This is a genomic window from Mesorhizobium sp. M0848 (genome assembly GCF_040319805.1).
Classification (GTDB): Bacteria; Pseudomonadota; Alphaproteobacteria; order Rhizobiales; family Rhizobiaceae; genus Mesorhizobium.
Genome location: NZ_JAMYOM010000002.1, coordinates 114,105 through 169,501, shown reverse-complemented (window position 1 = coordinate 169,501; position 55,397 = coordinate 114,105). Strand labels below are relative to the sequence as shown.

The following is a 55,397-nucleotide window of genomic DNA, read 5'->3' as shown; positions in this document are numbered from 1 at the left end:
TGTCGACGGCTGCATCCACCGCGACGAACAGGACGAACGCCGCCTCGAAGGGAAGCTTCAGGTAGCCGCAGACGATGGACATCTGCGACAGGATGAGCAGGCTGCCCATGCCGCCGGTGGTGAGCGCGAGAAGCGCTGAGATGATACCGACGAGCACGAGGTCCGGGACTGCAAGCTGGTGGCCGTAGAGCTGAGCGATGAACAGCGCACCCGAGGTATAGAGCAGTGCCGGGCCTGTCCGCAGCAGTGCCGCCTGTAACGGCACGAGCAGTTCGACGACCACCAGGCTGAACCGCAGGCGCTCGCCCAACAGGTTGATGACCCATGGGAGCGAGGCGACCGAGGAGCGTGTGGTGATGGCCACCATGAGAAGCGGCTGGCAGGTCTTGATCGTCGTCCAGTAGCTGCGTCGCGACCGGATCGCGATAATGGCAAATGCCCCGGCAACGAATGTAAGGCAGGAAAGACCCATCACCAGCAGGTAACCGCCCATTAGCATGAGCGGCTTGGTTCCGGTCGACGCTGTCTGGTCCGCGATCAGGATGAAGGTTGCAAAGGGCAACCCCCAGATGAACCAGTTGGTGAGCACCGTGCAGGCCCGGTAGACCGCGTTGAGCGCCTGGGTCAGGCTCATGGACGAGGGCTGGGGAATCTTCCCCATCGCGAGCCCGAAAAGCAGGCAGAACAGCAGGACCTGAATGGTCTGGCCCGAGGCCAGGGCATTGAAGACGTTGTTCGGCACCAGGTCGAGCAGGATCGAGTGCCCGCCATTGGGATCCCCATTGGAGGCTGGCGGCTGGAACGGGAAGGCGAGATCGGTGGATACGCTGCCTTGCGAATTGATGAACTCGCCAAGCTCGATGCGCGACTGGGGATTCTCGATCTGGCCCGGCTGCAGGATCAGCGACAAGGTGCCACTCACCAGCACGCTCAGGAACGACACGACCAGCACGGCCATACCCACCTTGCCGAGGTAGCGGACCGATTTCGGGTCCTGGACCATCGCCGTGATGGAGAAGATGACCGACGAGACCAAATAGGGCAGGACGACCATCTTGAGGAAATTCAGGTAGAGCTGTGCGACAGGGCTGATCGCATGGGCAAAATCTGGATAGTAGAGGCCGCACAGGATCCCTGCAGCAATCATCGCGATCGTCGTCACGGGTGATCGCAGTATGCGCCTGGCCATCAGGCGCCAATCGAAAGGCAGGGGTCCGGCTAACTCGGAGATTGCCATGTCAGGCTTTGCTCCCCTGGCGATAGCGGGCGATGATCTCGTCCGTGCTGAGAACCTGCTGACCCCGCGCGAGATCGAGATACAGATCGACAAAGGCTGCGAGATGCGGATTGTCCGGCCGCACGCCGACTGCGATCGTATCGACCTTGTCGGTCAGCGTGATGGAGCGCGCTACGACCGTCATCGACGGATCGTCGACCATCAGCTTCTTGATCTCGAAATCATCGCGATAGGCCATGTCGATCGTCCCGTTCCGGATCGCATCGATGATCAGATCCCAGCTTGCCAAGCGGTGGATTTGCGCATGCGGGAAAGTCGTGGCCGCATAAGTGGCGAATGAAGAGCCCTCGATCACGCCAAGATCGCCTGAGAAATCACGGACGATCCCTTCGGGCGGCTTGCCTTGCGCGATACGCGCCAGGTTGAGGCGGTTGGCGATCAGCCCTTGCCGCAGCATGGCGTAGGGGCGCGAATAGATGATCGACCGGCCGCGCTGAAGCGTCCGGCTGAGCTTGCCAATCGCCAGGTCGGCCTGTCCGGAACTGACCTGTTTCACAATATCGTCGAACGTTGCGGCGGATCGGTCGAACACTGGCTCGACGCCAAGCGCCGCGGCGATGCCGTGGGCCAGTTCCATGTCTATGCCATCGTCCCCCGATCCGTCGGCCGGGAAGAACGGATTGGAAGCGAAGGCCGGCATTGCGATGCGCAATGCATCGCCGCTCGCGATAGGTTGAGGGGCGCTCTCCGCCTGCTGTCCCAGAGTGCTGGCTGCCCGGGCTTGTGAAATCAGCAACCCGCCGCTCCCGGCCGCAAGCAGTGTACGACGTGTAACCGACATGCGCGTTCTCAATTAACCCGGGAAAGCTGCAACATGCACAACCGGCGTTAAACAAACGTATATATTACCCTATGTCTTTTTATGTATTGGATAAGCAGCTTAGCGCCACAAAATATCAGCATTGCCTAATATGCAAGGAACGGCGGAAGGATCGCATTACTTCCCGCCCGCCGGTCAGCTGGATTGTCAAAACGTCTCGACCCAGGGCCGCAACTCAAGCTCCGAGCTCCAGGCGCTGCGATGCTGGCGATGGGTTGTGAGATAGGCCTCGGCGATGGCATCCGGCGACAGGCGGCGGTCCGGCCGGTCGGGATCGGCTGCCTGTCCGGGCGGCTCGATCTGGCCGTCGATGATGAAGTGGGCGACATGGATGTTCTTCGGGGCGAGTTCGCGGGCCATGGACTGCGCCAGGCCGCGCAGGCCGAATTTCGGCATGGCAAAGCCGCCCGAGCCGGGAAAGCCCTTCACACTGGCGGTGGCGCCGGTGAACAGGATCGAACCGGATCCCCGGACAAGCAGCCGGCGCGCCGCCTGCTGGCCGACCAGGAAGCCGCCATAGGCGCCGACCAGCAATGCCTGTTTGACCGCTTCCGCATCGAGCTCGGCGATCGGGCCGCGTGTGCGTGCGCTGGCGTTGAACACCACGAGCGCCAGCGGGCCGGCCTTGTCGGCGGTGTCGAACAGCCTGGCGACGGACGCAGCGTCGGCGACATCCGTCTCAACGGCCAGCGCACCGGTCTCATCGACCAGAGCGCCCAGCTTCTCGACGTTGCGGGCGGCCAGAACCACGCGAAAGCCTTCCCGGGTGAGAAGGCGCGCAAGCGAGGCGCTCACACCAGCGCCCGCGCCTGCAATGACGGCCACATCGGATGATGTCATGATTTTCTCTCCCTTGCGGATTTCGGCGGAAGCGTTTGCCAGATCGAGCAAGGTCGCGCCTTCGCGCATGATAGGCAAGAGGTGGCATTGCCGCTGTGTTGAGCCCAAACGACCGCAGAACCGGCGTTGCGCAGTCCAGTGTCGCCCGTGGCGCTACGAGGATAGGTCCGCCTCGGCACCGCGACCCCCGCCTCGACAGGGGCAAGGCTTGGACCTTGCTCACCAACCGGATCCATCCGACACGTCATTTCGACAGTGGAATCGTTTTGCTTCGTCAAGCGGTCGGCGGCCTCATTAATGGGGACTGGAGCATGGCCCCGAAAAGTGGGAAACCGTTTTCGGAAAAGATCATGTTCGATAAGGAAACGATTATGGAACCAATCTGGGCCGTCGGCCTGATGACCGGCACGGTGCTGGACGGCAACATCGACGTCGCGCTGATCAAGACCGATGGCGAGCAGATCGAGGATTTCGGCACCTATCGGCTGATGCCCTATCCCCCATCTATCCGCTCCCTGCTGGAAGAGACGCTGACGGAGGCGCGGGCGTGGAACTTTGTCGGGCCGGAGCCGGCGATCTTCCGCACCGCGGAGGAAGCCCTGACGCGTGCCCAGTCGGCAGCCGTCAAGGAATTGGTCGAAGGCTATGGCATGACGATGGCCGATATCGGCGTCGTCGGTTTTCACGGCCAGACCGTTCTGCATCGCGCGCCGCAGGTTGGACGGCTGGGCCAGACAAGGCAGCTCGGCGATGGCGAGCTGATGCATGCCATCTTGGGCACCAAGGTCGCATACGATTTCCGCTCGGCCGACATACGCGCCGGCGGGCAAGGCGCGCCGCTGGCCGCGGTCTATCACACCGCGCTGATGCGCAGCGCCGGCGCCAATGGCGAGGTCGCCGTACTCAATCTCGGCGGCGTCGCCAACATCACCTGGTGGGATGGCGCCGACAATGTCGTCGCCTTCGACACCGGACCCGCCAACGCGCCGCTGAACGATTTCATCAAGTCGAAGGGGCTCGGCGAGATGGACCGCGACGGCGCGCTTGGCCGTGCAGGTAAGGTGGACGAGGCCCGGCTGGCCAAGCTGTTGCAGCACCCTTATCTGAGCAAAGCCTACCCGAAATCGCTGGACCGTTTCGACTTCGGTGCCGCGATGGCGGACGGCCTGGATGCCGAGGATGGTGCCGCCTTGCTCACCGCCTTCACCGCCGGCGCCGTCGGCAAGGCACTCGACCTCTTACCAAGCCGGCCTAAAAAGCTGGTGGTCAGCGGCGGTGGTCGCCATAACCCGACCATGATGGCAATGCTGGCCAGCCGCGCCGGCGTCGAGGTGGTGCTGGCGGAAAGCCTCGGTTGGAGCGGCGATGCGGTCGAGGCGGAGTGTTTTGCCTTCCTCGCGGTTCGCGTGTTGCGCGGCTTGCCGATCAGTTTCCCGAGCACCACCGGCGCGCCGCAGCCGATGCGTGGCGGAAAACTCGCCGGCTAGACTCTTGCTTTGACGCAATTCCGGACGCAAAACCGCTTCACACTTTTCCTGGAATTGCTCAACCGCCAACCAGTTCCTTCTGCAGGAAGATGCGGCTGCGGCCGACAGGGAAATCGGCCAGCGAGCCGAAGGGCCGATAGCCCTGGCGCTGATAGACCTTGGCGGCGTTCGGATTGAAGGTATCGATCCAGGCATTGTTGCAGCCGCGCGCCACCGCTTCCTGTTCGGCCGCGTCCAGCATTGTGCCGGCCATGTGCTGGCCGCGCAGCCGCTCATCGACCCAGAGCCATTGCACATAGAGCCAGCCCCAGGCCGTGTAACCGGAAATGCCGGCGACGACCGCGCCATCCTCGTCGCGCACAAACACCACAAGCGCCTTCCTTTCGGATGCGCCGACATCGCCGTCGTTGAACGCCGTCAACCTTTCGCCGAGAAAGGCGAGTTCTTCCGGCGAGGGATTTGCCGTCGTTTCAATGGTCGTATTCATCGCTTTTCCGAGATGGGTTGCGTATCGGTATCGCCGCCATTGCGAAATTCGGATGCGGCAATGCCGTGGCGCTTGAGCTTGTCGTAAAAGGTCTTGCGCGGCACGCCGAGGGCGTCGATGGCGCCGCGCACGTCGCCGCCATGGTCGCGCAGCGCGTCACGGATGAGCTGCGCTTCGTATTGGCCGACCCGTTCGGGCAATGCTGCCGCAGGCTCCGGCGCGTGCGCGGAGACCGTCCTCACCTCATCGTCCGGACCGAGACCGAGCGCGACGCGATCGGCGAAATGGGCGAGCTCGCGGACATTGCCCGGCCAGTCATGCGACTGGAGATGATCGCTGACGGCTGCATTCATCTTGGCGACCGGCCGGCCGAACCGTTCCGCCGCCTTGCCGAGAAAATGCCCGAACAGCATCGGGACGTCGCCGCGCCGTTCGCGCAGCGGCGGGATGCGCAGCGTCACCACGTTGAGGCGAAAATACAGATCCTCGCGAAAATCGCCGCGCTGGTCCGGCCGGCCGAGATCGACCTTGGTCGCCGCAACGACCCTCAGATCGATGCGCCTGATATCGTTCGAGCCAAGCGGGGTGAGGCTGCGCGTTTCGAGCACCCGCAGCAGCTTGACCTGGAGCGCCGGGGGCATGGATTCGATCTCGTCGAGAAACAGCGTACCGCCGCTGGAATGCTCGATGCTGCCGATCCGCCGCCGCTGCGCGCCGGTGAACGCGCCCGCCTCATGGCCAAACAACTCGCTCTCGATGACCGTCTCCGGTAGGGCGCCGCAGTTCAGTGCCACGAAGGGTTTTGAGCGCCGCCGCCCCCACCTGTGCAGCAGGTCAGCCACCACTTCCTTGCCGGTTCCCGTTTCTCCCTCGACCAGCACGTCGACATCCATGTCGGCGATCTGGCGCAAGGTCTCGCGCAGCCGCTTGATGGCAGGAGCCTCGCCGATCAGCGGCAGGCCGTCAGTGGCGAGCGCCGCGGCTTCGCGCAGCCGCCGGTTCTCCATCACCAGTCGTCGCTTCTCCGATGCCCGTTTCAGCGCCTCGACAAGGCGGTCGCCGGCAAAGGGTTTCGGGATGAAATCGTAGACACCATCCTTGAGCGCGGCCACTGCGAGATCGACGTCGCCATGGCCGGTGACCAGGATCACGGGTATGTCCGGGTCGATCGCCTTGATGCGATCGAACAGCTGCAGCCCGTTCATGCCAGGCATGCGGATGTCGCTGACCACCACGCCTTCAAAGGTCCTGTCGACAACGGCAAGGGCTGCCTCGGCGGCGTCGCGCGCGACCACAGTGAAGCCGGCAAGCTCGAGCAATTGCGTTGTGGCGTGAAGGAGGTCCGCATCGTCGTCGACGAGCGCCACCAACCCTGATCCCTCAATCATTCAATTCGCCTCAAGTCGACGGTAAAAGATGTGCCGGTGCCATTGCTGGGATCGAGCCGCAGCGTGCCGCCCAATTCCTGGGCAATCTCCAGCGAGATCACCAGCCCGAGACCAAGCCCCTTCTCCTTGGTGGTCTGGAACGGCATGAACAGATTGCCGGCTGCTTCCGGGCCGAGACCTGGGCCATTGTCGCGCACCGAAATCAGCACCCTGTCGTCGTGCTCGGCGAGTTGGATCTCGATGCGGGGATCAGACTGGTCCTTCATCGCGTCGAGCGCATTCTGCAAAAGGTTGACGAGTATCTGCTCCAGCCGGATGCGGCTGGCGAGGACCACCGGCGAGGCATTGCCGCGCGGCTTGACGATGGTCACGCCGGAATCACGGATGCGGCCCGACAGCAGCGACAGCGCGCCATCAATTGCCTCGCGCACCGGCAGCGGCGAAGCGGCAACCCCGGGTCGACGGGCGAAAGTGCGCAAGGTGCCGGTGATCGCGCCGATGCGCTCGGTCATCGACACGATCGACGTCAGATTGCCGCTGGCCGGTTCGGTTTTGCCGGTTTCGAGAAAGCGGCCCGCATTCTCGGCATAGGTGCGGATAGCGGCGACCGGCTGGTTGATCTCGTGCGCCACGCCGGCGGCGATTTGGCCGAGGATGGAAAGCCGGTTGGCCTGGGCGAGGTCGTCGCGCAGCCGGCGCACCTTGGCTTCGGCATTCCCGCGCTCGGCGATTTCACCGGCAAGTGCGGTGTTGGAGCGGGTCAGCTCGGCCGTTCGCGTGCTGACTCGGCTCTCCAGCTCGGCATTCATACGCGCCAGCGCCTCCTGCCTCAGCCTGCGCGTTCGCCGGCGCCGGGTCAGCACGTAGGCAAGCAAGCCCATCAGCAGAAGCCCAAGCAGCGTGGTCAGGCGCGCCGTGTTGGCGGCCGATGAAAGAGCAGCGTCGGCGGGAGTGAGCAGCCAGAGACGCCAGCCAGGAACAGCACCAGGCAAATCCTGCACCACCTCGACGAACTGGCGCGGTTTTCCCGCGTTGTCGATCGTCGCCAGGCCGTCACCCGCGCCGCGCCGGATCGGCAGCGGCTCGAAGCCTGCATCGGCCAACTGGAGCTGCTCGTGGGCTGCGGCGGTGTCCTCGGCCGACAGTGGTGCCAGCGCACGGAACCGCCAGTCGGGCTGGCTGGTAGCCAGCACCACGCCGCGTTCATCAGTGATGAACACAAGGAAACCGCTGGAACGCCAATTGGCTTCGACGCCGTCGAGTTCGACCTTCAGCACCGCAACGCCAAGCGGCTTGCCGCCATCGTCGACGCGGCTGGCAAGGTACAGCCCCGGTCTGCCGCTGATTGTGCCGAGGCCATATTGGCTGGCAGCACCCTTGCTCATCGCTTCCTGGAAATAGTGCCGAAAATTGTAATCGATGCCGACAAAGCTCGCCGGTTCGTCGGCATTGCTGGCTGATATGGCGATGCCTGCCGTATCGATGATGTAGATGGCGGATGCCGAGGCATCGCCGGCAATCGACTTGAGCTTGTCGTTGAGGGCCTTTTCTTTCATTTTTCCGGCCCGGCGCAGAGCGCCGCGCACCGCATCGTCTCTGGCCAACACCAGTGGAACCAGGCGCTGCTTTTCGATTTCGCCGGTCAGGGTTCCCGCCGCCAGCGGCAGTGCGGCGAGTGCCGTCTCGCGCAGATTATCGGCCGCCTGGCCGGAGGCGATGCGCCCGGCAATGGCGATCGCGCCGGCCAGAAAGGCAAGAGCGACGACCACGGCAACCCAGCGGCCATCGCGCAGCCGCGCCACCGCCTCGCGCAGCAATTCACGGCCGGCAAATCCAGGGAATCCGCTATCGGTGTCTGCTTGCGGCGTCTGCCCTCTCCCCTTTGCTCGCGGCTTTCGGCCAGTGTAATGCGAAAATCCGCCCAGGCAAACACTGCCTGTGCGGAAATCCGCACAGGCTTTGCCCGCATGACGTCAGACAAAGGCGGAAATCCCGTGGTTCCGGCCTTTCCGCGAACTGGCACAACGCTTGCAAAACTCCCTGGCAGCGGCGTGCGACCGGAGCGCCGCGATGGGAGAAGTCACGCAGGGCGCTCCGCCCCATCCGGCCAGGGAGAGTTCGATGCACATCGCAGACCAATCAGGCGCGCTTGCCGCGCAGCGCAAGCCTTTCTATGCCCAACTCTACGTGCAGGTGCTCGTCGCGATCACCGTCGGCATCCTGCTCGGCCATTTCTATCCGTCGGTCGGCGAGAGCATGAAGCCGCTCGGCGACGCCTTCATCAAGCTGGTCAAGATGATCATCGCCCCGGTCATTTTCCTGACCGTGACGACGGGCATTGCCGGCATGAGCGACCTGCAGAAGGTCGGACGTGTCGCCGGCAAGGCGATGCTCTATTTTCTCACCTTTTCGACGCTGGCTCTGATCATCGGCCTTGTCGTCGCCAATGTCGTGCAGCCAGGCGCCGGCTTCAACATCGACCCGGCGACGCTCGACGCCTCGACCATCAGCACTTACGCCGCCAAGGCGCACGACCAGTCGGTCACCGGCTTCCTGATGAACATCATCCCGTCGACCATCGTCGGCGCCTTCGCCGATGGCGACATCCTGCAGGTGCTGTTCTTCTCGGTGCTGTTCGGCATCGCGCTGGCGTTGGTCGGCGACAAGGGCACGCCCGTGCTCAATTTCCTGCAGGCGCTGACGACACCGATCTTCAAGCTGGTCAGCGTGCTGATGAAGGCAGCTCCTATCGGCGCCTTCGGCGCCATGGCCTTCACCATCGGCAAATACGGCATCGGCGCGGTCATCAACCTCGCCATGCTGGTCGGCACCTTCTACGTGACGTCGTTCCTGTTCGTGTTCGTCGTGCTTGGCGCGGTCTGCCGCTACAACGGGTTCTCCATCCTGTCGCTGATCCGCTACATCAAGGAAGAGCTGCTTTTGGTGCTGGGCACCTCCTCGTCGGAGGCCGCCCTGCCCTCGCTGATGGAAAAGATGGAGAAGGCCGGCGCCAAGCGCTCGGTGGTCGGCCTGGTCATCCCAACCGGCTATTCCTTCAACCTTGATGGCACCAACATCTACATGACCTTGGCGGCGCTGTTCATCGCACAGGCGACCAACATCCACCTGTCGATGGGTGACCAGATCCTGCTGCTGCTGGTGGCCATGCTTTCCTCCAAGGGCGCCGCCGGCATCACCGGGGCCGGCTTCATCACCCTTGCGGCGACGCTTTCGGTGGTTCCGGCCGTGCCGGTCGCTGGCATGGCGCTGATCCTCGGCGTCGACCGCTTCATGTCGGAGTGCCGGGCGTTGACCAACTTCGTCGGCAATGCTGTCGCCACGCTGGTGGTGGCGCGCTGGGAAGGCGAACTCGACGAGGCCAAGCTGGCGAGGGCGCTGGCGGGCACGGCCGACGATAGCCTGCCGGCGGACGTTGTTCCCGCCGAGTAATAACGCGCGGTCAATGCGTAAAAGGCCGGAGGCGTGCTGCCTCTGGCCTTTGTCATGCAGGTCGCAACGTCAGACCATGCCGGTCTTGCTCAGCGGCGTGTCCGGAAACGTGCTTGGGCCGACAGGCATGCGGGCTGCCAAAGTGCCGCCGTCGTCGAACAGCACAAGGCTGGCGGCGCCGACGAGCCCGGCATGGCGGCCGAGCTGGGCCTGAACGACCGGCACGTCGCGATAGGCGCGCATGGCCCGTTGCCTGATGGTCGCCTCGATGGTCGGCAGCATCAGGTCGAGCCCATTGGCGATGCCGCCGCCAACGACCAGCACATCGGGCGAATAGAGATGCAGGAGATTGGTGAAGCCAACGCCCAGCCAGCGCGCTTCCTCCTCCAGCAAGGCCGAGGCAAGAGCGTCCTGCAGCCGTGCCGCCTCGACGACATGGCGGCCGGTCACCTCCGCGTCCGCTGACAAGCGTCGCAAGGTAGAGCCGTCTCCGGCTGCCGTGGCGGCGCTGGCGCGGCGGCCAAGTGCCGTTCCCGAGGCGATGGCCTCGAAGCAGCCAACGACACCGCATACGCAGCGCTCGCCTTCATTGGTGATGGTCATGTGACCGATCTCGGCGGCAAGGCCACGGCGGCCATGCAGGATGCGCCCGTCGACGACGACACCACCGCCAATGCCGGTGGAAACCGTGATGAAGACCAGCGAGCCCGCACCATGGCCGGCACCGAAACGCCATTCGCCGAGCGCCGCGGCATTGGCGTCGTTCTCCAGCCGCACCGGCAGGCCGAGCCGCCGTTCCAGGATGTCGGCAAGCGGCACGTCCAGCCAGCCGGCGAGCGTCGGCGGGCCGACGGCAATGCCAGCCAGCGGATCGAGCGGTCCCGGTGCACCGACGCCGACGCCGACGATCGAAAGTGCCGGGGCCTCGGCGTGGACTGTCGCCGCCAACGCCTCGATCTGGCCGATCACCACATCGGGACCGGCCTGCGCCTGCGTCGGCACCGCCGCGAATGCCAGGATCTTGCCGTCGCGGTCGACCAGGGCGGCGCGAAGCTCCGTCCCGCCAAGATCGATCGCAAGGGCGGCTTCTGATGTCATGCCGCGACCTTCAAGCCGTGCAGCCAGCCGATGCGGCCGGCGAGGTCCTTGTCACCGAAGGCGAGCGAACCGAGAACCACGGTTTCAGCCCCGGCGGCACGCAGCGACGGCACGGTCTCGTGGCGGATGCCGCCATCGGCCGCCAGAACCACGTGCGCCTCACGGCCGGCCTTTCTCAGGATGGCGCGGGCAGCGCCCAGCCTGTCGCAGGCCTTGTCCGACAGGCTCTGTCCCTTGACGCCGATTGCGGTTCCAAGAAGCGTCACGAAGGCGACTTCCGGGGCAAAGGCCGTCACCGCTTCCACAGGCGTCTCCAGCCTGAGTACGACGCCCGCCTCGGCGCCGAGCTCCCGCGTCAGCCGCACGGCGCGCAATCCGGCTTCGCCATTCTCGGCATGGACGCTGATCATGTCGGCGCCGGCTTCGATGAACTGGCGCGTCTGCGCCTCAACGATTGCTTCATCGACCATCAGGTGGACATGGATGGGTTTCGCCGTCAGCCCGGCGATGCGGGCGACGAGATCGGGGAAGAACAGGAAGGACGGTGCGAAATGACCGTCCGCCACATCGATATGATGAAGATCGACATAGGGCTCGATGCGCTTCAAGTCGTTTTCGAAATTGGCGAGATTGGCCGACCAGAGCGAGAATTCGGCGATCATCCGGTCGCGCGGCAATGCGGCGATGGCGGCCGGGCCTGAGAGAGGTTTCGAGATCATGACTGGTCCTGGTTGTTGAAACGATCTTTGAGGAAGCTGCCGATGGCGGCGCGGATCTCGGCGAAATGGCGCTCCTTGTCGGTGGCCTTCGGCGTCACCTCGGCAAAGGTCGCATTGGGGATGGCGTCGGCGAGGCTGCGGGCGGCGGCCAGCGGATGGACCAGATCGATGCCGCTGCCGATGACGAGCGTAGGGAACGCAAGGCTAGCGGCCGCTGCCCGCGTCACGCCAGGTCCATCCTCTGCGATCGGCTGCATCACCTCGGCGAAGACGGGTGCGTTTTCGCGCGCGAAGAAGCCGAGCAGGGAAGCAAGATTGTCCGGCGCTTCGGTGCGAAAGCGGGCGGCCGTCGCGGACGCCGCGAAGATATCTCGCGCCTCCGATAAAGGACGGCTGAGGATGAGCTCCGCCACTTCCACGTAAGGGCGCATGTTTTGCGGTGCCGCGTCGAAAGCCCAGGCAGGGCGAACAAGCACCAAACCCAGGACGCGGTCAGGGTGGCGGGCGGCAAGCTGCAAGGCAATGGCCGCACCCATCGAAATGCCGCCGGCGACGAAACGGTCGAGGCCGGCCGCATCTGCGGCGGCCAGCACATCATCGGCGAACATCGCGATCGAAAACGGGCGCTTGCTACCGGCGCCGGAACCGCCCTGCGCGCGGCATTCGACGGTCAGCCGGCGGTATGACGGGCTGTCGGGATAGTTCTGCGCGACCTGCGCTGCGTCACCGCCGAGGCCATGCTGGAAGACGACGGGAAGTCTGCCCTGCCCCGTGTCGAAGACACGAAGCGCTGCATCGTCGCGGAGCAGGATCGTCGGGGCGGCGCCCATCAGAGGAGCCTTCGTAGAAAGGCGGCGACATCGGGGGCTTCGTCGGCGGACAGCCCGTGGGTGACGAGCGATCCCTCGAAGCCGACTGCCTTCAGCCGCGCGCCGAAATCCGGGAAATCGACGATGCCTTGCCCTGATGGGGCAAAGCGGCCGTCACTATAGCGGTCCTTGGCGTGCGCCATGGCGATGTGGCCGGCGGCCTCGTCGATCGCGGCGGCAACGATGGCGCGCGCCTCGCCGGGCGTGGCGTGTTCGAACAGGTTTGCCGGATCGAGCACGATCTTCAGATGCTTCGATCCCATCTCGGCGATCAGCCGGGTCGCATCCCTGGCCGAGGTGACGATGTTGGCCTGCTCAGGCTCGATGCCGAGATCGACATTGGCACCTTCGGCCAACGCCAGCGCCTTCGCCATCTCGGCGGCCATGTCGGACCAGGCGGCCGGATCGGCATTGTCGGGATGATAGGCCCACTGATCGGCGGCGTTGCGCGAGCCGGTGCAGAGCGTGACCAGCGGGATGTCGAGGGCAGCAGCAGCCTCGATGACGACGGCGAGACGCCGAAGGCCATCGTCGCGCACGGCTTTGTCGGGATGCGCCATGTTGTAGGTGCCCGAAAGTGCTGCAAGTGAGACACCGCTCGATTGCGCTGCGGTGCGGATGGAGGCGATGGCGTCCGCCGGCACAGCATCCGGCATCGACGGCAGGCCGGCACAGGCCAGATTGAGCTGCGTCGTCTCGTATCCCGACTGCTTCACCGCAGCCAGCACGGCGGCCGGGTCGGTGCCGGCAAAGGTCTTGGCGAAAATGCCGAGACGCATCACACCGCCCCCGAAACCGAGGCGAGTTCGACTCGCTCGCCTGATACCACCGAACGCGCGATGGCGACCATGGCGCGGATCGAGGCGATGCCGTCCTCGACATTGGCGCCGCGCATCGGCGCGCCGTTCAGCACCGTGTCGGCAAGACCTTCCAGCTGGCGGCGGAAGAAATGGCCATCGGCGCCGAGCAGCCGGCGCGATGTCGCGTCCTTCTCATGAAAAATGTCGACCTCGCTGGCGCGGAAATACCAAGGGTTGAATGTCCTGGCGATAACGGAGCCGTTCTCGCCATAGAGCTGAAAACCTTCGTGCCAGTCCATGCGCACGGCGACCGTCAGGTCGAGATGGCCGAGCGCGCCGCTGGCGAACTCGGTCTCGACGAACCAGCAATAGGCGCCGAAACGCTCGTTGAGGCGCGCGCGGACCGCAAGGATTTCGCCACACAGGAAACGCGCCGTGTCGACGAGATGCGAGCCATGCGCCAGCATGAAATATTGCCTGAGATCAGCCTTGGGATTTCCCGCTGGCTTCCTGGCTAGCCTGCTGGTGACGGGCAGCGGCTGCACGGCATCGGTGTTGGTGTAGCGATGGGTGGAATCGCAATACCAGGCCTTCAGCGCAAGCACTTCGCCGATCTCGTCGCGGACGAAGTCGCGCGCGGCTTCCAGCGCCGGATCGAAGCGTTTCATGTGGCCGACCTGCAGGACCTTGCCCGAGCGCCTGACCGCTTCGGCCAGCGCCTCGCCTTCCTCAACCGAGGTGCCGATCGGCTTTTCACAGAGAACATGCTTGCCGGCGTTGAGCGCCCTGATCGACATCGGCACGTGATAGGCGTCCGATGTGGCGACGATCACCGCTTCCAGCTCAGGATCGGCGAGCATTGCCTCATAGTCGGAATACATCTTCTGCGGCTCGTAGGTCGCGCCCATGCGCGCAAGCAGATCGGGTGCCGCGTCGCAGATGGCGTAGAGGTCGGCATTGCCGGCCTTGGCGCAGGATTCCAGGTGCGCGAACTGCGCGATGGGGCCGCAGCCGAGCACGCCGACCCTGAGGCGTCTGTCCTGTTTCTTGATCATCGTCTCGTTCTTCAGGCGCCGTAGGAGCGCATCGTCTGGCGGTTGGTCTTGACCGCGCCGGCGGGATCGGCGGCGGCCGTTTCGGATTCTTCCTCCAGCACCAGCCAGCCATTGAAGCGCGGTGCGGTGCCGGCGATCTCGATGACCGCAGGCGTGTCGCAGACGCCCTTGCCAAGCATGGCCCAGGTACCGTTGGCATCGACGTCCTTGAGGTGGATGTAGCGGATGCGGTCGCGGTGGGTGCGCAGCGTGTCGGCCATGTCCTTGTGGCCGCGCAGGATATGGCCGGTATCCGGCACCCAACCGACCAGATCGGGATCGAGCAAGGCAAAGATCGTGTCGTAGTCGGCCCGGTCGAACAGCAGCGTGTTGTGGTGCGAGCTTGGATGCACCGCGACCTGGACGCCGGTCTTGCGGCCAAGCTCGCCAGCCTCGTTGTAGACCTCTGCGGCGATGGCGAATTTGTCGTCGCGCGGACCGTCGGAGACCACCGTCGCAGAGCCCATCGACACGAGCGCGCCAGGGAAGGCGGCGGCGAAGTCGATCCAGCGTTTGGCGGTCTCGAGATCGGCGCCGATCTCCTCCTTCAGCGTAAAACCACTGTTCGAGCCAAAGGCGAAGGAAACCAGCGTCAGCCCCGACGCCTTCAGCGCGGCGGCGAACTCCTCCGGCCTGTCGCCATAATGTCCGATCATGGTGTCGGTGATCTCGATGCCGGCATAGCCACCGTCAGAGATCGCCTTCAGCAGATCGTCGGGGCCGCCGGTAAACCGGTCTCCCAGCATTTCCCAGGTGAAGGTCTGGCAGCCGACTTTGAGGTCTTTCACGTTCATCCTTTCATTCCTTGATACCGCTTATTACTTGCTGCCACTCTGCGTCGCCGTCGGATGGACATCCTACTTGACCGAGCCCGCGGTCATGCCGGCGAGGAAGTACCTCTGGGCAACGAGGTAGATGAGCAAAAGCGGTAGCGAGCCGAGCACGCTCATCGCCATCATCTGGTTCCATTCGAAGGCATGCTGCCCCATCAACAGCTGGATGCCGATCGGGACAGTGCGCATGGACGTTGACTTCGTCAGCGTCAGCGCAAAGAGAAATTCGTTCCAGCACAACAGGAAGGTGTAGACCGACGTCGCCACGATTCCAGGCAGTGAAATCGGGACGATCACCCGCCAAAGCGCTGTCCAACTGGTGCCGCCATCGACGGCTACGGCTTCATCGAGATCGCGGGGCAAGGTGTTCAGATACCCCGTCATCAGCAGGATCGCGTAGGGCAGCGTAAACACCAGATAAGTCAGGATCAGTGCGACATAGGTGTCGAAGATGCCGTATGAGACGACGAGCCCGAAGAAGGGGATCAAAAGTGTGATCGGCGGAATCGTCTGCGTGCTGATGATGATTGTGTTGAGGCTGCCCTTGCCGCGGAAGTTGAAGCGGCTGAACCCGTAGGCCGCCAGCAGGGCGATCAGCACCGTCAGCACAGTCACCGCTCCCGCCACGAAATAGCTGTTGAAGAAGAAGCGCAGCTTCACCGGGTCGCCAAGGATGGCTGCATACGCTTCCAGCGTAAACGCCTTTGGCAGGATGGTTGGTGGGAGGGCAAAGATTTCGGTATTCGATTTGAACGAGCTGCTCAGCATCCAGTAGATCGGAAATGCCGCGAAAAAGAGCCCCGCTGCAAGCGCTATATGGAGCGCGACGGTGATCAGCCTGTCTTTCGGCGTTTGCCTTTTCCTCATGATGACTATCGAGCCTTCTGATAGCGAATATAGAACAGCGTCAGGCCGAGAGAGATCAACAAGATGACCACAGCGCTGGCTGAAGCCTGCGACAGGTTGTAGCTCGAAAACGCCAGCTTGTAGGTGTAGGTGCTGAGGACCTCGGTCGAGTAGATCGGGCCACCGCCCGTCGTTATCCAGATTAACGGGAAGACCTGCATGGTCCAGATGAAGTCGAGCAGCGAGATGCTGATGATGATCGGCATTAGCTGCGGAATGGTGATGAAGATCAGCTTCTGGTAGGCTTTCGCCCCGTCGATATCGGCGGCCTCGTAGAAATCCTTGGGAATGCCCTGCAAACCCGCGAGCAGGCTGACCATGAAGAGCGGATAGCCCGCCCAGATATTGGCGAAGGTGACGGCGTGCAGCGCGGTCTCAGGCGAGGAAAACCATTCGACCTTGGAACCGATGATGCCGATTTGCATGAGAATGCTGTTCACGACACCGTTCGGCTCAAGCAGCAGGCGCCAGATCACGGCGATAATCACCGCGGTGAACAGCCAGGGCAGTATGTAGAGCACGCGCAGAATATTGCGCAGCGTCGGATTGATGCGGTCGCTGTTCAGCATGAGCGCGAAGACCATGCCGATGGTCATGTGGAAAATGACACTCATGCATGTGAAGTAGAGCGTGTGCCACAGCGAAGCCCAGAACACGGGGTCGTCGAAGATCGCCTGGTAGTGTTTCAGTCCGGCAAAGGATGGGTCACGACGCAGCACCGCGCTGTTCTGGAACGAGTAGCCAATCACCGTCACCATCGGCAGCAGCATCAGAAGCCCGATTATGAGCAGCGAGGGCGACAGATAGAGGTAGGGTGCGACCGCTCGTTTGAGCTTATGGTGGGAGCGCTTTTGCCGGGTCATGTGCCAACCTTGGGATACGCCTTCAAGAGAAGGTAAGCTTCAAAAACAGGTCCACTCAAATTGCCGATCCGTTGTTGCCGGGTGGCCTGCCCGAAGTCAGGCCACCCGGTCGAAGATAGCAAACGGGAACAGGCCGATCAGAATTTCGCCATCCAGCCCTTCTGAGCGGCGGCTGCGGCTTGTTCCGGAGATTGCTCGCCGGCGAGCATCTTTTGAGCTTGCACGTCGAACTGGGTCATCAGGTCTTCTGCCACCGGCAGGCCCGTGAACTCATTGGCGAGATAACCGGTCTTGAAGATTTCAAAAGCCTTGCCGAAAGCCTTGTCCGAGGTCACGAAATCGGGCTTGGCGTTGACATTGCCCGGGAAGGCGTTTGCAAGCGACACGAGCTTGGCGTTCACCTTTTCACTCATCACATATTGGACGAGTTTCCAGGCCTCTTCCTGATGTTTCGAGGCAGCAGAGATGCCGATGCCCCAGGAGGCATAGGGAAGGCCCCGCTTGCCGGTATAGTTTTCCACGACCGGGACGGGGATCAGGTCGAAGTTCAGCTTGGGATTGCGCTTGCGGATGAGGTTCACATGCGCGAGCGAGTCGATCATCATCCCGACGCGGTTGTTGACGAACTCCTCGACCTTTTCCTGCTCGGTCTTGGTGGCGATGCCGGGCGAGATGGTGCCGGCGTCGTTGAGAGATTTGACGAAGGTGAGCATATCCACCACCGGTTTGCCCTCAAGGTCCGGCTTGCCGTTCGCCATCATCGACCGACCCGAAGCCCAAACCCACGACATCATGTCGTTCTGGACGCCGGATGGCGTTTGCAGCGAGAGGGGCAGCACCCAGCCATACTGGTTCTTGTCGGCGATCGTCATTTTCTTGGCGGCTTCGAGAAACTCCGCACGGGTCGACGGCAGCTTGGTTACGCCTGCCTGGGCAGCAAGGTCCAAATTCACGAAGATCGGATAGACGAAGGAAGCCACGGGAAACATCACCGCCTTGCCGTCCACCTTGATGATGTCCGCGACCTGGCTCTTATCGAAAGCGCTCGCATCCATCATCGGATTCATGTCGGCGAGTGCGCTCTGCGCATTCAGATTGTTCACCCAGGCACCGTCGAGACCGACGACGTCGCTGAGCGTTCCGGTTGCAGCACCAACCGAGATCTGGTCTCGCGTGGTCGCGTAGGGGCCGCTGACCAGCGTCACTTTGATTCCGGGATTTGCGGCCTCGAAGTCATCCATGATTGCCCTGAGCGAGCCAGCCGGCAATTCGGGCTCCCACCATTGGGTGAATTCCAGCGTCGTATCCGCCATGGCGCCGGTTGCGCCAAGCAACCATGCGGCTGCGGCTATTTTCAGCATCGCGGGTTTTATACGAAACGTCATCTTCTCCTCCTTCTTTATATTCGACCGCACAATGCGGCCGATCGTCTGGTTATTCACAAGTCTTCTTATGCAGGTGCCTCACCCTCACCCGCGGGTCTTATCGCTGATATTCAGATTGCCAGATGCGTCTCGGGATCGAAGAAATGGAGCTTGGTATCATCCAGGGCCAACCTGATTTCCGAGCCGGAGCGGACTGTGCTGACCGGTTCGAATTTCGCCACCGCATTCGACGCCAGGCCGAAATCCTGCACCGCGTCGGGGTCGCCGGAGTCCACCCGGACCGCGTCGATGTCGAGATGGACGATTTGTTCGGATCCAAGTTCTTCGATCGAGGTCACCTTTGCCGGTATCGTCTGATACTTGCGGCCGGATTCGAGGCTGCTGTCATAGAGATCCTCCGGTCGTATCCCGAACACGACCTTGCGCCCCGCATACGACCTCAAGTCCGGCCTGCGGACGAAGGCTGCATCCTGCAGCCGGATGGCTAAGGCGCCGGACATCAGTTCGTCGCCCGTCAGGGTCGCCTCGAAAAGGTTCATTGAAGGAGACCCGATGAAGCCGGCAACGAAGGCGTTCACCGGCGATTCATAGAGCCTCTTGGGTGTGTCGACCTGCTGCAGCACGCCGCCTTTCAACACCGCGACCCGGTCGCCCATCGTCATGGCTTCGGTTTGGTCGTGGGTCACATATATGGTCGTTACGCCGAGCTGCTTTTGCAAACTGGTGATTTCGGCGCGCATTTGAACGCGCAGTTTCGCGTCCAGATTGGAAAGGGGTTCGTCCATGAGAAAGGCTGCCGGCTCGCGCACCATGGCGCGGCCCATGGCAACCCTTTGACGCTGTCCGCCTGAAAGGTTCGCGGGCTTGCTGTCCAGCAGAGACGTCAGTTGAAGGGTTTTGGCGATCTCGTCCACGCGCTTTTTGCGCTCGGCCTTCGGCTTGCCCGCCAGCCGCATCGAAAAGCCGATGTTTTCGAACACCGTCATATGCGGGTAGAGGGCGTAGCTCTGGAAGACCATCGCGATGTCGCGGTCCTTGGGCGGCATGTCGACAACGTCGACTCCGCCGATCCGAAGGCTGCCGCTGGTGACGTCCTCCAATCCCGCGATCATCCGCAACGCGGTGGATTTGCCACAGCCGGACGGCCCGACGAGAATCAAAAACTCGCCGTCCTTGACCGACAGGTTCAATTGGTCGATTGCGTGAAAATTGTTCCCGTATGTCTTGCAGATATTCTCAAGAACGACTTCTGCCATATTCCTCCCTCCACAAGTCTAAGCCACTGATTTTTATGATTGTCCTCGGCTTATGTTCACCTGCGAAATATTCCTCGGATAGTTCGGACTAAGTTCCGGTATCGAGCCGCGCATATTTCAGTTCGACTGCCGACGGCGCTTTCGTCGATGCCAGAAGTTCCATGACCTGGTCGTTGGTCGGAAGCGCCTCGCGTCCGCCCCGCCCCGTTATCGAAAGGGCCGCCGCCGCAGCCGCGAATGCGACCCGGCCTGCGGTGTCGGCCCCGCGCGTTAATGCAAGGGCATAGGCGCCATGAAAGCAGTCACCGGCGCCGGTCGAGTCGACGACGGCAACCCGGTGCGGAGGCAGGTGCCAGAGCCCTGTCTGGTCGCGTCCGCGATAGAAGACGCCCCTGCCGCCATCCGTCAGAACCACGGCGGACCGCGACGGCAACCACAATGCGTCGAGTATCTCGGCCGGCGACCGGCGGCCGGTGGCGGTCCGCGCAAAGCCGAGCGGAAGAATGAGATGGTCGCAGAGCCCGATCAGTCTCTCGGTGGCCGGGCCGTGGCTCCATTCGACATCACCGAGGATCGCAAGGCCGAGATCGCGAGCCCGGGCCACGACATCCAGCGACCCGATCCCGTAACTGTCGACGATCAGGACTGTCGCGCGGCTGAGAACCTCGTCCGGAAAGTCCGGCGCGGTGCCCAGCATCGCTTCGTCGTCATACGCGATGAATCGCTCGCCATCCGAACCGACGGTGATCCGCGAGCGCACCGGGCGCGCGTGCGGGTGGCGCGGCGCGAACGCGGTTTCAACGCCGCTCGCAACGAGATCGCACAACACGGCGTCGTCGGCGGCATTGCCCAGCCATCCGACGAACCCGGCGCTTCCGCCGAGCCGCGCGACGGCGGCAAGTGCCGTCGCGACATTTCCTCCGAAAGCTCGGGCACTTTGCAGAACCTTCCCCTTGCCCACCGACAACGGCTGATCGACATAGACGATGTCGTCGATCGCAATAGCTCCGAAGCCGAGGATTGAAGGGACGGTGGGCATCGTTCAGGCACCCGCCTTCGCCAAGGCGTCTTGCGCCGAAAGGCCGTCATGGATGACGCCTCGAAAGGCGATCGCTGCCTTTTCCGGATCGCCGTGCCCCCAGAGATTGCGACCCACCACGGCACCGCGCGCGCCGGCACGGATGGCGTCCGCCGTCTGCTGAAGGGCGCCGAGCAGCGTGTCGGTCTTCGGACCGCCGGCGATCACAACCGGCACCGGGCAGGTCCGAACGGTCTCTCGAAACGACTCGAAATCGCCCGTGTAACCGATCTTGATCACGTCGACGCCGGACTCGTAGCCGATGCGTGCCGCATAGGCGATCTCGTCGGGGGTGAAGACGATTTTTGCCCCGTCGGTGAAATCGCGAGGGTAGATATGCGCCACCACCGGCATGCCGTAACGGGCCGCCGCATTCACCGAATCGGTCAGCCAGCGTATGTATTTGCCCTCGGTCGCGCCGCGCACCGGAATGGCCACGGCCAACGCATCGGCGCCAGCGCGCACCGCATCCTCGGGCGTTGCAATTAGTTCACTGATGCGATCGTCCGGGGTGAAGCAGCCGGCCTGGATCACCAGGCAAGCCTTGCCCGCGTATTGCGGCCACAGATGGCGCGCAGTGCCAGGCTGGATGCTGACGTAGTCGGGTTTGCCTACCATGACGCGTGCAAGCGCGCCCGGCAGGTCGGCAAGACCTCCTTTGCGCACGTCGCCATAGCCGACAAAGTGGTCGACCGCGCCGCCAAAAAGATTCCCCGACGGATGTGAGAAGAGGCGCGCCAGGCGCACCTTGGTTCCGAGGCTCATGAGTCCAAAACTCTCCAATCGATTGATTTCAAAATCCTGGACCCAGTGTTTGCGAAAGAAAAGACAAATGCAATCTTTCGAAAGCTTTCGAATTCGCATATTTTTGGTAGAGTGAACCGAAGCCAGGGCGATCGCTTGGCGCATGGAGGCAAGGACAGGGCATGTTGTCAGAGCAGAGACGCCAGTCGATCCTGGGTGAAGTGCAACGCAGCGGACAGGTTCGCATCAAGGACCTGTCAGACGATTTTGGCGTGTCGGAAGTCACGGTGCGCTCCGACCTCGAGATACTGGACCGTAAGGGACTGCTGACCAAGACCCGTGGAGGCGCAGTGACCCGGACCACGGATTCGACCACGGCCGCGTTCGCCCGGCGGATGCAAACGAACCTCGATGCAAAGAAACGCATCGCCCGGGCAGCGGTAGAACTGTTCGAGGACAACCAATCGGTCATCTTCGACGGCGGCTCGACATTGATGCAGGTTGCCATGCTGTTACCGCCGCTCAGCAATGTCGTGGTCGCGGCCACGGCGATGAATATCGTGCAGCATCTGATGCATCGGCCCGGGCTCGACGTTCACATGATCGGCGGCCGGGTCTATCCAGACACGGTGAGCACACTGATCACCGATGCCGACACGGCTCTCGGCGGCTTGGTAGCGCATCAGGTCTTTGTTGGAGCGCATGCGATTGATTCGTCACTGGATGTGGTCGACGTGAACGAAGACATGGCGCGAACGAAGCGAAACCTCGTGCGCATGGCCCGGCGCGTTGTCCTCCTTGCGGATTCGAGCAAATGGGGCGTCAGCGGAACCTCCAAGGCCTTTTCGCTGTCGAGCGTCGATGTCGTGATCACTGACGATGGCCTGTCGGGTCCGATACGCAGCCAGCTTGATAGGACCGGGGCCAAGGTGATCTATGCCTGATCCCGTCGCGGTCCCTGGCTGCGACCGAATATCCAATGCGCGCATAGCCCACGGGATTCGCATCGGCGGTCGGCCGGTTTTCCTGTCTGTCATTTTCTCCTCCCAGGGCTGGCAGCCTCCCGATATCGCACCAGCATTTTCGCATGTTGTATAAAAATTTTACGCGCGTCAATATTTAAAACGTTGTATAGCCTTTGCGAAAGCGATCCGCCTGACGGCTGGGCGGATCCGGCAGGTCATGAGCGCATTGGGAGGTAGGATCGAAATGCACGGGACATCAACGACCAAACTCGGGATCGGCGTCATCGGATGCGGTAACATCTCGATGACTTACCTGCGCAACGCCGGGCTTTTTGGCGGGATCGAATTGCGCGCCTGTGCCGATATTTCGGCCGACATGGCAGCAGTGCGAGCGAAGGAATATGGTATCCAGGCACTCGGCGTCGATGCGCTGCTGGCCGACCCGGAGATCGATCTTGTCCTCAACTTGACCATTCCGGCGGCGCATTTCGATATTTCGTTTGCCGCGCTTTCGGCCGGCAAGCACGTCTTCACCGAAAAGCCGCTCGCCACCTCGGCCGCCGATGGACAGCGCCTGGTCAATGAGGCGCGGTCGCGCGGCCTGCTGGTCGGCTCGGCGCCCGACACGTTCCTCGGTGCTGCCGGGCGCCGTGCGCGCCGGTTGATGGACCAGGGCGCCATTGGCCGTCCGGTCACCGGCACCGCCTTCATGATGGGCCGCGGCATGGAGCACTGGCACCCCAACCCGCAATTCTACTACCAGCCAGGCGGTGGCCCGGTGTTCGACATGGGTCCGTACTATCTGACCATGCTGGTCAATCTGCTCGGCCCGGTCGAGCGCGTCATGGCAATGGCGACACGCGGCCAGGAAGAAAGGCTGATCACCGCCGAAGGGCCATTCAAGAACACCACATTCAAGGTCGGCACGCCGACCAATGTGCTGTCGCTGCTCGAGTTCCGCTCCGGCGCGACCGTCACCTTCGGCGCCTCGTGGGACGTCTTTCGCCACTCCAACCATCCGATCGAACTGCACGGCACGGAGGGCTCGCTGCGCCTGCCCGACCCCGACACGTTCGGCGGCACGGTGTCGCTGTCGGAACGCGGCACCGACTGGCAGGATTTCGCCAGCGAGGGCGAGCTCTACGGCGCCCGCAACTGGCCTTACGCGGCACCCGATCGCGCCAATTACCGCATGCTCGGCGTCGCCGATCTGGTGCGCTCGCTTCAAACCGGCAACACCCCACGGGCCTGCGGCAGCCTTGCGCTGCATGTACTGGAGGTCATGGAGGCTATCCTGCGCTCCGGTGAAACACAGGGCTCGGTCGCCATCGCGGGCGATGTCGTGCAGCCGGCTCTGCTGACCGAGGAAGAGGCGAGCAGCCTGCTGGCCTGAGGGTATGATCATGACGCTCGATCCGGATGCGCTGCGCGTCCTCGAAATTGGTCGTGCAGCCGGCGGCGAGCCATTCGAGACCGGCAGCGTGGCGGCGGCGCGAACTGCCTACAACGCCTCGTTCCCGGCGCTACAGGGTGAGCACGAGCCGGTCGCTGCGACCCAGGAACGGCAGATCGACGGGCCGAATGGGCCTATTGCGCTCCGCATCCATCGCGGCATCGGCGCACCGCAAAGCGGGGCGCCGGCGCTGCTCTATTTGCATGGCGGCGGCTGGGTCATCGGCAACCTCGATTCGCATGACGAGATCTGTCGCCTGATGGCCAATCTCGGCAACGCCGTCATTGTCTGTCCTGACTATCGCCTGGCACCGGACCATAAATTTCCCGCCGGGCTCGAGGATTGTCTGGCAACTCTTCGTTTCCTGGCCGAGAACGCCGCCGATCTCGGCATCGACATCAGACGCATCGGTGTGGCCGGCGACAGCGCCGGCGGCAATCTCGCCGCCGTGCTGGCGCTGCTCGCCCGCGATGGGCTGGCGCCGTCCCTTGCCGCGCAGATCCTGATCTATCCCAACACCGACGCGCGGCAGACATCCGACAGCTACCGGCGTTTCGGCGACGGCTTCGGGCTCACCGCAACCACCATGGCCTGGTTCCGCGACCATTATTTGCGAACGCCCGACGATATCACGGACTGGCGCGTCTCGCCCTTGCTGGCGCCTGCCCTCGCCGGCGCGGCGCCGGCTTTTGTGGCGCTTGCCGGCTGCGACATCCTCGCCGACGAAGGGGCAGCCTATGCGGCGCGCCTGCAAGCCGCGGGCGTTCCGCTCATCCTGCGGCAATGGCCGGGCCAGATCCACGGCTTCGTCTCGATGGGACGCCATATCCCCGCTGCCCGGCAAGCGGTGGCCGAGGCGGTGGCCGCCTGGCGCCAGTTCGAGAAAAGCTGATGCCGGTCGCTCAGGCTGACTGACGCATCACCAGGGTGGCGCCGAGCTTGACGGTGCGCGCCATGCCCTGCTTCGGCGGATCGGCCTCGTCCAGCAAGGCCAGCAGGATCTCGACGCTGCGCCCGGCCATGGCGGCGAAATCCTGCGCCATGGTGGTCAGCGCCGGGCAGGTGTAGCGGCTCAGCGGATGATCGTCATGCGCGGCAACGCGCAGATCGCAATCGGGCCTGCGGCCGACCTTCAGGCCGCGCGAGAACGCAGCCGCCATCACGCCAAAGGCGAGACGATCGTTGGCACACAGGATTGTGCGGCCGGGCAAGGCGCCGGCCTCCAGCATTTTTTCCGTCTGCTCGTAGCCGATGCGTTCGAAGTCCCAGGTGTAATCGCGGGCGGCCTCGATGACGACCGGCTTGAACCCGGCGGTCTCCATCGCGACGATGTAGCTTTCCTGGCGTTCGCCGGAGTTGTGGTTGACGTGTGGGATGTCAAGATAGACCGGCGGCTCACCCGAACGGCAGAGATAGTCGACGATGGTCGAGACGCTCTGCCGGTTGTCGTTGCCAACGAACGGCGTATCGCCCTCGATATAGGTGTCGAAATAGACGATCGGAATGTCCTGCCCGAGCTTGTCGAAGACGCCGCGGTCAGAAGCCAGGCCCAGTGGGGCGATGATCGCGCCGGCGACCTTCAGGGACAGCAGCGTCCTGACCGACTCCGCCTCCAGCTTCGGCGAACCATGCGAGGAGATGACGATCGGCCAGTAGCCTTCGTCGCGGCAGCGAAATTCGATGCGGCTGACCATCTCGGCGTAGAACGGATCGGTGATCGTCGGCACGACGATGCCGATGTTGCGGGTGCGCTTGCGGTTGAGGTTGCGGGCGAAAAGGTTGGGCTGATAGTCCGAGGAGCGCAGGGCGGCTTCGATGCGCGCCCGCGTCGCCGGCTTCACGCTCGCCGGATCGTCGAAATATTTGGACAGCGTCGGCCGGGACACGCCGCATGCCTGGGCGAAGTCGTCCATCGTGCGGTGTGTCTTCTCCGCCATCGATATATTCCTGATCCCCTGCCATGATCGGCCCCGCCACCAGTCATGCGGCCGTTGACCGGATGCGACAATGCTCGACAGAACTTATTCAGTCAATTTTCACGGTTACCAATAGAGCGCAAAAAAATTGCATGCGTCAAATTATTTGTTAACGTTTAAAGCTGACGTGGCTCGCCGCCGTTTTCCCGCCAAACGCTTTCGGACAGCGCTGTTTCGTCGACTTGATCGTCAGTTCGACTATCAAGGGATAGGCTGCAGAAGCTTGCCGCTCGCTCTCGGCTACGGGCCTGCTTGCCAAATGTCGCCATGCCGCCCATACACGGCTTGGGCAATCGCCTCGCCCGTTCGCCACCTGCCAGGGATACTGTCCGATGTCTGCGACGCCGTGGTCAAAGCCGTGACGGATTCTTCCATGCCATCTCTCGCCAGCCTGGGCTGGACGGATTTTTTCGCTGATCAGCTCGAGCCCGACGACGCCGATCTCGTGCCGACGCGGATCGCCACCGTCCACCGCGATCGCCTGACCGGCCTGTCGCAGGCAGGGCCGGTCGATCTGACGCTGCCGGCGCAGGCGAACACCGGTGACTATGCGGTCGGCGACTGGGTGCTGGTCGATGGGCATGAACACCTTGTCCAGCGCCGCCTGTCCCGCAAGACGGTGTTGGAACGCCGCACCCAGGGCGGCAGGGTGCCGCAGCTTGCCGCGGCCAATGTCGACACGCTGTTCATCGTCACCTCGTGCAATGCCGACTTCAATCCCGCCAGGCTCGAGCGCTACCTGGCGCTGGCCAATGAAGCCGGAACGACGCCGGTGATCCTGCTGACCAAGGCCGATACCGCTGAAGACGCCGAGACCTATGAAAGGCAGGCTGCCGCGTTGCAGCGCGGATTGCCGGTCGTGATGCTGAACCCCCGCACATCGGATGCGGCAACCGCCCTGGCTGCCTGGTGCGGTGTCGGCCAGACGGTGGCGCTGATCGGCTCCTCCGGCGTCGGCAAATCGACGCTGGTCAACACGCTGGCCGGATCGGCGCAGCAATCGCCGCAACAGACCGGAGGCATTCGCGAGCACGATTCCAAGGGACGCCACACCACCACGTCGCGATCGCTGCACGCCATTGCCGGCGGCGGCTGGGTGATCGATACGCCGGGCATGCGGACTTTGCAGGTCAGCGACGTCGCCTCCGGCATCGACACGCTGTTTGCCGAAATCACCGAGCTCGCGCCGCTCTGCAAGTTCCGCGACTGCACGCATGTGCATGAGCCGGGCTGCGCTGTGCAGGCTGCCTTAAAGGCCGGGACGCTCGATCCGGAGCGCCTTGCCCGCTGGCGAAAACTGTCCGACGAGAACCAGAACAACACGCCGGTTCAGAGCGGCCCCCGCGGAGCCAAGTCTCCCGGCGGTCGCGGGAAGAGGCGTTGAACGGTTGGGGTTGGTCTGGCCTCGGACTAGAGCCGCGCCGTCCCGAAAACCCGATCCCAGAATATCGACGTCACGCCGAAATTGGCGTTTTCGTCGACATGATGATGCACGGCGTGTCGGCGCTTGAGCGTGTAGAGATAGCTCGGATGGGCGGGGTGCCAGTGATGGATCATGTGGTGGATGCTGATGTACCAGAGGTACCCCAGCATCAGCCCGCAGCTTACCGCGCTCGCGGTTGCGAAGTCCGAGACCACCCAAACGGGCACAAACGCGATCAGCGCATGCACCCCGAGGCTGAGCCAGGTCGGGGTGCCCACCGAACTGCGCTCCTCGACATGGTGACGATCATGCAGGTCCTTGATGTAGGGAATATGGTGAAGAACGAACCTGTGCAGCACATACTCGATCAGCGTCCAGAGGCCTAGACAGGCGAGGACCGTGCCGATCCAGCCTGGTGCACTCTCTTCGCCGGCCTCGAGCAGCCCGGCCACTGCCAGCACGGCGATTACCAGCGGATACACGACGAAGTCGCTATAGTAGCCAATAAGACCGAGTTGCATCGTCACCTAGCCTTCGAGCCGCCAAATAAGCGATGGTATCAGATTGCCGGACTCGCGGGTGAGGTGCAATGCAGACGAACCTGACATAGCGTCGCAATCCCTAGGTGCAAGGTTCGCGTCAACGATTCGAGGACCATCGGCAGGCTGCCGGCTTCGCAAACGGACGTATCACAATGGCAAAACGCAGTGCGGGATTGCTGATCTATCGCCGCGGCGACGGCGATCTCAGGGTGTTGCTGGTTCATCCGGGCGGACCGTTTTGGGCGAAGAAGGACGACGGTGCGTGGTCGATACCGAAGGGCCTCATCGGCGAGAACGAGGACGAGTTGGCGGCAGCGCAGCGCGAGACCGAGGAAGAGCTCGGCATCAGGGTCGATGGGTCCTTCACGCGTCTCGGCGACTACAGGCAACCAGGCGGAAAGATCGTCATGGCCTGGTCTGTCGAGGCGACCGCCGACATTGATGTCGCTGCCATCACGAGCAACATTTTTACCATGGAATGGCCGCCAAGGTCGGGATTCCTGAAGGAGTTCCCGGAGGTGGACAGAGCGGGCTGGTTCACCTTGGCCGAGGCCGAGGTGAAGATCCTCAAAGGGCAGCGCCCGATGCTGTCGGACTTTGCCAGGCAGCAAGGCGCCGGATGATCCGCGGCCCTCAGTACGGCAGGCCGACATAGTTCTCGGCGAGCGCGGTCGATGCGGCACGTGACTGCACGAGGTAGTCGAGTTCGGCCTCCTGGATGCGCTGGCCGAACTCGCCGGTGTCTGGAAAGCGGTGCAGCATCGTCGTCATCCACCAGGAGAAACGCACCGCTTTCCAGACCCGTGCCAGAGCCTTGCCTGAATAGGCGTCGATGCCGGCCGTTGACTTGTCGCGATAGAAATCGTGCAGGCCGGCAAAGAGATAGCGCACGTCGCTGGCGGCGAGGTTGAGGCCCTTGGCGCCGGTCGGCGGCACGATGTGGGCGGCATCACCGACCAGGAAGAGCCGGCCGAAGCGCAGCGGCTCGGCAACGAAGGAGCGCAGCGGCGCGATCGATTTCTCGAAGGACGGTCCAGTGACGACATTTGCCGCCGTCTGCTCCGGCAAGCGGCGGCGCAACTCGTCCCAGAAGCGCTCATCCGACCACGCCTCCACGCGATCGTCCTGCGGGCACTGCACATAGTAGCGGCTGCGATGCGTCGAGCGCATCGAGCACAGCGCAAAACCCCGCTCGTGATTGGCGTAGACCAGTTCGCGGTCGGCTGGCGGCACCTCGGCCAGCACGCCGAGCCAGCCGAACGGATACCGCCGCTCGAAGATTTTTAGCGCACGCTCGGGCACCGATTTGCGGCTGACGCCATGATAGCCGTCGCAGCCGGCAACGAAGTCGCAGTCGATGCGATGCGTGACGCCGTCCTTGTCATAGGTGGCGAAAGGCGCGGTGCCGTCGAAATCGTGCAGAGCGACATTTGCCGCCTCGTAGATCGTGGTCAGCCCTGCCGCGTCGCGCTTGTCCATCAAATCGTGCGTCACCTCGGTCTGGCCATAGACGGTGACATGCCTGCCGCCGGTCAGCGCCTCGAGGTCGATGCGATGCAAGCGTCCGTCGAAGGCGAGCGAGATGCCAGTGTGCGGCAGCCCTTCGGCATGCAGCCTTGCCGCCGCGCCGGCCTGTTCCAGCAATTCGACGGTGCCCTGTTCGAGCACCCCTGCCCGCACGCGGCCAAGCACGTGCTCGCGGCTCGCACGTTCCAGAATGACCGTCTCTACGCCGATGCCGGCCAGCAGTTGCCCAAGCAGCAGCCCGGACGGCCCGGACCCGATGACGACGATTTGCGTGCGCATCAGTGGCCGAGACTTTCGACCTGTGCGGCCAGTTCGGCGGCAAGGCGCAGCGACGCGGCCGTTGCGACGACCATCTGCGGCAGCAATAGCCACTCCAGCGTCCAGGCAGCACCCGACCGCTCCTGCTCATGCACGAGCGCGTGATGCATGCCGGCAAGCTGCGTGGCGTTGAAGCGGGCAAGCGCCACCAGCGCTTCGGCCTTCACCGGGTTCTTCTTGTGCGGCATGGCCGACGAGCCGCCGCCACTGGAAAGCTCGATCTCGGTTCCACCTTGCGCCAGCAGCGCGATGTCCTGGCCGAACTTGCCGAGGCTGCCTGATACCAATGACATCAGGCCGGCAAAGTCGGCGAGCGCGTCACGCTGGCTGTGCCACTGCGGTGCGTCGCCAAGACCAAGCCTGGCGGCAAGTGCCGCGCGCACCGCCGGCCCCTTGTCATCAAGCTTTTCCAGCGTGCCGGCGGCACCGCCGAATTGCACCACCAGCAGACGCCTGGACTGCTCGGATAGCCTCTCCTGATGCCGTTGCAGCGGCGCCCGCCACACCCTGACGCGATCGGCCACTTTGATCGGAAGCGCCTTCTGCATGCGCGTCATCCCGGTCAGCGCCCTGCCGCCAAAACGCTCTTTGAGCGAAGCGAGGCGTATGACGGTTTCGGTCAACAGCAGATCGAGATGCTCGACGACGGATTTCAGCCGAAGCATCAGGCCGGTGTCGATCACATCCTGGCTGGTCGCACCGAAATGCACTTTCCGGCCATGCGGTTCGCCGACCGCAGCCCTGATCTGGCGCACCAGCTCCGGCACCATGACGCCGTCCTTGGCGACCCCGGCTCGCAGCAGAGCCGTGTCCGGCCGGAAGGTGCCAAGCGCCGCCACGATCGCTGCCCCGGCATCCTTGGGGATTATCCCGTTATCGGCCTCCGCTTGCGACAGCGCCTGTTCAAAGGCCAGCATGGCCTCGATTTCCGCCTCAACGGAAAAATGCCTCGCCGCTTCTTCGTCGCCGAGAAGAGCGGAGAGCAGCGGATGGTCGAAAGGCGATACAGTCATGTCACAGGCCTCCTGAGCATCAGCTATCGAAGAAGACCGTTTCCTTCTCCCCCTGGAGATGGACATCGAAGATGTAGGTATCGCCCTTGCGCTCGGCGATTAGCGTCGGCACGCGGACGCGGTGCTCGATGCGTGCCAGGATCGCATCCCCGGCATTGGCCTTTTCCTCGTCGGAAAAATACAGCCTTGTGTGCAGGCCGAGATTGATGCCGCGGGCGACGATCCAGAGCGTGATATGCGGCGCCATCAGGCGACCATCGTTGAACGGGACGCGGCCAGGCTTGACCGTCTCGAACGTGCAGAGGCCGGTGTCCATATCGGTCGGGCAACGGCCCCAGCCGAAGAAATTCGGATCGGCAGCACCACGCAGTTCGGCCGGCGAATTGTAGAGCCCATCCGCATCCGCTTGCCAGATCTCGATCAGCGCGTCCTTGAGCGGCGTGCCGGTGCCATCGAGCACCCGGATGCGCAGGCCGATGCGCTCGCCCTTGGTCTTGTCGTTGACCATGGTGGCGCCGAGATCACTGGGATAGACGCCGCCGATGCCGCAGAAATTGGGTGTCAGCCCGATATGAACGTAGGGTCCGGCGGTCTGCGAAGGGCTTTCCCTGAGCCGGTCGAGCGACTGGGCCATCAATTGCCCTCCAGCCTGTTTTCGAACAGCGACGCGCGGCGCCCGCGCAGCACGATGTCGAACTTGTAGGCGCGCGCGTCGAAGGGGATCGTCGCTTGCATGTCGAGCGCGGCGATCAGCGTCTCAACGGCTGCCTTGTCGGGAATGCCGCGCGCGATCGGGCACTGCCAGATCAGCGGGTCGCCCTCGAAATACATCTGCGTGATCAGCCGCTGGGCAAAGCCGTGGCCGAACACCGAGAAATGAATGTGCGAGGGGCGCCAGTCGTTCGGCCCATTCGGCCAGGGATAGGGTCCAGGCTTGACGGTGCGAAACGCATAGCCGCCGTCCTCGGTGGTGAGGGCTCGGCCGCAGCCGCCAAAATTCGGGTCGAGCGGCGCCAGATAGCCATCCTTCTTGTGGCGATAGCGGCCGCCGGCATTGGCCTGCCAGAATTCGAGCAGCGCGCCGGGCACGCCAACGCCTCGCTCGTCGAGCACTCGGCCATGGACGATAATCCGCTCGCCGAGCGCGCTCTCGCCGGGCCTGGCGAAATTGTGGATCAGGTCGGCGTCAAGTTCGCCCAATATTGCGTGGCCGAAAACGGGGCCTGCAATCTCCGACAGCGTGTTGTCGAAGACGAGGGGGGCTTTTTGCGGCGAGCGCAGCATCGAGGTCTTATAATTCGGCGTCAGAGCCGGCGGATGCCAGGTCCGATCGCGCCGGAAGAAGGCGCCGGTCTCGGGCCTCGTCGAGCCGGACTCAGCGGGCATTCCTGGCTCCGTCCATTTCCGAAAACACGTCCTTGGCTATTCTGAAGGCACGGTTGGCGGCCGGCACGCCGGCATAGATGGCGACATGCAGGAACGCCTCGCAGACGTCGTCGCGCGAAGCACCGGTGTTGACGGTGGCGCGCACATGCATGGCGACCTCCTCATCATGGCCGAGTGCGGCGAGCAGCGCCAGCGTGACGATCGAACGCTCGCGCTTGGTGAAGCCCGGCCGCGCCCACACGGTACCCCAGGCGGCCTCGGTGATCAGTTCCTGGAAAGGCTGGTCGAAATCGGTGGCGGCGACCTCGGCCCGGTCGACATGCCGGTCGCCAAGCACGGAGCGCCGCACCGCGAGGCCGGTGCGATATCTGGCTTCGTTGCCGGGGACTTCATCCATGGGTTTCGGCTCCAGGGGCAAGCGATGCGATAAAATCGCGGATCAGGGCGACCAGCGCCTCTGGCTGTTCGACGCAAGGAATGTGCCCGGCGTCGCGGATGATTTCGAAGCGCGCGCCGGGGATCAGCTCGGCCAGGGAGCGGACAAGATCGGGAGGCGTCGAGCCATCCTGATCGCCGGCGACGCAGAGCGTCGGCACCGCTATGTGGCGTGCGGCATCGGTGAAATCCGCATCGCGAACGGCCATGCAAGTCCCGACGTAACCGGCAAGCGCTTGCCTGGTCATCATGTTCCAATAACCGTCCAGCTCGGCCAGACGCGCCGCGTGGAAGGCGGGGGTGAACCACACTTTGAGCACGCCATCCGCAACGGCCTGGATGCCCTTGCTTTCGACCGTCGCGATGCGTGTGTTCCAGCTGTCTGTCGTGCCGATCTTGTGGGCCGTGTCGCAAAGGATCAGGCCTTCGACCATTTCTGGGCGCCGGCGATAGAAGCCTTGTGCGATCAGGCCGCCGACCGACAGGCCGCACAGCACGACCTTGCTCAACCCGAAATGATCGACGAGCGCCGAGAGATCGTCGACATGATCGTCGATCGATCTGATGTCGCCGATATCGGACAGCCCATGGCCGCGCTTGTCATAGACCAGCAGCGGCATTTCACCATCGAGCGCCGAGACAATTTCGTCCCAGACCCGGAAGTCGGTGCCCAGCGAATTGATGAATATGATCGGGCGTGCATTGCCGGCCGCCTTGGTGTGGCGATGGTGCAGCGTGATGCCGCCGATGGTGACGAATGGCACGGTTTTGGTCCTCCGCCTCCACATTGCACAAGGCGTTTGGTTCGGTAAAATGATATTTTGCGTCGTTTCATTAACTCATGGGTTATCAATCCATGTCCCATAGCCGCATCCGGTTCCGTCACCTGCAGGCATTCCTGGAAGTTGCGCGGCAAGGAAGCGTGGCGCGAGCGGCCGACTTGCTGCATGTCAGCCCGCCGGCGGTGACCAAGACATTGCGCGAACTGGAAGAGGCGCTGGGGGTGGCGGTGGTGGAGCGCGACGGCCGCGGCATCCGACTGACGCGCATCGGCGAAATCTTCCTTCGCCATGCCGGCACGGCGATCACGGCGCTCAAGCAAGGCGTCGATTCCGTCCGGCAGGACGGAGCGGTCAACCGGCACCCGATCCGCATCGGCGCGCTGCCGACGGTCTCGGCGCGGGTGATGCCGCTCGCCATGACCTTGTTCCTCAAGGAGAGCGCCGGTGCGGCGATCAAGATCGTCACCGGCGAGAATGCGGTGCTGCTCGAACAGTTGCGAACCGGCGCACTGGATCTCGTCGTCGGACGGCTGGCGGCGCCGGAGAACATGACCGGCTTCTTCTTCGAGCACCTCTATTCCGAACCGGTGCTGTTCGTGGTGCGGGCGGGACATCCGCTGCTCGATCCAGGACAGGATGTGTTCGCACGGCTCGACGAATTCCCGATGCTGATGCCGACGCGGGAATCGGTCATCCGCCCCTTCGTCGACCGCCTGTTCATCACCAACGGCATGACGGCGCCGGCAACCGAGATCGAAACCGTCTCGGACTCCTTCGGCCGAGCCTTCCTGCGGCAGAGCAATGCCGTCTGGATCATTTCGGCTGGCGTCGTTGCCAACGAACTCGGCAGCGGCGCCTTCGTCGCCTTGCCGGTCAACACCGAGGAAACCAAGGGACCGGTCGGTCTGACCATGCGCACCGACACGGCGCCCTCGCCGGCCTTCTCCATCCTGCTGCAGACCATCCGCGAAGCAGCAAAGCAAAGCAGTTGATGCGGCTCAGATTGGCGATCAGGCCGCCTGCGAAGGCGTGAAGCGAACGCTTGCGGATCGCAACTGCCCGGGTGCCAATACCATGCAGCCAGTGTCGATGCCCGCGTTCCTGCGATTGAAGGCATCGGTGATGTTGCTGACCGGTTCGGCGCAAAAGAATGGCTCGCCGGGCGGCGTGTAGAGGACGAGGAAATCGAGCGGCGCCTCGGCCTCGATGTCCAGTTGCCGCCCACGCTCCGGCCAGGAGATCCGGGCACGGCGCGTCCATCCGGTGAAGACCGTGTCGAAGTCCGTCTCCGACACGTCGAAGCCGGTGGTAGGATTGGAGCCAGCGGGCGGCAGGACGTGCCGGGTGGGCAGGATTTCCGCATCGGTCTCCCACATGCCGGATACCTGCGCCTGGACATGTGTCCACGGTGTCGACGGGAAATAGGGATGGAGGCCGAAGCCTGCCGGCATCGGCATGTCCGAGAGATTGCGCAGCGAAAGGGCAATGATCAGCCCGCCATCGACCAGCGAGATCGCTTGCCTTGCCTCATAGCTCCACGGCCAGGAATCGGCGGCATGGCGATAAGATAGGAGGGTGGTGCTGGCTTCGTGCCGGACGACTGTCCATGGCCGACGCCAGCCATGGCCATGCTCATGATGCGGATCTTCCGGGCTGGTCGGCAGTTCGACGGTGCGGCCCGCGAATGCGAAGCGCCCGCCCCTTATGCGATTGGAATAGGGAACCAGCGGGAAGCAGGCCATGGCGCCGGCATCGCGGCTGTCGATCGCCGCCTGATCCGCAGGACGCAGCCAATCCACGACGGATCCGTTTTGCCGCCAGCGATACGAGGCCAGGGCGCCGCCGGCGGCCGGGGCTATCTCAACAGTCGCAATGCCGTCGCTGATCGAGACCAGCTCTTGATGCTGCTCGGCAACGGCAGCGGAATTCTTTGTCATCGGCACTCCCCCATCCCTTGACTCCCATCGCCGCGCCTATAAAACATATCATATGAATAGTATGAAGAATAATAAATCTTTCAGCACAGCGCGCACGTCAAGAGTTGCGGTGGCGGTTTCCAGCGGCTCGACGGCGCTGCATGCGACTGTCGTCGAGCAGATCGGATTGCGCATCGTGCAAGGCGATTTCCTGCCCGGCGAGGCGCTGCCCAATGCCGACGATTCCAGCGAGATGCTGGGGGTCAGCCGCACGGTGCTGCGCGAGGCGATCAAGGTGCTGGCCGGCAAGGGGCTGGTCGAATCGCGGCCGAAGACCGGCACACGGGTGCGTCCCCGTGCCGACTGGAATTTCCTCGATCCGGATGTGCTGTCATGGCGCTACGCCGGCGGTGTCAGTGCCGACGATGTCCGGGCACTGTTCGAATTGCGGCGAGCCATCGAGCCGATGTCGGCCGCACTTGCCGCCCAGCGCGCCACGCCGGCGCAAATTGCCGAGATCAATGCCGCGCTGGCCGAAATGGAAGCGGTTGTCGACGACGGCGACCGCTTCGCCAAGCCCGACCTCTTGTTCCACCAGACCATCCTGCGCATGACCGGCAACGAGCTGATCGGCTCGCTGGCGGCACTGGTCGAAACCGCATTGGTGATGAGCTTTCGCCTCTCCAACGACAATCCGGACGGGCAGCGCCATTCCTTGCCGCTGCATCGGGAAGTGGCCGAAAAGATCGCATCCGGCGACGCCACTGGTGCGCAAAACGCGCTGCTGGTGCTCATCGACAATGCCGAGGAAGACGTGCGCCGCAGCGTCCAAAGCCGCAACAAGAGCCGCCAGGATCGGGAACAGACATCGTGACCGACACCAAACGCAAGCTGCGGTCCGAGGCCTGGTTCGGCGGCGAAGGCAAGAACGCCTTCATGCACCGCAGTTGGATGAAGAACCAGGGCATCCCCGCCGACGCTTTCGATGGCCGCCCGGTGATCGGCATCTGCAACACCTGGTCGGAACTGACCCCATGCAATGCCCATCTGCGGGCGCTGGCCGATCACGTCAAACGCGGCGTCTATGAAGCGGGCGGCCTGCCGCTCGAATTCCCGGTGATGTCGCTCGGCGAGAGCAACATGCGCCCCACCGCCATGCTGTTTCGCAATCTGGTCAGCATGGATGTCGAAGAGTCCATCCGCGGCAACCCCATCGATGGCGTCATCCTGCTGGTCGGCTGCGACAAGACCACGCCGGCACTGCTGATGGGCGCTGCGTCGTGCAACCTGCCGACCATCGCTGTTTCCGGCGGGCCGATGCTCAACGGCAAGTTCCGCGGACAGGATATCGGCTCGGGCACCCATGTCTGGAAATTCGCCGAGGAAGTGAAGGCCGGCCGCATGCCGGTCGCCGACTTCCTCGCCGCCGAGCAGGGCCAAAGCCGATCTGCGGGCAGTTGCATGACGATGGGAACGGCCTCGACCATGGCCAGCATGGTGGAGGCGCTCGGCATCGGCATGCCGGACAATGCCGCGATCCCGGCGGTGGATTCGCGCCGTGGCGTGCTCGCGCAAATGGCCGGACGCCAGATCGTCGATCTGGTGCGCAGGGACGTGACAATCGCGCAAATCCTCACCCGGCAAGCGTTCGAGAACGCCATTCGCGTCAACGGCGCGATCGGCGGCTCGACCAATGCGGTGCTGCATCTGATCGCCATCGCCAACCGGATCGGTGTCGATCTCAGCCTCGACGATTGGGACCGCCTTGGCCGTGATGTTCCAACCATTGTCGATTTGATGCCGTCGGGCCGGTTCCTGATGGAAGATTTCTACTACGCCGGGGGGCTAGCTGCGGTCATGGCGTCGCTTGATGAAGTGGGGCTTCTTCATCGCGACGCCATGACCGTCAGCGCCAAGACCATCGGTGAACTGATCGACGGCGCGCCCAACTACAACAGCGAGGTGATCCGGCCGCTGAGCCAGCCGCTGACCAAGGAAGGCGGCATCTCCATCCTGCGCGGCAATCTGGCGCCTGACGGGGCAGTCATCAAACCGTCCGCGGCAACGCCCGCGCTGATGCAACATCGCGGCAAGGCGGTGGTGTTCGAGAACATCGAGCACTACTACGCCCGCATCGACGATCCGGAGCTGGACATCGACGCCTCCTCGGTGATGGTACTAAAGAATTGCGGACCGCGCGGTTATCCAGGAATGGCCGAGGTCGGCAATATGCCGCTGCCGGCAAAACTGCTGAAGCAAGGCGTCTCCGACATGGTGCGCATTTCGGACGCGCGCATGAGCGGCACCGCCTACGGCACCGTGGTTCTGCACGTGGCACCCGAAGCAGCCGCAGGCGGCGCGCTGGCGCTGGTGCGCGACGGCGATTTCATCGAACTCGATGTCGCCGGTCGCCGGCTGGAGCTTTTGGTGTCGGATGAGGAGCTGGCGATCCGCCGGCGTGACTGGCAGCCGCCGGCACCGCCGGAAGGCGGCTATCAGAGCCTTTATGTCGAGCGCGTGCTGCAGGCCGACAAGGGCTGCGATTTCGACTTTCTCGTCGGTCGGCGCGATGCCGGCATTCCTCGGCATTCGCACTAGAGAGGCGCGCGATGACGGATGAAACCGGCTATGCGATCTATCCAAGCCTCAAGGGCCGCAGCGTCTTCATAACCGGCGGCGGCAGTGGCATCGGCGAAAGCCTGGTGCGCCATTTCTGCGCGCAAGGCAGCCGCGTCGCCTTCGTCGACATGGCCGAGGAGCCTTCCCGGCGTCTGGTCGACGCGATCTCGGCCGAGGGACATGCCGCGCCGCTGTTCATTCCCTGCGACCTGCGCAACGTCGAAGAGTTGCAGGCGGCAACCGTTCAGGCGATGCAGCACAACGGCCCTATCCAGGCGCTGTGCAACAATGCCGGCAATGACGACCGCCACCAGACCAAGGACGTGACGGTTGCCTACTGGGACGACCGCATGGCGGTCAATTTGCGCCATCAGTTCTTCGCGGCGCAGGCGGTGCGTCCACAGATGAACGCGCTGGGCGGCGGCTCGATCATCAATTTCGGCTCCATCACCTGGATGGTCGGCGATCCGGATTGCCCAGCCTATGTCACCGCGAAAGCGGCTGTTTACGGCATGACGCGGGCGCTGGCTCGCGAACTCGGCCCCGAACGCATCCGCGTCAACTGCATGGTGCCGGGATGGGTGATGACAGAGCGCCAGATGCGGCTGTGGCTGAACTCGGCCGGCGAACGCCAGATCGCGGAAAGGCAGTGCCTGCCCGACCGGCTGCAACCCTCCGATATCGCGCGCATGGCGCTGTTTCTCGCCGCAGACGACAGCCGCATGTGCACGAGCCAGCAGTTCATCGTCGATGCGGGCTGGGTGTGACCCGTACGGCTCCAAGGGAAGAAGGTTAGTATTCATGCGTCTTGTTCAGTTCAGAATGGCCGACGGCAGCAGAGGGGTTGGCCGTGTCTCGGATGACGGCAATCATCTGCACCCGCTCGAAAAGACCGGCAGCGTGCTGGAGCTGGCCGAAGCGGCAATTGCCCAGGGCACGTCAATCGCAGCGCTGATCGAGAAGCAGACGGGCACAGCGAAAATCGACTACGACCAACTGTTGCGCGATGGCCAGGTGCTCGCTCCGGTCGATCATCCGGAACCGGCGCGCTTCCTGGTCACCGGGACCGGCCTGACCCACACGGGAAGCGCCGCCGCGCGCAACCAGATGCATGTTCTGACCCATGGCGAAGGTACCGAGGAATCGGATTCGCTGAAAATTTTCCGTATGGGCCTGGAAGGCGGCAAGCCTGCCGCCGGGCAGATCGGCATCCAGCCCGAATGGTTCTTCAAGGGCGTCGGCACCTGTGTCGTGCCGCCCGGCGCGCCGCTACCGATGCCGGCCTTCGCGCGCGCCGGCGCCGAAGAGGCCGAGATCGTCGGCCTCTATCTCAACGGGCCGGACGGCCGCCCCTATCGGATCGGCTATGCGCTCGGCAACGAATATTCCGACCATGTGACGGAGGGCGAGAACTACCTCTACCTCGCCCATTCCAAGCTGCGCTCCTGCTCCATCGGACCCGAGCTGCTGATCGGCGACCTGCCCGAAGAAGTGCGCGGCCATTCGCGCATCCTGCGCGACGGCACCGTCATCTGGGAGCAGGAGTTCCTGTCGGGCGAAGCGCACATGTCGCACTCGATCGCCAATCTCGAACACTTCCATTTCCGCTACCCGATGCACCGCAGGGCGGGCGACCTGCATGCCTATTTCTTCGGCGCGGCGGTGATGAGCTACGCCTCCGGCGTCAAGACGGCTTCCGGCGACGAGTATGAAATCCAGGCACAGACATTCGGCAAGCCACTGCGCAACCGGATGGTGTCGGTGCCGGACGAGGGACTGGTCGCTGTTACCCAGCTGTGACGGCGCAGGCCCGAAAATTACGGTCCACCAGAACGACAATGGGAGATTAAAAATGGGACTGAAGAAAGCGTTTCTAAGACTAGCGACAATCGGGCTCGGCATCGGCCTGATGACATCGGCGGCACTCGCCGCGAACCTGCGGGTACTGGCCTGGGACGGCTACGCCGATGCCGACTGGGTCAAGGACTTCACCGCCGCGACCGGGATCGGCATCGATGTCGTCTTCATCGGCAGCGACGACGAGATCTGGGCCAAGATCAAGGGCAGCGAAGGCCAGGACTTCGACGTCTTCGCCGTCAACACCGCCCAGTTGCAGCGCTACATCAAAGCCGACCTGGTGTCGCCGATCGACGTCACGAAGCTCGCCAACCAGAAAGAAGTGCTGCCGCGCTTCCGTGATCTGACGGCGGTCAGCGGCGTGACCAAGGACGGCAAGGTCTACGGCATTCCGTTCTGCTTCGACTCCATCGGCCTGATCTACGACACGGACAAGGTCAAGCCGGCGCCGACCTCGATGTCGGTTCTGTGGGACCCGGCCTACAAGGGCAAGGTTCTGGCCTATGACAATGGCGAGCACAATTTCTCGTTCACCGCACTGACGCTCGGCTACAAGGATCCGTTCAACCTCAACGAAGAGCAGATGGCGGCGGTCAAGGCCAAGCTGGTCGAACTCAAGCGCAACGTGCTGAGCTTCTACACCACCGCCGACGAGGCGCAGCAGATCTACCAAAACAATGACGTGGCCCTGATCTGGGCCAATTACGGCCAGCAGCAGGTCAAGGCGCTGCAGAAGATCGGCGCCCATGTCGCCTACGTCAACCCAAGCGAGGGCGCGCTCGCCTGGCTCGACAACTGGGTCATTTCCAAGGGTGTCCGTGACAATGCGGCAGCCGAGAAATGGATCGACTTCATGCTGAGCAAGAAGGTCGGCGGCGAGCTTTCCGAGCGCACCGGCTTCGGCAACACAGTGACGGAAACCGGCAGCGCCGGTGGCAATGACACGCTGGTCTGGCTCAACAATGTCGAGGACCCGCTCAAGCGGTCGGACATGTGGAACGAGGTCAAGGCGACGCCCTGATCTTTCCGCACCATGCCTTCGAAGGACCAGGCGGTCCGGAATTCCGGACCGCCGAAGCGTATGCGAGAGTATTTCATGAACCAGAACACCGACCTCTTGACGCTGCGGTCCGTCTCGAAATCCTACGGCACGGTTCCCGTGCTGCACGACATCGACCTGTCGATCCGGGACGGTGAGTTCCTCACCGTTCTTGGACCATCCGGCTCCGGCAAGACCACGGTGCTGCGGCTGATCGGCGGGCTGGAGCCGCTGACGTCGGGCGAGATCCACCTTGATGGGCAAGACATCAGCCGCATGCCGATCAACCGGCGGCCGTTCAATACCGTGTTCCAGGACTATGCGCTGTTCCCGCACCTGACCGTTTCCGGCAATGTCGGCTACGGGCTTTCGGTTCGCCATATCCAGCGCAAGGAAATCGCGCGCCGTGTCGCGGAGGCGCTGGAGTTAGTCCAGCTTGGGCGTTTCGCCGACCGCTTTCCCGCGCAGCTCTCCGGCGGCCAACGCCAGCGCGTCGCGCTTGCCCGTGCGCTGATCTGCCAGCCACGCCTGATCCTGCTCGACGAGCCGCTGGCGGCGCTCGACCTCGAACTGCGCCGGCAGATGCAGGTGTTCCTGAAGTCCATCCAGCGCGAAATCAAGACCACCTTCGTGTTCGTCACCCATGACCAGGAAGAAGCCATCGGCATGGCCGATCGGATCTGCGTCATGGAGGCCGGCCATATCCGCCAGCACGGCACGCCGCACGACCTTTACTACAGGCCGAATTGCGAGTTCGTCGCGCGCTTCTTCGGCGAGAACAATCTGATGTCCGGAAAACTTGGGCCGGTGCAGGGCGAGCTGCGATCGATCGAGACGGCGCTCGGCCGCCTGGTCTGCTCGATCAGTGACCAGCCGCATTTGAAGGCTGCAGCGGACGGCGCCAGCGCCTACGCCGCATTCCGTCCCGAGGCCTTGCATCTTGCAGACGCAAAGGACACCGACAACCGTTTTTCCGGCACGATCTCCGACATGGCCTTTGCCGGCTCATCGAGCGTCGCCACCATCGCGGCAGGCCCAGACAATGCTGCGCAACGCTTGCGGCTGCGCGTGCCGAGCCGCATCGACGGCAGCGCGCTCAAATCCGGCGAGGCTGTATCGCTTTCGTTTGCGCCGCATGAAGGCCATCTGGTGCTGGCATGAGCGAAGCCGGCTCGACACTCACTGCGGAAAGACGACTGTCGCTGCTGGTCACGGTGCTGGCGTTTGCCTTGCCGGTTGTCTTCGTCCTGGTGCCGCTGGCGATCTTCCTCGGCTACAGCTTCTTCAGTGTCGACCAGGGCACCATCGTCTACGGGTTGTCCCTGGGCAACTATATCAGGTTCTTCACCGATCCGGTCTTTCTGCCGGTGTTCTGGAACACCATCGTGCTGTGCGTGTCGGTGGCCATCATCTGCATCCTACTTGCCTATCCCGCCGCCTACTTCCTGACGACGCTGAAAGGCCGTTGGCGCTATGCCTTGCTGATGCTGCTGCTGGTGCCGCTGCTGATGAGCTACGTCATCAAGATCTATGCGATCCGCAGCATCCTCGGCCTCAACGGCTTCCTCAACAAGGCGCTGGTGGCGCTCGGCATCCTGCAGGAACCGTCGACGCTTTTCGTGTTCAACATGAACGCCATCCTGCTGACGCTGACGCTACTTTTGATTCCCTTCGCCATCCTGCCGATCTTCCTGTCGCTGGAGCGGATTCCGCAGGTGCTGCTGCGTGCCTCGGACGATCTGGGGGCCAGCAGCTTGCAGACCTTCCTGCGCATCACCTTGCCGCTCAGCCTGCCCGGCGTCGCTTCGGCGGCGAGCTTCGTCTTCGTGCTGGCGATCGGCGATTTCCTGACGCCGCAAATGGTCGGCGGCATCAGCGGCTTCACCTTCGGCCGCATCCTCTACAGCCAGTTCGGCACGGCCTATAACTGGCCGTTCGGCGCGGCGCTGTCGGTGGCGCTGGCCGTCGTGGTGATCGCCGCAATCCTCGTCGGCGAACGCTTTGGCCGCAACCGGGGGACTTCGGTATGAGCGCCCTGCCCCGACTGTCCACGATCTTTCTGGCCGCGATCACGACACTGGTTGCGGTGCTGCTCTACAGCCCGCTGTTCGTGCCGATCGTGTCGTCGTTCTTCACCATTTCGCATGGCTCCGTCGACTGGTCGGCGCCGACCCTGTCGACCTATGTGGCGCTGGCTGAAAACCACGACATACTGGTCGCCTTGCGCACCACGCTGATCGTCGGCGTCTGCACCGTCATCCTGTCGGTGGTCAGCGGAACGCTGCTGGCGCTCTATTATCATGGGCGCCGCTCCGGACGCTCGCTGCTGCAGTTCATCATCTTCCTGCCGTTCCTGATGCCTCCGATCATCAGCGGCCTGGCGCTGCTGATCTTCTTTCGCGAAATCGGTCTCGAACGCTCGCTGCTGACGGTCGTCATCGGCCATACGGTTTTCGTGCTGGCGATCGTCTACCGCACGGTGCTGATGCGGCTGCAGTCGATGAGCCGCACGCTGGTCGAAGCGTCCTACGATCTCGGTGCCACGGGCTGGCAGACCTTTTGGCGCATCATCCTGCCGAACCTGTCGAGCGCCATGGTCGGCGGCGCCATCCTGGCCTTCGCCCTGTCGTTCGACGAGACCATGATCACCATCCTGGTCACCGGCACGCAAAGCACGCTGCCGGTCAGGTTGTGGGCGATGATGCGGCTTGGCTTCTCACCCGACATCAATGCGCTGGTGGCGCTGATCCTGATGTTCACCGTGCTGCTCTGCGTGCTTGCCGCCCGCTTTCTCATCCCCAGACAGCTCGCAACGGAACGGACTTGAGTGCCGGGCAAAAGAGCCGCAACGAAGCAGCCATAGTCTTGGTCCGGCATCGACGCTGACGCAATCGATGCCGGACAAAACAGAATGACGCCTACTGAAGCTTGGCTTGCAAGGCGTTGACATCGTCGGTGGTCATTTCGCCGTCGGTCGCCACCTTGCCGTCGACGATCTTCCACAGCCGGAACGGGCCTGTGATGTCGCCATATTTGTCGAAGGCGACCGGGCCGATGACGCCTTCATAGCGGATCGGCTTGCCGTCCTTGATCAGGCCGAGCGCCTTGGCGAACTCTTCCTTGCCGGCAAAGATCGGCGTGCCGGCCGGATCGACCGCCTTGTAAATCGCGTCCTTGATCTTGGCCGGATCCTCCGAACCGGCAATGGCAATGGCGAGGCCAACAATCGCGCCGGCGTCATAGGAACGGTCGGCCGCCGGATTGGTCGGTTCGATGCCGGAGAATTCCTTGTAGTTCTTGGTGAAGTACTCCGTCGAGGCCGTCGGGCTGGTGCCCGACGACGTGCCGTAGGCTTCCTTCAGATAATCGGCGCCGACGGATTCGATGAAATCCGGGCTGTTCATGCCGTCATTGAGCAGGAATTTCTGCACGCCGCCCTGCGAGATCCAGGTACGGGCGACCGTAGCGCCGTCGACCGGCGTGCTGACGAGATAGAGGCCGTCGGGCTCGCCAGCCATCGCCGCCGTGACTTCCGAGGCATAGCTCGACTGCTTTTCATTGTAAGGCGTGTCGGAGACAATGGTGCCGCCGAGCGCTTTGTAGGCACGCGAGAATTCGGCCACCATGTTGACGCCGAAATCGTTGTTGACGTGGATGATCGATAGCTTCTTGAAACCCTTGTCGATTGCGTATTTGGCGGCGGCAACGCCCTGCAGCGCATCCGAGGTGATGGTGCGGAAGAAGATGCCGTTGGTCTTGCCGTCGCGGCCGAGCGCGGTCAGCGTCGGCGAGGACGAAGCCGGCGAGACCTGGACGATCTTGGCGGGTGCCGTGACCGAGGTCAGGATCGGGATCGACACCGAAGAGATGATGCCACCGATGATGACCGGCACCTTCTTGACCTGAACCAACTGGGTGGCGGCGTCGACGGCGATGTTGCCCTGGCTCTGGCTGTCGCGCGTGTCGGTGACGAGATCGCAGCCGCGCACACCGCCGGCTCCGTTGATGTCGCGGAAGGCCATCTCGACCGACTTGGCCCCGGCCTGACCGTATTCGCCGGCCTGGCCGGTCAGTTCCATGACGAGGCCGACGGTGATCTTGCAATCGGCTGCCTGCGCGGCACCCGCCATCGTGACGAGGGCGAGCGCGGTGGTGAGTTGGAGTATCGTCTTTGTCATTGTTGTTCCCCTTTCGTTACTCGACTGTATTTGAATTCTGGAGCCTGTTCAGCGTTCCGGCACCTGCAGCCAGGTCTCATGCAGATGTCGCCATTCGACGCCGTTGGGCGCCGATGAACTGGTGGTGAAGACGGCGCTCGACTGGCGGCGGCTGTGCTTGCCTGCGCGCAGCTGCGCTTCGACATAAAGGACGACGATGGTATCGGCGTCCTGCCAGCCGGGCCGGATGTCCTCGATCGAAATGGCAAAACCGTCGTCGCAAGAGGCGCGGCTTGAGCGGACATGGTCGACGACCGCTTCGCGATCGAGGACCTGCCCGTCCGGCGCGACCATGCTGAGGTCTTTGCCCATGGCGCGTTCGAAGCGGCCGAAGTCCACCGTATTGGCGCGTGCGGCGACGAACCAGTCGACGAAGAAGCGATGCAGGTCGATGATTTCGGCGCTGGCGCGTGAAAACAGGGAGGGTTCGCCGCTCATTTCTTCCCCGCATTGAGGTTGTAATGCATGATCGAGCCATGGCGGCCATGGCGGTCGCGCTCCAGCGTGTAGACATCGCCTTCGAGGCCGGTGCCTTGCGCGATGACGGCAGCAATCCGCGCCCGGTCCTCGGCGTCGAGTGCAACGTCCATTATTTTCGCATTGGCCAGCGCATGCGCCTGATTGCGGGCGCCGACGATGACGGCCGCCACTTGCGGCTGTTCGAGCACCCAGGCGCTGGCGATGGTGGCGATGTCGACGCCATGACGGTCGCCAACCGCCTTCAGCGCCTGAAGCAGCTGCTGGAACAGATCCCAGCCGCCGAAATCATCGATGATCAGCTTGTATTTGACCAGCGAGCGGTTTTCGAGCGGCTTGGCGGGTTCGGCCGCACCTAGCCATTTGTCGCTGAGGAAACCGCCGGCAACCGAGCCGTAACAGAGGAAGCTGACGCCGTTCTGTTTTGCCAGCGCCGCCAGGCTGTTGCCCGGCCGTTGGTCGAGTACCGAATATTGCAGTTGCTGGCTGACCAGCGTGATGCCGGTAGCGAGGATTTCGGTGAGCCTAGGCGTGTCGAAGTTGGTGGTGCCGAGATTGCGCACCTTGCCTTCCAGCCGAAGCTCGTTGAGCCAGCCCATGGCATCGACATAGCGCGGCTGTTCATAGTCCCACCAATGGAACTGCACGAGATCGAGCCGTTCGGTCTTCAGCCGCCGCAGCGACTGATCAACGATGCCCCTGATGTAGTCGCGGCTGATGCTGGCCAGCCGTTCGAGGTCGGGCACCAGCTTGGTGTGCACCTTCATCCTGGCGGCAACGTCGAGGCCGCGCTCGCTGGCCAGCCGCAGGCGCGCGGCACCGATGAGTTCCTCGACGCCGGTGTAGATGTCGGCGCAATCATAGGTCCAGATGCCGGCATCGAAAGTGGCGATCAGATCGGCCACCGCTTGGCTGCGGTCGATGGCGCCGTGGCCGCCGGCCAGCTGCCAGCCGCCGCGAATGACGCGAGAGATAGTGTAGCCGGGGCCGAGGTCGAAGGTCTTGGCGGTCATGTCAGGTCATCCTCCTTCGGCAGCGGCACCGCTGTGGTCTCGGCGTGGCTGAACCGTCGCTTGGCCACCCTGACGATCCGCAGCCGGCTGGCGCAATTGGGATCGGGACAAGCGATCTCGGCGTCCGATGTCATCCAGTCGTTCCTGTCGGTAGGGCGCTGCTTGGCCGCCAGCAGCGGCAAGACGGCGGCGAGCGAATAGATCGAAAACCCCTGCCCTGCCGGCATCGAAAGCATCTCGCCCTTGAGCTCGAAATAGTCGCCGGCCCTGGCGCCGCAATAGATCGGTTTTCCCTCGGGGATGACCGCCTCGACGCGAAGATCGAAGAGTTCGAAACTGTCGTCGGTCAGTTCAGGCCTCCACCAGGCTGAAGGTGACATCGCAGGCGCCGTTGCGCCGGATGACGCCGCAAGCGGCGGCGAACTGATCGCGCTCCCCGGCACGCACCTGCGCCACCACGCTGCCGGCCAGCCAGCCGATCGGGAACAACAGCCGCGCCCCCTGCCCGTAGTAGAGGCCGATGTCGAAGATCGCATTGGGATTGCCGCCCCACATGCGTGGCGGCACATAGGACAGGACGATGTCGCCCGGCTGCGGCGTCAGCGTCGCGTTCTCGGCCGGCAACGGTTTTGCATAGGCCTGGCCCTCGAGGGCGGCGGCGGGAACTGGACAGGAAATCTCAGGCCCTGTCCACATCGCATGGATACCCGGAACGACGCGTGGCGTGCCGAGATAGGCCAAGAGGAAGGCAGCGTTTTCCGGCGCCTTCTCGGACAGCAACAATGCGGTGACGGAAAGCTTCGAACGTGGCTCGGTGATCCTGATGGCGGTCATGTCTGGTCTTTCGCGGCGGCAGCTTGCAGCTTGCTACGCAGGAAGGTGAAGGGGCGGCTGATGTCGGCGACCAGCGACTCGCGCGCCGACTGCGCATCCTGCGTGGCCAGCGCAGTGACGATGCGGCGGTGATACTGGGCGGTGTCGACCTCGCCGGCTTCCGAGAAGGCGTAGATGGCGACGCGAATGCAGGGGCCCGATTGCAGCCACAGGCTCTCGATCATCGGGATCAGCACGGCCGAGCCGCAGGAGCGGTAGATCTCGAAATGAAAGCTCTGGTTGAGCGTCACTTCGCGATCGACGTCCTTCTTGTGTTTCAGCGCCCGCATCTCGTCCCATTCGCCGAGAATGGTTTCGATGGTGGCGATCTGGCGCGGGCCCATGCGGGCGGCCGCCAGCGCGATCGCCTCGCCTTCGATCAGGATGCGGGCACGCAGGAGATCGTCGAGGCGTTCCAGCGTGATCGGCGGCACGCGCACCGAACGGTTGGGCAACGCCTCCAGCGCCTTTTCCGTGATCAGCCGGCCGAGCGCCTCGCGCACCGGCATGGTCGAGGTGACCAAGGCGTCAGCCAAGCCCCGGATGGTCAGTACCTGGCTTGGCTCGAACAGGCCGCCGATCAAGGCGCGGCGCAGTTCGGAGTAGACGCGGTCCTGCACCGTTTCGCGGCCGACCGGCGCAAGCTGGGCAGCGATCGCCTCGTTGTTCTTTTCGATGGCAGCCTTTTGCATGGAATTCCGCTCTTGGCCGGTTTTCGGCTTGCGGATGAAATTAAAGCCGAATAGCGTGATCAAAGCAAGTGTGATCACAAATCAATAATCAGGAGACGGCAATGATCGTCTTCGGCCAGAGGGTTTGATGAGCGAGGCAGCGGAAAGGCACGGGGCGGAAACCCGCGCGCCGGTTCTGACGGCAAGGAACGTCGTCAGGCGGTTCGGCGGCCTTGTCGCCGTCAACGACGTCTCGTTTGACGTCAAAGCGGGAGAAATCCTCGGCCTGATTGGCCCCAACGGCGCCGGCAAGACGACGATGTTCGACCTGCTCGCCGGCAGCATCCTGCCGACCAGCGGCGAAATCCTTGTCAACGGCACGCCTGTCTCGGGCGAAGCGGCACATCTGCGCATCGGCCGTGGCCTTGGCCGCACGTTTCAGATACCGCGCCCACTGCCCAATTTGACGCTGATCGAAAACATCATGCTGGCGGCACAGGGCCAGGCCGGTGAAAAGCTGCTTGCCAATTTCGTGACGCCATGGCGCGTCGCCGCGCAGGAGAGAGCGGCCAGGGCAAAGGCGCTCGAACTGCTGGAACTGGTCACCCTCACCCATCTCGCGCATGAGCCGGCGCGTGTGCTTTCGGGCGGTCAGCGCAAGCTGCTCGAACTCGCCCGCGTTATGATGGCCCACCCGGCGATCATCCTGCTCGACGAACCGGCGGCGGGGGTCAACGCGACGCTGCTCGAAGTCATCATCGACCGCATCCGCGACATCAACGCGCGCGGCATCACCTTCCTGCTGATCGAGCACAACATCGACATGGTGACGCGGCTTTGCCATCGCGTCCTGGTCATGGCGAGCGGCCAGTTGCTCAGCGAAGGCACGGCGGAAGAAGTCGCCCGCGACCCGCGCGTCATCGAGGCCTATCTCGGAGGCGTGGTATGAGCGAAACCGTCCTCAATGTCCGTGACCTCGAAGCCGGTTACGAGCCCGGCGTGCCGATCGTGCGCGGCGCCTCGATCACCGTCAAAAAGAGTGAGATCGTCGTCGTCCTTGGCCCCAACGGCGCCGGCAAGTCAAGCTTCATCAAGGCAATCGCCGGCCTCGTCCCGATCACCGGCGGCACGGTGTTTCTGGACGGCAAGGACATCACGGCCGCGCCTGCCCACACCATGGTTCGGCTCGGGCTTGCCTTCGTGCCGCAGACCGAAAACATCTTTCCGCTGATGTCGGTCGAGGACAATCTCAAAGTCGCCTGCGGCATCCTCGAACGGCGCGAGATCCCTGGCCGCATCGAGGAGATGTATTCGGCCTTCCCCGATCTCGTGCGCCAGCGTCGCACCGCCGCCGGCAATTTGTCGGGCGGGCAGCGGCAGATGCTGGCCGTCGCGCGCGCGCTGATCGTCCACCCCAAAGTGCTGGTTCTGGACGAGCCGTCGGCCGGCCTGTCGCCGAAATTCGTCTCGATGGTGTTCGAGATGCTGGCCGGCATCCGCAAGTCCGGCGTCACCATCCTTTTGGTCGAGCAGAATGCCAAGGCGGCACTCGCCATCGGCGACCGCGCCTATGTGCTGGTCGAAGGCAAGGACCGGCACGAGGGCATCGCCTCCGAACTATGGAACGATCCGGTGGTCGCCGAACTCTATCTTGGCCAGCGCCCCCGTAAGGCCGACACGGGAGGTGCGGCATGAGCCTGCAATTTGTCGTCGACGGATTGCTGACGGGTTCGATGATCGGCCTCGGCGCCATCGGCGTGACGCTCACCTATTCGATCCTGCGCTTCTCGAACTTTGCCCATGGCGACTTCATGGCCTGGGGAACCTATGCGACGCTGGCCGTCGTCAGCGCCATCGGCGCGACAGTCGGCAAGGTGGCGCCGATCGCACCGTTGTCCTTCGGCTGGCCGCTCATTGTTGCGCTCGCTATCGGCATGGCCTTCACCGCGCTCTTGGCGCTGCTGCTCGACAAGGTGCTGTTTTCGCGGCTTCGCTCGCAAGGCCAGGCGATCATCGTGGTGATGGCGAGCTTCGGCGCCTCGATGGCGCTGAGAAGCTTGCTCGAATTCACTTTCACCTCGCGGCCGACCTATTTCAGCCGGGCAATCCAGATCGCCATGCCGGTCGGCTTCGGCATCCGCATCACGCCCGACCAGATCGCCCTGCTGCTACTGACCGCGGTGCTGGTGCTCGGCGTGCATCTGTTGATGACGCGCACGCAAACCGGCCGCTCGATGCAGGCCTTGAGCCAGAACGCAGCATTGGCCCGCATCGTCGGCATCGACGTCGCCGGCGTGGTGCGCGTCACCTGGGTCATCGGCGGGGCGCTCGCCTGCGTGGCCGGCGTGATGATCGGCATCCTGGTGCAGATCCGCCCGTTCATGGGCTTCGACATGCTGCTGCCGATGTTCGCTGCCGCCATTCTCGGCGGGATCGGCAGCATCCCCGGCGCGGTGCTCGGTGGCTTGATCATCGGGCTCGCCGAAGCCGGTGCAGTGCAGCTGATAGGAGCCGAGTGGCGCGCCGCGGTCTCCTTCATCATCCTGATGGCGGTGCTGTTCGTCCGGCCGATCGGCCTGTTTGGTGTGAGGGAACGCTGATGGACCTGCTCGGCTACGGCGCCTTCTTCCTGACCACCGCGCTGATCTTTTCGCTGGTCACGCTGGGGCTCAATCTGCAATGGGGGCTGACCGGCCTGTTCAATGTCGGCCTCGCCGGCTTCGTCGCCATCGGCGCCTATACATCGGCGCTGCTGACCACACCGGACGATGCCGCGCGGCTGGGCGGCTTCGGCCTGCCGATCCTTGTCGGCTGGCTCGGCGCCATGGTTGTCGGCGGCATCGCCGCGGCGCTTACCGGCATGGCGACGCTGCGGCTGAGATCCGACTATCTTGCGATCACCACCTTCGGCGTCGCCGTGGTGGTGCAACTGGTCGCGCTCAACGCGCAGAAGCTGACCGGCGGCCCGTTCGGCATCGGTTTCATCCCGCGCCCCTTCGGCAGCCTTGCCGAGACGCCGCTGCTGTTCAACCTGTCCAACCTCGCGGTCGTATCGGTGGTGACGCTGATCGCCTATCTCGCTTTGGAGCACCTGTCGCGCAGCCCATGGGGGCGGGTTTTGAAGGCGTTGCGCGAGGATGAGCGGGCGGCGATCTCGCTTGGCAAGAGCGCGCGTTTCTACCGCGTCCAGGCCTTTGCCGTCGGCGGCGCCATCATGGCGCTGGCCGGCGCGCTGCAGGCGCACTTCACCGGCTTCATCGCGCCGGACAATTACCTGCCGATCCTGACCTTCCAGGTCTGGGTGATGCTGATCGTCGGCGGCTCGGGCAGTAATCTTGGCGCCGTCATCGGCAGCATCCTGGTGTGGGCGATATGGGCCGGATCGGGCACGCTGACCAGCATCCTGTTCCCGCCGGAACAGCAGGCTCGCGCCGCCGCGCTGCAGATCGCCGCCATCGGCGTCATGCTCTGCGTCATCCTGCTGATCCGGCCGAACGGCCTGTTCGGCGACAGGCCGCGGCGGCGCCGCTTCAGCAAGCGGGCGAAGATCGCTGCGGGCGAGAGCAGTTCCGGCTCATGAATGCCGTGATCCGGCAGGAGGCACAAGGCGCTTCGCTCTGGCATGCCGTCAGCGGTAGCCGCCGCGAGCGGCCGGCGCTGCAAGGTGGGCTCAATGTCGACCTGGCCATTGTCGGCGGCGGCTTTTCCGGCCTTTCAACCGCGCTGCACGCCGCCGGGAAAGGCCTTTCCGTCGCCGTTCTCGAAGCCGAATTCATCGCCTGGGGCGCGACCGGCAGGAATGCGGGATTTGTCGTGCCGAACTTCGCCAAGATGGACCCGGCCGACATACTGGCCCATCTCGGACCGTCGCGCGGCGAAAGGCTGATCGATTTCGCCGCCGGCAGCGCCGACCTGGTCTTCCGCCTGATCCGGCAGCACGGCATCGACTGCGACGCCGTGCAGAACGGATGGATCCAGCCAGCGCATTCGCCTGCCGCCTTCGAGAAGGTCAAGTCACGTGCCGGGCAATGGGCACAGCGTGGCCGGCCGGCTGTCACATTGGATCGGCAGGATGTCGAAGCCCTGACGGGAGTGCCAGGTTATGTCGGTGGCTGGATGGATCGTTGCGGCGGCGTGCTCAATCCGGTCGCCTATGCGCGCGGGCTCGCCGATGCGGCGGAGAAGGCCGGCGCGAAGATCTTCGAGCAGACGCGCGTCACCTCGGTTGATCGCATAGCCGATGGCTGGGTGCTGAAAACGCCGGTGGGATCGGTACGCGCCGCAAAGGTGCTGATCGCCACCAACGCCTATGGCTGGTCCCTCAACCCGTCATTGCAGCGAACCTATTTCCCGCTCAAGGTTTTCCAAATCGCCACGGCGCCGCTGCCGCCCGAAATCCGCGCGCGCCTGTTACCCGGTGGGCAAGGTGTCGGCGACACCAGGCGCAATCTGTTCACATTCCGCTTCGACGCCGAAAACCGGCTGATCAGCGGCGGCATGCATATCCTTGGCGCCGGTGCGGATACGCGCGTACCGCAGACGATCTGGCGAAGGCTTGGCCGGCATCTCGGTCTGCCCGATCTCCCGCCGCTTGCCTACAGCTGGTCGGGAATGGCGGCGGTCGAACCGGATTTCCTGCCGCACCTGATCGACCTCGGTCCGGGCCTGATCGCCGGACGCGCCTGCAACGGCCGCGGCATCGCCATGACCACAGCGATGGGCAAGGTGCTGGCCGACTGGGCCGGAACCGAGGCCCGCGACCTGCCGCTGCCCTTCGCGCCACCGGCGCCTATCCCGTTCCATGCCTTGCTGCGGCATGCGCCCAACATGCTGCTCGGCTGGAGCATGCTGCGCGACCGGCTGGACGGGACGAGCTAGGCCGACGGCTACCTGGCAGCGTCAAGGTTTGCAGATAATACGGCGGCCGCCACGGCGATGTCCTCTTCTATGAAAGTCCGCACAGTGGGACCGCTGCGCCGCTCCAGCGCGGCGACGATCTTGCGATGCGCGTCGTTGGACTGCGGGATGTAGCGATCGGCCTGCATCAGCAGCTTGAGATAAGGCCCAACCCGCCCCCAGAGGTCGCGGATCATGTTGAGCAGGATCGGCGCGCCGGCATGCTGGTAGATGGCGAAGTGGAACGCCTCGTTCAACGAGAGATAGGCCCTGGCGTCGCCGGCCTCGATGGCACGCTGCATGCCGGCGAGCGTCGCCTGTATGTCAGCCAGTCCGCTTTCGCTCATCCTGGTCGCCGCCATCTCGCCCGCCAGTCCCTCGACGGCGATACGGATGCGCGTCAGTTCCTCGAAGGCGGGCGCGGACAGCAACGGCACGATGACCGAGCGGTTGTTCTGCATCTCGAGCAGTCGCTCGGCGACAAGCCGCTGCAGCGCCTCGCGGATTGGCGTCGTCGAGATGCCGAACGTTTCGGCGAGCTTGCGGATGACCAGCGTCTGCCCCGGGCTGAAGCCGCCTGAAATCAACTCCTGCTTGAGCGCGCCATAGGCGCGGTCATTCAGGGTTTGATGTTCGAGCTTCAGCATGCGTTCGGCCCGATCACCAGTTCGACAGCGCGCGATCGAGCGTCTCGGCCAGTTGCTCGGCATTGTCCCTGGCAAACGGCAGTGGCGGCCTCATCTTCAGCACATTGCCGCGCGGACCGCAGGACGAGATCAGCACGCCGTCCTCGCGCATGGCTTCGACGACCGCCGATGTCTTGGTGGCGGCCAGCGCCTCGTCACCGTCCGCCGTCAGCTCGACACCGAAATAGAGGCCGTTATGCCTGATATCGGCGACCGCGCCATGCCGGCTCTGCAGGGTGCGCAGCAGTTCACTCGTATACGCGCCGACATTGCGCGCATTCTCGATCAGCCCCTCGCCCTCGATCACCGCCAGCACGGCGAGACCGACGGCGGCAGCAACCGGATTGCCGCCGAAAGTGTTGAAATAACCGGTGTTCGAGCCGAACGAAGCGACTAGCTGCGGCCGCACGAGCACGGCGCCCATCGGGTGTCCATCGCCGATCGGCTTGCCCATCGTGACGATGTCGGGCTCGATGCCATAATTGGCGAAACCCCACATGCCTTGGCCAAGCCGGCCGAAGCCGGACTGGACCTCATCGGCGATGACGATGCCGCCGGCCTTTCTGACGTGATCCACCGCCTCGCGCATCACCGCCGCATCGGGAAAGAAGATGCCGTCGCTGGAAAAGGCCGAGTCGAGAAGGAGTGCGGCCGGCTTGATATCTTTTACGCGCATGTCCTCGATGGCGGCGGCGACATTTTTTGCGAAAACATTCGCGGCCCGGCCATGGTCGCGGAACGTGTCCGGCGCCGACACGGTGCGGTGCTGCGCGCGCACGCCCTTTGCTCCGACCGCCGCCGGCGACAGTTGCGCCGTCGCGATGGTGGCGCCGTGATAAGCGAAGTCGGTGATGATCACGCCGGTGCCGCCGCTGGAATGCTGGGCGATGCGGATGGCGAGGTCGTTGGCCTCGCTTCCGGTGCAGGTGAACATGGCGTGGCCAAGATGGGCCGGAACGGTGCCGAGCAGTTTTTCCGCGTAATCGAGGATGATCTCGCTGAGATAGCGCGTGTGGGTGTTGAGCGTGGCGGCCTGTCCGGACAGCGCCTCGACAACGCGCGGGTGGCAGTGGCCGACCGAGGCGACGTTGTTATAGGCGTCGAGGAATTTACGGCCCTGGGCATCGTAGAGCCACACACCGCTGCCGCGCACCAGATGAATAGGGTTGCGGTAGAAGGCGCGATAGGTCGGCCCAAGCAGCCTGGCGCGGCGTTCAAGCAGCGCGCGCTCCGATGCAGCCGCGTCGGCATTTGAAGGATATGGCGAGGACTGGGACACGAGCATTTACTCCGGATTGGAATGGTCGAGAAAATAGCGGCGGGCATCGGTGGATGACAGACCATCCAGCTTTTCGAGCGAGGCCCAGACCTCGGTGGCGAGGCGCAGCACATAGTCGCGCTTGGCCGGGAAGCGCTCGGCCTGCCAACTGGCGATGTTGACGATGAGCGCAAGCCGGGCACGGATCAGATCGAAGAGAATGCCGATCTCTTCCTCCTCCAGCAGCTGAACCGATTGATAGCCGGCGACGAAGCGCGCGGCCGACGCCAACGGATGGCCTTGCGCCGGCCAGCGATAGACGGCGCCGATGGCGAGGTCGCAGATCAGCGGCGAATGGATCATGTCGCCGAAATCGAGGATGCCGCTGACGACCTCCGGCCGCGACGCGTCCATCACCACATTGTAGGAGTTCATGTCGTTGTGGACGATCTGGGCGCGCAGGGTCGGAATGATTGGCGCCGCATGCTGCTCGAAGGAGTCGATCGCGCGCTCGACCATCGCCCTCCGGCCCGGATCAGTGATGTGCACCGTCATCGGTCGTATCTTGGCGACCTTGCGGATATCCCAGAGCAGGTCGCTGCCGGCGGCCGGGTGGAAGAAACCGCGCAGCGCCCGGCCAA

Annotated in this window: 57 protein-coding genes (2 of these 57 cut by a window edge); 21 read left to right on the top strand and 36 right to left on the bottom strand. The window is 63.7% G+C overall.

What is annotated here, in order from left to right; all coding sequences use genetic code 11:
• The 3 genes from NKH95_RS02720 to NKH95_RS02710 all read right to left on the bottom strand — a co-directional run.
• Window positions 1-1,237, bottom strand: the 5' portion of a protein-coding gene (locus NKH95_RS02720; protein WP_352792695.1) for a dicarboxylate/amino acid:cation symporter. The gene continues 125 nt to the left of window position 1, outside the view; 1,237 of the gene's 1,362 nt are visible here — the first part of the coding sequence; the start codon lies at window positions 1,235-1,237; the stop codon falls past the left edge of the window.
• A gap of 1 nt (window position 1,238) precedes the next feature.
• Window positions 1,239-2,078, bottom strand: a complete 840-nt coding sequence (locus NKH95_RS02715) for a substrate-binding periplasmic protein (protein WP_031212267.1) — start codon at window positions 2,076-2,078, stop codon at window positions 1,239-1,241.
• 186 nt (window positions 2,079-2,264) lie between these two features.
• Window positions 2,265-2,957 (bottom strand): SDR family NAD(P)-dependent oxidoreductase, encoded by a 693-nt coding sequence (locus NKH95_RS02710; RefSeq protein WP_023808778.1) that lies wholly within the window; start codon window positions 2,955-2,957, stop codon window positions 2,265-2,267.
• 371 nt (window positions 2,958-3,328) lie between these two features.
• Between NKH95_RS02710 and NKH95_RS02705 the strand changes: the two genes are divergently transcribed.
• Window positions 3,329-4,444, top strand: coding sequence for an anhydro-N-acetylmuramic acid kinase (locus NKH95_RS02705; protein WP_023808779.1), 1,116 nt, complete (start codon window positions 3,329-3,331; stop codon window positions 4,442-4,444).
• Between the two features lie 58 nt (window positions 4,445-4,502).
• Here NKH95_RS02705 and NKH95_RS02700 read toward each other — a convergent pair whose 3' ends face one another.
• From NKH95_RS02700 to NKH95_RS02690, 3 genes are read right to left on the bottom strand one after another with little or no spacing between them, the layout of a single operon-like run.
• Window positions 4,503-4,931, bottom strand: a complete 429-nt coding sequence (locus tag NKH95_RS02700; protein ID WP_023808780.1) for a GNAT family N-acetyltransferase — start codon at window positions 4,929-4,931, stop codon at window positions 4,503-4,505.
• Entirely contained in the window at window positions 4,928-6,319 is a 1,392-nt protein-coding gene (locus tag NKH95_RS02695; protein WP_023808781.1) for a sigma-54-dependent transcriptional regulator, read from the bottom strand. Before NKH95_RS02695 ends, NKH95_RS02700 begins: the two co-directional genes overlap by 4 nt.
• Entirely contained in the window at window positions 6,316-8,136 is a 1,821-nt protein-coding gene (locus NKH95_RS02690; protein ID WP_352890979.1) for a sensor histidine kinase, read from the bottom strand. The genes NKH95_RS02695 and NKH95_RS02690 overlap by 4 nt, the downstream gene beginning before the upstream one ends.
• A gap of 304 nt (window positions 8,137-8,440) precedes the next feature.
• On the opposite strand from NKH95_RS02690, the gene NKH95_RS02685 reads away from it, so the two are divergent.
• A complete protein-coding gene (locus NKH95_RS02685) occupies window positions 8,441-9,769 on the top strand; it encodes a dicarboxylate/amino acid:cation symporter (protein ID WP_023808783.1) in 1,329 nt (442 codons plus the stop codon).
• A 69-nt stretch (window positions 9,770-9,838) separates the two neighbouring features.
• Here NKH95_RS02685 and NKH95_RS02680 read toward each other — a convergent pair whose 3' ends face one another.
• The 12 genes from NKH95_RS02680 to NKH95_RS02625 form a co-directional block, all read right to left on the bottom strand.
• Window positions 9,839-10,867, bottom strand: coding sequence for an ROK family protein (locus NKH95_RS02680; RefSeq protein WP_352890977.1), 1,029 nt, complete (start codon window positions 10,865-10,867; stop codon window positions 9,839-9,841).
• Window positions 10,864-11,586: a ribulose-phosphate 3-epimerase gene (locus NKH95_RS02675; protein ID WP_352890975.1), complete on the bottom strand. Its 723-nt coding sequence runs from the start codon at window positions 11,584-11,586 to the stop codon at window positions 10,864-10,866. Before NKH95_RS02675 ends, NKH95_RS02680 begins: the two co-directional genes overlap by 4 nt.
• A complete protein-coding gene (locus NKH95_RS02670) occupies window positions 11,583-12,416 on the bottom strand; it encodes an alpha/beta fold hydrolase (protein WP_023808786.1) in 834 nt (277 codons plus the stop codon). Before NKH95_RS02670 ends, NKH95_RS02675 begins: the two co-directional genes overlap by 4 nt.
• Entirely contained in the window at window positions 12,416-13,234 is an 819-nt protein-coding gene (locus NKH95_RS02665) for a sugar phosphate isomerase/epimerase family protein (protein ID WP_352674019.1), read from the bottom strand. The genes NKH95_RS02670 and NKH95_RS02665 overlap by 1 nt, the downstream gene beginning before the upstream one ends.
• Window positions 13,234-14,310, bottom strand: a complete 1,077-nt coding sequence (locus tag NKH95_RS02660) for a Gfo/Idh/MocA family protein (RefSeq protein ID WP_352890973.1) — start codon at window positions 14,308-14,310, stop codon at window positions 13,234-13,236. Before NKH95_RS02660 ends, NKH95_RS02665 begins: the two co-directional genes overlap by 1 nt.
• An 11-nt stretch (window positions 14,311-14,321) precedes the next feature.
• Window positions 14,322-15,143 carry a sugar phosphate isomerase/epimerase family protein gene (locus tag NKH95_RS02655; protein ID WP_352554799.1) on the bottom strand — a complete coding sequence of 274 codons (822 nt, stop codon included), beginning with the start codon at window positions 15,141-15,143 and terminating at the stop codon, window positions 14,322-14,324.
• Window positions 15,144-15,206: 63 nt separating this feature from the next.
• Window positions 15,207-16,049 (bottom strand): carbohydrate ABC transporter permease, encoded by an 843-nt coding sequence (locus NKH95_RS02650; RefSeq protein ID WP_352554798.1) that lies wholly within the window; start codon window positions 16,047-16,049, stop codon window positions 15,207-15,209.
• 5 nt (window positions 16,050-16,054) lie between these two features.
• A complete protein-coding gene (locus tag NKH95_RS02645) occupies window positions 16,055-16,951 on the bottom strand; it encodes a carbohydrate ABC transporter permease (RefSeq protein WP_127291130.1) in 897 nt (298 codons plus the stop codon).
• Window positions 16,952-17,088: 137 nt separating this feature from the next.
• Window positions 17,089-18,336, bottom strand: coding sequence for an ABC transporter substrate-binding protein (locus tag NKH95_RS02640; RefSeq protein WP_352890969.1), 1,248 nt, complete (start codon window positions 18,334-18,336; stop codon window positions 17,089-17,091).
• Between the two features lie 110 nt (window positions 18,337-18,446).
• Window positions 18,447-19,592 (bottom strand): ABC transporter ATP-binding protein, encoded by a 1,146-nt coding sequence (locus NKH95_RS02635; protein WP_023808792.1) that lies wholly within the window; start codon window positions 19,590-19,592, stop codon window positions 18,447-18,449.
• 88 nt (window positions 19,593-19,680) lie between these two features.
• Window positions 19,681-20,631, bottom strand: a complete 951-nt coding sequence (locus NKH95_RS02630; RefSeq protein ID WP_352890967.1) for a PfkB family carbohydrate kinase — start codon at window positions 20,629-20,631, stop codon at window positions 19,681-19,683.
• Window positions 20,632-20,634: 3 nt separating this feature from the next.
• Complete coding sequence (locus NKH95_RS02625; protein ID WP_127255183.1) at window positions 20,635-21,435, bottom strand: beta/alpha barrel domain-containing protein; 801 nt, start codon at window positions 21,433-21,435, stop codon at window positions 20,635-20,637.
• Window positions 21,436-21,596: 161 nt separating this feature from the next.
• Here NKH95_RS02625 and NKH95_RS02620 point away from each other — a divergent pair, with 161 nt between their 5' ends.
• From NKH95_RS02620 to NKH95_RS02610, 3 genes are all read left to right on the top strand, one after another.
• Window positions 21,597-22,358, top strand: coding sequence for a DeoR/GlpR family DNA-binding transcription regulator (locus NKH95_RS02620; RefSeq protein WP_127291316.1), 762 nt, complete (start codon window positions 21,597-21,599; stop codon window positions 22,356-22,358).
• 265 nt (window positions 22,359-22,623) lie between these two features.
• Entirely contained in the window at window positions 22,624-23,772 is a 1,149-nt protein-coding gene (locus tag NKH95_RS02615; protein ID WP_352890965.1) for a Gfo/Idh/MocA family protein, read from the top strand.
• A 10-nt stretch (window positions 23,773-23,782) separates the two neighbouring features.
• Window positions 23,783-24,724 carry an alpha/beta hydrolase gene (locus NKH95_RS02610; protein ID WP_023808797.1) on the top strand — a complete coding sequence of 314 codons (942 nt, stop codon included), beginning with the start codon at window positions 23,783-23,785 and terminating at the stop codon, window positions 24,722-24,724.
• A gap of 10 nt (window positions 24,725-24,734) precedes the next feature.
• Here NKH95_RS02610 and NKH95_RS02605 read toward each other — a convergent pair whose 3' ends face one another.
• The gene (locus NKH95_RS02605; protein WP_023808798.1) at window positions 24,735-25,769 is read right to left on the bottom strand and encodes a LacI family DNA-binding transcriptional regulator; all 1,035 of its coding nucleotides are present in this window, start codon (window positions 25,767-25,769) and stop codon (window positions 24,735-24,737) included.
• 412 nt (window positions 25,770-26,181) lie between these two features.
• Here NKH95_RS02605 and rsgA point away from each other — a divergent pair, with 412 nt between their 5' ends.
• A complete protein-coding gene (rsgA, locus tag NKH95_RS02600) occupies window positions 26,182-27,192 on the top strand; it encodes a ribosome small subunit-dependent GTPase A (RefSeq protein ID WP_031212275.1) in 1,011 nt (336 codons plus the stop codon).
• Window positions 27,193-27,218: 26 nt separating this feature from the next.
• Here rsgA and NKH95_RS02595 read toward each other — a convergent pair whose 3' ends face one another.
• Window positions 27,219-27,752 carry a sterol desaturase family protein gene (locus NKH95_RS02595; protein ID WP_023808800.1) on the bottom strand — a complete coding sequence of 178 codons (534 nt, stop codon included), beginning with the start codon at window positions 27,750-27,752 and terminating at the stop codon, window positions 27,219-27,221.
• A 173-nt stretch (window positions 27,753-27,925) separates the two neighbouring features.
• Here NKH95_RS02595 and NKH95_RS02590 point away from each other — a divergent pair, with 173 nt between their 5' ends.
• Complete coding sequence (locus NKH95_RS02590) at window positions 27,926-28,396, top strand: NUDIX hydrolase (RefSeq protein ID WP_023808801.1); 471 nt, start codon at window positions 27,926-27,928, stop codon at window positions 28,394-28,396.
• A 10-nt stretch (window positions 28,397-28,406) separates the two neighbouring features.
• Here the strand turns inward: NKH95_RS02590 and pobA are convergent, their stop codons facing one another.
• Genes pobA through pcaD form a run of 6 tightly spaced genes read right to left on the bottom strand, consistent with a single transcriptional unit; the run spans window position 28,407 to window position 33,216 of the window.
• A complete protein-coding gene (gene pobA / locus NKH95_RS02585) occupies window positions 28,407-29,579 on the bottom strand; it encodes a 4-hydroxybenzoate 3-monooxygenase (protein WP_023808802.1) in 1,173 nt (390 codons plus the stop codon).
• Window positions 29,579-30,631 carry a 3-carboxy-cis,cis-muconate cycloisomerase gene (locus tag NKH95_RS02580; RefSeq protein WP_352628508.1) on the bottom strand — a complete coding sequence of 351 codons (1,053 nt, stop codon included), beginning with the start codon at window positions 30,629-30,631 and terminating at the stop codon, window positions 29,579-29,581. The genes pobA and NKH95_RS02580 overlap by 1 nt, the downstream gene beginning before the upstream one ends.
• Before the next feature lie 19 nt (window positions 30,632-30,650).
• On the bottom strand, window positions 30,651-31,265 hold the full coding sequence (gene pcaG, locus NKH95_RS02575; protein ID WP_023808804.1) for a protocatechuate 3,4-dioxygenase subunit alpha: 615 nt from the start codon (window positions 31,263-31,265) through the stop codon (window positions 30,651-30,653).
• A complete protein-coding gene (gene pcaH, locus NKH95_RS02570) occupies window positions 31,265-32,017 on the bottom strand; it encodes a protocatechuate 3,4-dioxygenase subunit beta (protein WP_023808805.1) in 753 nt (250 codons plus the stop codon). The genes pcaG and pcaH overlap by 1 nt, the downstream gene beginning before the upstream one ends.
• Window positions 32,007-32,414 carry a 4-carboxymuconolactone decarboxylase gene (pcaC, locus tag NKH95_RS02565; protein ID WP_023808806.1) on the bottom strand — a complete coding sequence of 136 codons (408 nt, stop codon included), beginning with the start codon at window positions 32,412-32,414 and terminating at the stop codon, window positions 32,007-32,009. Before pcaC ends, pcaH begins: the two co-directional genes overlap by 11 nt.
• Entirely contained in the window at window positions 32,407-33,216 is an 810-nt protein-coding gene (gene pcaD / locus NKH95_RS02560; protein WP_023808807.1) for a 3-oxoadipate enol-lactonase, read from the bottom strand. Before pcaD ends, pcaC begins: the two co-directional genes overlap by 8 nt.
• 92 nt (window positions 33,217-33,308) lie before the next feature.
• Between pcaD and pcaQ the strand changes: the two genes are divergently transcribed.
• Window positions 33,309-34,226: a pca operon transcription factor PcaQ gene (pcaQ, locus tag NKH95_RS02555; protein ID WP_023808808.1), complete on the top strand. Its 918-nt coding sequence runs from the start codon at window positions 33,309-33,311 to the stop codon at window positions 34,224-34,226.
• Window positions 34,227-34,244: 18 nt separating this feature from the next.
• Here pcaQ and NKH95_RS02550 read toward each other — a convergent pair whose 3' ends face one another.
• Entirely contained in the window at window positions 34,245-35,171 is a 927-nt protein-coding gene (locus NKH95_RS02550) for an aldose 1-epimerase (RefSeq protein WP_352890962.1), read from the bottom strand.
• A gap of 109 nt (window positions 35,172-35,280) precedes the next feature.
• On the opposite strand from NKH95_RS02550, the gene NKH95_RS02545 reads away from it, so the two are divergent.
• The 8 genes from NKH95_RS02545 to NKH95_RS02510 all read left to right on the top strand — a co-directional run bounded on the left by NKH95_RS02545 (window position 35,281) and on the right by NKH95_RS02510 (window position 43,492).
• The gene (locus NKH95_RS02545; protein ID WP_352890960.1) at window positions 35,281-36,024 is read left to right on the top strand and encodes a FadR/GntR family transcriptional regulator; all 744 of its coding nucleotides are present in this window, start codon (window positions 35,281-35,283) and stop codon (window positions 36,022-36,024) included.
• The gene (locus NKH95_RS02540; RefSeq protein ID WP_352890958.1) at window positions 36,021-37,748 is read left to right on the top strand and encodes an IlvD/Edd family dehydratase; all 1,728 of its coding nucleotides are present in this window, start codon (window positions 36,021-36,023) and stop codon (window positions 37,746-37,748) included. Before NKH95_RS02545 ends, NKH95_RS02540 begins: the two co-directional genes overlap by 4 nt.
• 11 nt (window positions 37,749-37,759) lie before the next feature.
• Complete coding sequence (locus NKH95_RS02535) at window positions 37,760-38,536, top strand: SDR family NAD(P)-dependent oxidoreductase (RefSeq protein WP_352890956.1); 777 nt, start codon at window positions 37,760-37,762, stop codon at window positions 38,534-38,536.
• Between the two features lie 34 nt (window positions 38,537-38,570).
• Entirely contained in the window at window positions 38,571-39,569 is a 999-nt protein-coding gene (gene araD1 / locus NKH95_RS02530; protein WP_352890954.1) for an AraD1 family protein, read from the top strand.
• A gap of 52 nt (window positions 39,570-39,621) precedes the next feature.
• Window positions 39,622-40,647 carry an ABC transporter substrate-binding protein gene (locus NKH95_RS02525; protein ID WP_352890952.1) on the top strand — a complete coding sequence of 342 codons (1,026 nt, stop codon included), beginning with the start codon at window positions 39,622-39,624 and terminating at the stop codon, window positions 40,645-40,647.
• A gap of 75 nt (window positions 40,648-40,722) precedes the next feature.
• On the top strand, window positions 40,723-41,826 hold the full coding sequence (locus NKH95_RS02520; RefSeq protein ID WP_352890950.1) for an ABC transporter ATP-binding protein: 1,104 nt from the start codon (window positions 40,723-40,725) through the stop codon (window positions 41,824-41,826).
• Complete coding sequence (locus NKH95_RS02515) at window positions 41,823-42,695, top strand: ABC transporter permease (protein WP_352609326.1); 873 nt, start codon at window positions 41,823-41,825, stop codon at window positions 42,693-42,695. The genes NKH95_RS02520 and NKH95_RS02515 overlap by 4 nt, the downstream gene beginning before the upstream one ends.
• Window positions 42,692-43,492 (top strand): ABC transporter permease, encoded by an 801-nt coding sequence (locus NKH95_RS02510; protein ID WP_128302376.1) that lies wholly within the window; start codon window positions 42,692-42,694, stop codon window positions 43,490-43,492. The genes NKH95_RS02515 and NKH95_RS02510 overlap by 4 nt, the downstream gene beginning before the upstream one ends.
• 91 nt (window positions 43,493-43,583) lie before the next feature.
• Here the strand turns inward: NKH95_RS02510 and NKH95_RS02505 are convergent, their stop codons facing one another.
• From NKH95_RS02505 to NKH95_RS02480, 6 genes are read right to left on the bottom strand one after another with little or no spacing between them, the layout of a single operon-like run.
• Window positions 43,584-44,843 carry an ABC transporter substrate-binding protein gene (locus NKH95_RS02505; RefSeq protein WP_352890948.1) on the bottom strand — a complete coding sequence of 420 codons (1,260 nt, stop codon included), beginning with the start codon at window positions 44,841-44,843 and terminating at the stop codon, window positions 43,584-43,586.
• Between the two features lie 48 nt (window positions 44,844-44,891).
• Entirely contained in the window at window positions 44,892-45,320 is a 429-nt protein-coding gene (locus NKH95_RS02500; protein ID WP_023808818.1) for a DUF4440 domain-containing protein, read from the bottom strand.
• Window positions 45,317-46,372 carry an aldo/keto reductase gene (locus NKH95_RS02495; RefSeq protein WP_352890946.1) on the bottom strand — a complete coding sequence of 352 codons (1,056 nt, stop codon included), beginning with the start codon at window positions 46,370-46,372 and terminating at the stop codon, window positions 45,317-45,319. The genes NKH95_RS02500 and NKH95_RS02495 overlap by 4 nt, the downstream gene beginning before the upstream one ends.
• Window positions 46,369-46,722, bottom strand: coding sequence for a TIGR04076 family protein (locus tag NKH95_RS02490; RefSeq protein ID WP_352891099.1), 354 nt, complete (start codon window positions 46,720-46,722; stop codon window positions 46,369-46,371). Before NKH95_RS02490 ends, NKH95_RS02495 begins: the two co-directional genes overlap by 4 nt.
• Before the next feature lies 1 nt (window position 46,723).
• Window positions 46,724-47,206 (bottom strand): DUF3830 family protein, encoded by a 483-nt coding sequence (locus NKH95_RS02485; RefSeq protein ID WP_352673978.1) that lies wholly within the window; start codon window positions 47,204-47,206, stop codon window positions 46,724-46,726.
• Window positions 47,203-47,937 carry a GntR family transcriptional regulator gene (locus NKH95_RS02480; protein ID WP_352751168.1) on the bottom strand — a complete coding sequence of 245 codons (735 nt, stop codon included), beginning with the start codon at window positions 47,935-47,937 and terminating at the stop codon, window positions 47,203-47,205. The genes NKH95_RS02485 and NKH95_RS02480 overlap by 4 nt, the downstream gene beginning before the upstream one ends.
• A 127-nt stretch (window positions 47,938-48,064) precedes the next feature.
• Between NKH95_RS02480 and NKH95_RS02475 the strand changes: the two genes are divergently transcribed.
• Genes NKH95_RS02475 through NKH95_RS02455 form a run of 5 tightly spaced genes read left to right on the top strand, consistent with a single transcriptional unit; the run spans window position 48,065 to window position 52,794 of the window.
• A complete protein-coding gene (locus tag NKH95_RS02475; protein WP_352673974.1) occupies window positions 48,065-48,865 on the top strand; it encodes an ABC transporter ATP-binding protein in 801 nt (266 codons plus the stop codon).
• Window positions 48,862-49,611, top strand: a complete 750-nt coding sequence (locus tag NKH95_RS02470; RefSeq protein WP_352890943.1) for a branched-chain amino acid ABC transporter ATP-binding protein — start codon at window positions 48,862-48,864, stop codon at window positions 49,609-49,611. Before NKH95_RS02475 ends, NKH95_RS02470 begins: the two co-directional genes overlap by 4 nt.
• Window positions 49,608-50,516, top strand: a complete 909-nt coding sequence (locus NKH95_RS02465; protein WP_352890941.1) for a branched-chain amino acid ABC transporter permease — start codon at window positions 49,608-49,610, stop codon at window positions 50,514-50,516. Before NKH95_RS02470 ends, NKH95_RS02465 begins: the two co-directional genes overlap by 4 nt.
• Window positions 50,513-51,496, top strand: coding sequence for a branched-chain amino acid ABC transporter permease (locus NKH95_RS02460; protein WP_023808826.1), 984 nt, complete (start codon window positions 50,513-50,515; stop codon window positions 51,494-51,496). Before NKH95_RS02465 ends, NKH95_RS02460 begins: the two co-directional genes overlap by 4 nt.
• Window positions 51,493-52,794 carry an NAD(P)/FAD-dependent oxidoreductase gene (locus NKH95_RS02455; RefSeq protein ID WP_352890938.1) on the top strand — a complete coding sequence of 434 codons (1,302 nt, stop codon included), beginning with the start codon at window positions 51,493-51,495 and terminating at the stop codon, window positions 52,792-52,794. Before NKH95_RS02460 ends, NKH95_RS02455 begins: the two co-directional genes overlap by 4 nt.
• 8 nt (window positions 52,795-52,802) lie before the next feature.
• On the opposite strand, the gene NKH95_RS02450 is transcribed toward NKH95_RS02455, so the two are convergent.
• The 3 genes in view from NKH95_RS02450 to NKH95_RS02440 are tightly spaced (at most 13 nt apart) and all read right to left on the bottom strand, a layout consistent with a single transcriptional unit that may run on beyond the window.
• Window positions 52,803-53,459, bottom strand: a complete 657-nt coding sequence (locus NKH95_RS02450; RefSeq protein ID WP_023808828.1) for a GntR family transcriptional regulator — start codon at window positions 53,457-53,459, stop codon at window positions 52,803-52,805.
• Between the two features lie 13 nt (window positions 53,460-53,472).
• Window positions 53,473-54,783, bottom strand: coding sequence for an aspartate aminotransferase family protein (locus NKH95_RS02445; RefSeq protein ID WP_031212279.1), 1,311 nt, complete (start codon window positions 54,781-54,783; stop codon window positions 53,473-53,475).
• Window positions 54,784-55,397: the 3' portion of a phosphotransferase gene (locus NKH95_RS02440; RefSeq protein WP_352890936.1), read on the bottom strand. The gene runs 445 nt beyond the window's last position; 614 of the gene's 1,059 nt are visible here — the last part of the coding sequence; the start codon falls outside the window, past its right edge; it ends in the stop codon at window positions 54,784-54,786.

Bases quoted from the DNA above. Each gene is read 5' to 3' on its own strand.
- NKH95_RS02715 (WP_031212267.1), bottom strand. From the start codon at position 2,078: ATGTCGGTTACACGTCGTACACTGCTTGCGGCCGGGAGCGGCGGGTTG.
- NKH95_RS02710 (WP_023808778.1), bottom strand. From the start codon at position 2,957: ATGACATCATCCGATGTGGCCGTCATTGCAGGCGCGGGCGCTGGTGTG.
- NKH95_RS02705 (WP_023808779.1), top strand. From the start codon at position 3,329: ATGGAACCAATCTGGGCCGTCGGCCTGATGACCGGCACGGTGCTGGAC.
- NKH95_RS02700 (WP_023808780.1), bottom strand. From the start codon at position 4,931: ATGAATACGACCATTGAAACGACGGCAAATCCCTCGCCGGAAGAACTC.
- NKH95_RS02695 (WP_023808781.1), bottom strand. From the start codon at position 6,319: ATGATTGAGGGATCAGGGTTGGTGGCGCTCGTCGACGACGATGCGGAC.
- NKH95_RS02685 (WP_023808783.1), top strand. From the start codon at position 8,441: ATGCACATCGCAGACCAATCAGGCGCGCTTGCCGCGCAGCGCAAGCCT.
- NKH95_RS02680 (WP_352890977.1), bottom strand. From the start codon at position 10,867: ATGACATCAGAAGCCGCCCTTGCGATCGATCTTGGCGGGACGGAGCTT.
- NKH95_RS02675 (WP_352890975.1), bottom strand. From the start codon at position 11,586: ATGATCTCGAAACCTCTCTCAGGCCCGGCCGCCATCGCCGCATTGCCG.
- NKH95_RS02670 (WP_023808786.1), bottom strand. From the start codon at position 12,416: ATGGGCGCCGCCCCGACGATCCTGCTCCGCGACGATGCAGCGCTTCGT.
- NKH95_RS02665 (WP_352674019.1), bottom strand. From the start codon at position 13,234: ATGCGTCTCGGCATTTTCGCCAAGACCTTTGCCGGCACCGACCCGGCC.
- NKH95_RS02660 (WP_352890973.1), bottom strand. From the start codon at position 14,310: ATGATCAAGAAACAGGACAGACGCCTCAGGGTCGGCGTGCTCGGCTGC.
- NKH95_RS02655 (WP_352554799.1), bottom strand. From the start codon at position 15,143: ATGAACGTGAAAGACCTCAAAGTCGGCTGCCAGACCTTCACCTGGGAA.
- NKH95_RS02650 (WP_352554798.1), bottom strand. From the start codon at position 16,049: ATGAGGAAAAGGCAAACGCCGAAAGACAGGCTGATCACCGTCGCGCTC.
- NKH95_RS02645 (WP_127291130.1), bottom strand. From the start codon at position 16,951: ATGACCCGGCAAAAGCGCTCCCACCATAAGCTCAAACGAGCGGTCGCA.
- NKH95_RS02640 (WP_352890969.1), bottom strand. From the start codon at position 18,336: ATGACGTTTCGTATAAAACCCGCGATGCTGAAAATAGCCGCAGCCGCA.
- NKH95_RS02635 (WP_023808792.1), bottom strand. From the start codon at position 19,592: ATGGCAGAAGTCGTTCTTGAGAATATCTGCAAGACATACGGGAACAAT.
- NKH95_RS02630 (WP_352890967.1), bottom strand. From the start codon at position 20,631: ATGCCCACCGTCCCTTCAATCCTCGGCTTCGGAGCTATTGCGATCGAC.
- NKH95_RS02625 (WP_127255183.1), bottom strand. From the start codon at position 21,435: ATGAGCCTCGGAACCAAGGTGCGCCTGGCGCGCCTCTTCTCACATCCG.
- NKH95_RS02620 (WP_127291316.1), top strand. From the start codon at position 21,597: ATGTTGTCAGAGCAGAGACGCCAGTCGATCCTGGGTGAAGTGCAACGC.
- NKH95_RS02615 (WP_352890965.1), top strand. From the start codon at position 22,624: ATGCACGGGACATCAACGACCAAACTCGGGATCGGCGTCATCGGATGC.
- NKH95_RS02610 (WP_023808797.1), top strand. From the start codon at position 23,783: ATGACGCTCGATCCGGATGCGCTGCGCGTCCTCGAAATTGGTCGTGCA.
- NKH95_RS02605 (WP_023808798.1), bottom strand. From the start codon at position 25,769: ATGGCGGAGAAGACACACCGCACGATGGACGACTTCGCCCAGGCATGC.
- rsgA (WP_031212275.1), top strand. From the start codon at position 26,182: ATGCCATCTCTCGCCAGCCTGGGCTGGACGGATTTTTTCGCTGATCAG.
- NKH95_RS02595 (WP_023808800.1), bottom strand. From the start codon at position 27,752: ATGCAACTCGGTCTTATTGGCTACTATAGCGACTTCGTCGTGTATCCG.
- NKH95_RS02590 (WP_023808801.1), top strand. From the start codon at position 27,926: ATGGCAAAACGCAGTGCGGGATTGCTGATCTATCGCCGCGGCGACGGC.
- pobA (WP_023808802.1), bottom strand. From the start codon at position 29,579: ATGCGCACGCAAATCGTCGTCATCGGGTCCGGGCCGTCCGGGCTGCTG.
- NKH95_RS02580 (WP_352628508.1), bottom strand. From the start codon at position 30,631: ATGACTGTATCGCCTTTCGACCATCCGCTGCTCTCCGCTCTTCTCGGC.
- pcaG (WP_023808804.1), bottom strand. From the start codon at position 31,265: ATGGCCCAGTCGCTCGACCGGCTCAGGGAAAGCCCTTCGCAGACCGCC.
- pcaH (WP_023808805.1), bottom strand. From the start codon at position 32,017: ATGCCCGCTGAGTCCGGCTCGACGAGGCCCGAGACCGGCGCCTTCTTC.
- pcaC (WP_023808806.1), bottom strand. From the start codon at position 32,414: ATGGATGAAGTCCCCGGCAACGAAGCCAGATATCGCACCGGCCTCGCG.
- pcaQ (WP_023808808.1), top strand. From the start codon at position 33,309: ATGTCCCATAGCCGCATCCGGTTCCGTCACCTGCAGGCATTCCTGGAA.
- NKH95_RS02550 (WP_352890962.1), bottom strand. From the start codon at position 35,171: ATGACAAAGAATTCCGCTGCCGTTGCCGAGCAGCATCAAGAGCTGGTC.
- NKH95_RS02535 (WP_352890956.1), top strand. From the start codon at position 37,760: ATGACGGATGAAACCGGCTATGCGATCTATCCAAGCCTCAAGGGCCGC.
- araD1 (WP_352890954.1), top strand. From the start codon at position 38,571: ATGCGTCTTGTTCAGTTCAGAATGGCCGACGGCAGCAGAGGGGTTGGC.
- NKH95_RS02525 (WP_352890952.1), top strand. From the start codon at position 39,622: ATGGGACTGAAGAAAGCGTTTCTAAGACTAGCGACAATCGGGCTCGGC.
- NKH95_RS02520 (WP_352890950.1), top strand. From the start codon at position 40,723: ATGAACCAGAACACCGACCTCTTGACGCTGCGGTCCGTCTCGAAATCC.
- NKH95_RS02515 (WP_352609326.1), top strand. From the start codon at position 41,823: ATGAGCGAAGCCGGCTCGACACTCACTGCGGAAAGACGACTGTCGCTG.
- NKH95_RS02510 (WP_128302376.1), top strand. From the start codon at position 42,692: ATGAGCGCCCTGCCCCGACTGTCCACGATCTTTCTGGCCGCGATCACG.
- NKH95_RS02505 (WP_352890948.1), bottom strand. From the start codon at position 44,843: ATGACAAAGACGATACTCCAACTCACCACCGCGCTCGCCCTCGTCACG.
- NKH95_RS02500 (WP_023808818.1), bottom strand. From the start codon at position 45,320: ATGAGCGGCGAACCCTCCCTGTTTTCACGCGCCAGCGCCGAAATCATC.
- NKH95_RS02495 (WP_352890946.1), bottom strand. From the start codon at position 46,372: ATGACCGCCAAGACCTTCGACCTCGGCCCCGGCTACACTATCTCTCGC.
- NKH95_RS02485 (WP_352673978.1), bottom strand. From the start codon at position 47,206: ATGACCGCCATCAGGATCACCGAGCCACGTTCGAAGCTTTCCGTCACC.
- NKH95_RS02480 (WP_352751168.1), bottom strand. From the start codon at position 47,937: ATGCAAAAGGCTGCCATCGAAAAGAACAACGAGGCGATCGCTGCCCAG.
- NKH95_RS02475 (WP_352673974.1), top strand. From the start codon at position 48,065: ATGAGCGAGGCAGCGGAAAGGCACGGGGCGGAAACCCGCGCGCCGGTT.
- NKH95_RS02470 (WP_352890943.1), top strand. From the start codon at position 48,862: ATGAGCGAAACCGTCCTCAATGTCCGTGACCTCGAAGCCGGTTACGAG.
- NKH95_RS02465 (WP_352890941.1), top strand. From the start codon at position 49,608: ATGAGCCTGCAATTTGTCGTCGACGGATTGCTGACGGGTTCGATGATC.
- NKH95_RS02455 (WP_352890938.1), top strand. From the start codon at position 51,493: ATGAATGCCGTGATCCGGCAGGAGGCACAAGGCGCTTCGCTCTGGCAT.
- NKH95_RS02450 (WP_023808828.1), bottom strand. From the start codon at position 53,459: ATGCTGAAGCTCGAACATCAAACCCTGAATGACCGCGCCTATGGCGCG.
- NKH95_RS02445 (WP_031212279.1), bottom strand. From the start codon at position 54,783: ATGCTCGTGTCCCAGTCCTCGCCATATCCTTCAAATGCCGACGCGGCT.